Genomic DNA, 56,877 nt, shown 5'->3' with positions numbered 1-56,877 from the left:
GCGGAGCTCCAGCTCCGCATTGCCGGGCCGCAGGCCCGCTATTGGGCGGCACCCCAACCTACACTAGAGAGTCAGCAAGTCTTAAGGAGACACATTGACCCAAGCAGATTCCGACACCGCCCTGCTCGACGAAGTCGCCTGGAACAGCGACGGCCTGGTACCCGCCATCGCCCAGGACGCCAAGACCGGGCGCATACTGATGATGGCGTGGATGAACCGCGAGTCACTGGCGCTGACCATCGATGAAAAACGTGCCGTATACTGGTCGCGTTCCCGCGGTAAACTCTGGCGCAAGGGCGAGTCCTCCGGCCATGTGCAGCAGGTGCGGGAGATGCGCCTGGACTGCGACGGCGATACGGTACTGCTGCTGGTGGAGCAACTGGGCGGTATCGCCTGCCATACCGGCCGCACCAGCTGCTTCTACCGCGTGCTGGACGGCGGCGAATGGCGTACCAATCAGCCCGTGATCAAGGACCCGGAAACCATCTATGAGTGATCTGCTGCAGCAACTGGACGCGGTGCTGGAAAGCCGCAAACAAGACGCGGATGCCGAAGGCTCTCGTGCCGCTGAAGGCTCCTACGTGGCCAGCCTGCACCGCAAGGGCCTGAACAAGATCCTGGAAAAAGTCGGCGAGGAGGCCACCGAGGTGATCCTCGCCGCCAAGGATGTCGAGAGCGGCGGCGACCGGCAGGCAATGATCGCCGAGACCGCCGACCTCTGGTTCCATTCCCTGGTGATGCTTTCCCACCTGGGAGCGGACTCACAGGAGGTGCTGAACGAGCTGGGTCGCCGCTTCGGCCTCTCCGGCCTGGAAGAGAAAGCCTCTCGGACGCAAGATTAATGTAGGAGCCTGCTCGCAGGCGAAACCAATCTGGAGAAAACCATGGGATTCGGCGGAATTAGTATCTGGCAGTTGCTGATTGTTCTGGTCATCGTGTTGCTGCTGTTCGGCACCAAGCGCCTGAAAAATCTCGGCGGCGACCTGGGCGGCGCCATCAAGGGCTTCAAAAAGGCGATGAAGGACGAAGACAAAAACAAGGACAAGGACGAAGAAGAAGAGGAGGAGGAAAAGGACCCGGAGGGCCTGAAGCACGACGAGCCGGAGAAACCGCAGCAGGACCCGGCGAAGGAAAAGGACAAGGAACCCCGGGATAAATAACGCCAGGACAATCAACCAGAGTTACGCCCGTGTTTGATATCGGTTTCTTTGAGCTTCTGTTGGTCGGCATCGTCGGCCTGCTGGTCGTCGGGCCCGAGCGGCTGCCCGACGCCATACGCACCACGGCGCGCTGGTGGTCCGGTATCAAGCGCACCCTGAACAGTGCGCGCGACGAGCTGGAGCGGGAGGTCGGCGCCGACGACATTCGCCGCGAACTGCACAACGAGCGCATCATGCGCGAGCTGGAAGAGAGCCGCCGGGAAATGGAGCAGGCCTTCACCGACCCCGAATCGGAACCGGCCAGTGCCGCGCCGGCGGCGAAATCCCGCGATCCCAGGCACCCGTCGGACGACGCGGACGACTACCTGCCGGAGCAGGATGAAAACGCCGAGGACCTGGTGGATCCCGAGTATCCCGAACACTGGCACGACTACGGCGACCCGGAACTGGAAAAGAGCCACCCGGAGTACGCCAGGCACGCGACCGCCGAGGGAGGACCTTCGGTCGATGAAAATCCCCCGGCCGGGGACGCCTCCCCGGCCGATAGAGAGCCATCGCAGGAAAACAGCAAGCAGCCATGAGTGATCGCTCCGAACAGGCACAGGCCGAAGACAGCCAGCAGCCGTTTATCGATCACCTGGTCGAGCTGCGCGACCGCCTGCTGAAAACCCTGCTGGTGGTGGTGGCCATCTTTGCCTGCATGGTGCCCTTTGCCGCGGATATCTACGACTTCGTGGCCGAGCCGCTGCAGGCGCGATTGGTGGAAGGTGCCGGCATGATTGCCACCGAGGTCGCCTCCACCTTCCTGACCCCCTTCAAGACCACCTTCGTGCTCGCCTTCTTTATCGCCATTCCGGTGGTGCTCTACCAGGCCTGGGCCTTTATCGCCCCCGGCCTGTACAAGAACGAAAAGCGGTTGATGGCGCCGATTCTGGTCAGCAGCATACTGCTCTTCTACGCCGGCATGGCCTTCGCCTATTTCGTGGTCTTCCCGATCATATTCGAATTCTTTATCAGCTCGGCCCACGCCGATATCAAGGTGATGCCGGATATCCGCAGCTACCTGGATCTGGTCTTGAAGCTGTTTTTTGCCTTCGGCTTCGCCTTCGAGATTCCCATCGCCACACTGCTGCTGATCTGGAGCGGCGCCGTCGACGCCAAAACCCTGGCCAGCAAGCGCCCCTACGTGATCGTCGGCTGCTTCCTGTTCGGCATGCTGCTGACGCCGCCGGACGTGATTTCCCAGTCGCTGCTGGCACTGCCCATGTGGCTGCTGTTCGAGGTTGGGATCTTTTTCGGGCGCTGGATCAAATCCAGGGGCGGGGAAGAGCGCGTCTGAGAGAGGCGCCGGTTTACTCGCTCACACAGTCTTTCAGCAGCGTCTTCTCGCTTTCCCCGCCGATATCCTGCAGCGACAGTATTCCGCTGTCGCCCTTGGTGTGCCAGCGGTAGCCCGGCTGGCCCCTGTCGGCGACGTAGAGGGCGCCCGAGGCCGCCGGCTCCTGGTGCATGGGCACCAGCTTGCCGTCGTAGCTCAGGGTTGCCATCGACGGCCCGTCTTCGGGGGTCGCGTACTTGACCTCGAGCTGCTCGCCGTTTTCGCAGCGGTAGCTGTGTGTCTCGAAAGCGATATCCGACCCGTCGGCCTTGTGACTGCAGGCGGTCACAAGGCCGGCGCAGAGAATGCCGGCCAGCGCGAAACGAACCATAATCCCGTCCTGTATGCGTGAACCGTGGAGTTTCTTTGAGCTCCCCGGGCCGGAAAAATTCCACCGTGCCGCTCAGAATATAGCGGCTATGATGGAGAACACCGCAGCCGCCAGCGCCAGCAGGAACAGCTCCCGCTCGGCCCGCCACTGGGGCAGCAGGAGCAGCAGCGCCAGCGGCGGCAGAAAGAAGGCGGTGAAACCGAGCAACGTGTGCTGGCGGAAGCATACTGCCAGCAGGCGTACCCAGGCCACCGCCGCGAACACCAGCGCGAACACGGTGAGAACCGCGGCGACAGGGGCCATACCGGTACCCGTGGCGGCCTGTCCCATGACCTGCTCCATGAAAAGTCCCTTGGCGAAATGAATGATCTATTGACGAAAGTGTATAGCAGTGAGCGGCGGGCAATGGTGGTTCGCGGTGCGGGCATCCTGGTGCTGGGCGCGGCATTGGCACTGTTGTCGGCCTGTGAAACGGCGGGATATTACACCCAGGCGGTTAGCGGCCAGTTGCGGATTCTCGCCGCCCGCGAGCCCATCGACCGGGTCGCGGCGGCGCCAGCGAGCACGGACGGGCTGCGGGACCAGTTGCAGCTGGTGCAGTCGATCCGCGCCTATGCCGGCGGCGAGCTGCAGATGCCGGTGGGAGATGCCTACGGCACCTACGTCAAGCTCGACGGCAAATACCCGATCTGGAATGTGCTGGCGGCGCCGGAGTTCGAACTTGAGCCGAAGCGCTGGTGCTACCCGCTGATCGGCTGCGCCAGCTACCGGGGCTATTTCAGCAAGGCCGCGGCGCAATCCAAGGGAGAGGAACTGCTGGCGGAGGGCTACGATATCTACCTGGGGCCGGTGCCCGCCTACAGCACCCTGGGCTGGTTCGACGACCCGGTACTGTCGAGCTTCGTCAACTGGTCGCCGGAGCGGCTGGCCGGCCTGCTGTTCCACGAGTTGGCACACCGGCGCGTGTATATCTCCGGCGACACCCGCTTCAACGAGAGCTTCGCCACCGCCGTCTCGCAACTGGCGCTGCCGGCCTGGCGCCGCCGCTACGGCTACGACGGCGCCGCGGCGGACCGCGCCGCCCAGGCGCTGGCGATCAATCGGCTGATGCTGGCAACCCGCGAACAACTCGAGGCCATCTACGAAGCCGAACTGCCGGACAGCACCAAGCGCGCGCGCAAGGCGGCGACCCTGCAAAGGCTGCGCAGCTGCTACCGCCAGATGGCGGCCGACTGGCCCAACCCCGAGCGCTATAGCCACTATATCGACAAGACCAACAACGCCACCCTGGCGCTGGTGGCGGAATACCAATCGCAGGTGCCGGCCTTCAAACAGCTGTTCCGGGACAGCGGCGAAAGCTGGCCGGCCTTTTACGAAGCCACCGAGCGGCTGGGTGAACTGGACGAGGAAAAGCGCAAGGCGCGGCTGAAACAGCTTTCGGCGCGCTACCGGGAGGCCGACACTCAGGTTGCCAATGCTCAGGTCCCCGGCCCGTCGTTTAGCAGCGACACCTGCATGTCGGTGGGCATGTGATCCAGCCTTTTTTGCGAAGCTGTATTTTTTTATTCGCGGGAGATATTAGTCGTCTCAAAATTGTTTTGACCAAAGTCCCCCCTCCGGGCCGTCATCCCGGTACCGGATCAAGTCCGGCATGACAAAACGATCCGGGATCCAGCGGAGGTGCCCCGTCGGCCTGGATTCCGGAACAAGTCCGGAATGACGATCGCATGGAGCGAATACAGGACTCGCCCGCTGTTAAAGGAACCTGGACAACTGTTAATACAATTATGAGACCCTTAATAAGTCGAGTGGGTGCTAGCTCGACAAAGCTGGCGCTGTCGAAGGTGTGCACCACCTTGTCCAGGTGTTTATACCAAAGAGTCAGGAGTTCCGTATTGGGAAGGTTGCCGGTGGAAATCAGCGCGGCAATTGCGCGTCGATCAGAAATTTCATGCCGCCAGGTCTTCCTGGCGGCTGACTCTGGAAAGTCTGGCGGCATAAGCCAGCGCAGCGCGAATATCGTCTGTTTCCAGATCCGGGTAGTCTTCCAGGATCTCTTCCGTCGACATGCCGGCACTGAGCCATTCCAGAATATTGGCGACCGGATACCGCATGCCCCTTATTACCGGCTTGCCGTGGCAGATGTCGGGATCGATAGTGATACGTGAGAGGAGTTCAGCCATGGTGCATCTCCAGCAGTTCAGTTCTGCAGTACAAAAGTTGAGCGCTCAGGTCTCCAGCAAAAAGGTCACCGGCCCGTCGTTCAGCAGCGACACCTGCATGTCGGCGGCGAACACGCCGCTGGCCACCGGCGAGAACTGATCCCGCGCCTGTGCGACGAAGTAGTCATACAGTTGTTCTGCCTGTTGCGGCGTGGCGCCGCGGCTGAAGCTGGGCCGCAGACCGCGGGCCGTCTCCGCCACCAGCGTGAACTGGCTCACCACCAGCAGGCCGCCGCCGGCCTGCTGCACATTCAGGTTCATGCGCCCCCGGTCGTCGCCGAAGATGCGGTAGTTGAGCACCTTGTGCAGCAACTTGTCCGCGCTGTCGCGGTCGTCGCCGTCCTCCACGCCGAGCAGCAGCAGGATACCGCCATCGATGGCGCCAACCGACTCGCCGTTCACATCCACCCGCGCGTGGCTTACCCGCTGGATCAGACCCTTCATCTCAATACCGCCTGTTGTGGAACTGTCAAAAGAAATGCCATAGATTAGCCGAGACGCCAGACTCGGAAAAGCCGCCCTCTACCGCATGCGGGAGAGGGCGGCCGGATCGAAGCCCCGAATCTGGAAACCGATAAAACAGATAAGAAACAACCCCGATGCACGCATTCATAACCGGCGGCACCGGCTTTCTCGGTGCCAACCTGATAGAACAACTGATCGCCGACGGCTGGCGCGTCACCGCCATGCACCGCCCCGGATCGGCTGTCGCCCGCCTGCGCGAACTGGGCGCCGAGCCGGTCGAGGCCTCGCTGGGGGATATCGAATCCCTGCGCCGGGTTCTGCCGGAAAAGGTGGAGGCGGTGTTTCACGTTGCCGGCAATACCAGTATGTGGCGCGGCGGCGATGCCCGGCAGTGGCGGGACAATGTGGAGGGCTCGGCCAATATCGCGCGGGTGGCGCGGGAGAGGAAGGCCGGGCGCCTGATCGTTACCAGCTCCATTTCCGCCTACGGCTATCGGCACGCGAGTATCGACGAGTCGAGCCCGCAGCTGGCGGACGACCCGCGCTATGGCTACCTCTACACCAAGAAGCGCGCGGAACTGTCGGTGCGCGCGGAAATCGAGCGCGGCCTGGATGCGGTTTTCCTGAACCCCTGCGCCATCGTGGGCAAATACGATACCGCCAGCTGGGCGCAGACCTTTTTCCTGATCGACAAAAACCGGCTACCGGGTGTGCCGCCGGGCCGGGGCTCTTTCTGCCACGCCGGCGCCGTGGCGCGGGCGCATATCGATGCCTGGCACCGCGGCCGCTGCGGGGAGAACTATATTCTCGCCGGTATCGACGCGAGCTTTCTCGATTTTTTCGGCAGGATTGCCGCCATGCTGGGCAAGCCGGTGCCGCAGCGGACCACTCCCGCCTTTGTAATCCATACCGTCGGCTGGCTGTCGGACCTGTGGTCGCGTTTCAGCGGCCGCGAACCGAAAATCACCCCGCAGAAAGCCGCACTGATCAGTCGCCGCGTGGTCGCGAGCAGTGCCAAAGCCGAGCGTGAACTCGGCTATCGCAGCGATGTCGATCTGGATACCATGTTGCGCGAATGCCGCGACTGGCTGGTGGAACAGGGTTTACTTACGATCGATCGCAAAGAGGTCAATACATGAATCGCAGCAATATTATTTTTATCCTGATGGCGACCTTGCTGGTCTTGCAACTGGTCCAGCACTATTTCCTCACCGGCGGCTAGTGGGCTCCATCGCTAGGCATTGATGAGTATACTGGGCTTTGCCCATCATCCTGCAGGGAATCCATTCTCGTGAAAGAAAAACGCTGCAACTGGTGCCTGTCCACCCCGCTCTACCAAAAATACCACGATCGGGAGTGGGGTCGCCCGACCACCGACGACCCTACCCTGTTTGAGTTCCTGCTGCTCGAAGGCGCCCAGGCCGGCCTCTCATGGATCACGGTACTGAACAAGCGCGAACATTACCGCAAGGTATTCGACGGCTTCGACGCGGAGAAAATCGCCCGCTATACGCCGAAGAAAATCGAGCGGCTGCTGGGAGACCCGGGTATTATCCGCAATCGCCTGAAGGTGAACTCGGCAGTAAAAAATGCCCGCGCCTACCTCGCCCTGCGCGACGGAGGCACCAGTCTGTCGGGGCTCCTCTGGCAGTTCACCGACGGTCGCGTCATCGACAACCGGCGCCGCAACCTGGAGTCGGTACCGGCGACCACAACAGAGTCGGATGCGATGAGCAGGGCCCTGAAAAAGGCCGGCTTCAACTTCGTCGGCTCCACTATCATGTACGCGTTCATGCAGGCCTCCGGCATGGTCAACGACCACCTGGTCCGCTGCCCGGCGTACCGGGAGTGTATCGACGCGGCAAAGGCAAAAAACTTGCTGTAAAGCGCTGAACCCATTGCCGCATTGCCTTATGCTGCGGCGAACAGCCAACTGAGGAGGTGTACATCGCATGGATTTCAATGCACTGATCGAAGAGTACTGGCCGCTGTTGATCGCCGGCCTGCTGAAACTGGGCGCCGCGATACTGGTTCTGATCGCGACGGCCCTGGCCGCCAAACTGACCCGGCGCGGTGTGCACCGCCTGTCCACCAAGCTGGACGAGACACTGATTCCGGTGCTGAGTAATATCGCCGTCTGGGCCGTGTATGCCGTGGGCGGCTTGGTCATCCTGGATATGTTCGGCGTCAACACCACCAGCCTGATTGCACTGCTCGGCGCCGCCGGCCTGGCGATCGGCCTGGCGCTGAAGGACACACTGGCGAATATCGCCGCCGGCTTTATCCTGCTGGGGCTGCGCCCCTTTCGCGTCGGCGAAACCATCCAGTTTGGCGACACCCTCGGCACCGTGCGGCAGGTGGGGCTCTTCATCACGGAGCTGGACACCGTCGACGGCCTGCGCGTCTCCGCGCCCAACGGTGCCATCTGGGGCGAGACCCTGATCAATTTCAGCCGCAACAACACCCGCCGTATCGAGATCGTCGCCAGCATCGCCTACGGCGACAATATCGAAACGGGGATGAACGTACTGCGCCAACTGGTGGCCGCCGAGGAGCGCATTCTCGAGGATCCGGAGCCCGCCTACGCCGTGCGCGCGCTGGCGGACAGCTCGGTCAATCTGCACCTGCGGGCCTGGACCACCACCGCGGATTACTGGGATGTCTACTGGGACCTGATGGAAAAGCTCAAGCCGGCGCTGGAAGCCGAGGGGCTGAATATCCCCTTTCCGCAGCGGGAGCTGCATATCATCGAACAGGCCGCAGAGCGGCCCCGCGAGCAGCCGGTACACGAATAACCAGCCCGGGGTTGATCCCGCCATCCTGTCGGCTCGGCGCAAGCGCGCCGGGTCCGCCTTCCTCCCAATCGACTATTGTGCCAATTCATGCCAAAGTAGCGAGCGATTTTTTGTATAAAAATTGACCGAGGCACAATAAATGCGAATCCGACCGCAACACGCACTGATCCCCAGCCTGCTGTCCCTGGCCATCCTGGGCGGATGCCAGACCGATGTCAGCAAGCTCAGCGTCAACAAGCTGCAGGCCCAGGACAGCACCACCACCGAAGGCGAACAGGCGACGGCCCAACAGAGCGAGACCCAGCGCCTGAACAAGTGGTTCGACGCGCGCTACGAAGAACAGCTCAAGTTCAGCCCCATGCGCCTCAGCCAGCTGGGCCGCAAGGAACTCTACGACCAGATCGACGATATGAGCGAGGCCGCCCAGGCCCGCCAGCTGGCCTGGCGCAAGCAGACCGTCGAGGAGCTGAAGAAGAATTTCGACTACGACAAGCTGACCACCGCCGGCAAGGAATCCTACGACCTGTGGATGTTCCAGTACCAGCAGGAGAAGGCCGACCAGGCGTTTCTGCGCCACGGCTACTTCAGCGGCGAACTGGGCGGCCCGGAATCGCGGCTCCCCACTTTCCTGATCAACTTCCACAAGGTGGACACGCTCGACGATATGCGCGCGTATATCGCGCGTATCGGCGGTGTCAGCCGCGCTGTGGACCAGCTTCTCGAGCGCGCCAGACTGGCGGCGAAGGAGGGCGTCCGCCCGCCCCGTTTCGCCTATGACCTGGCCATCGAACGGGCGCAGAAGGTCATCAGCGGCCAGCCCTTCGGGGGCGAGGAAGCCTCCCCGCTGCTGGCCGACGCCGACGGCAAGATCGAGGCACTGCTGAAAGACGACAAGATCGACAGCGACACCGCCGGCGAACTCAAGACGCAGGTGCGCGAGAGCCTGAAAGACCAATTCAAGCCGGCCTTCGACGCCTATATCGCCTGGATTAACGCCGATATGGGCAATGCCGACGAAGAGCCCCACGGCGTGGGCAGCCTGCCGAATGGTGAGGCCTACTACAACAACCGCCTGGCCCACTACACCACCACCGATCTGACCGCCGACCAGGTGCATCGGATCGGCCTCGACGAAGTGGCGCGCATCCGCAAGGAAATGCTGGCGATCAAGGACCGGGTGGGTTTCGACGGCAGCCTGCAGGAATTCTTCAAATTCATCCGCGACGATGAGCAGTTCTACTACCCGAACACCGACGAAGGCCGCGAGGGCTACCTGGGTGATACCCGCGCCTTCCTCGACCAGATCCGCAGCAAACTGCCGGACTACTTCGGCATCCTGCCCAAGGCGAAACTGGAAGTGAAGCGGGTCGAGCCCTTCCGCGAAGTGGACGGCGGCGCCCAGCACTATTTCCCGGGCACGCCCGACGGCAAGCGCCCCGGTGTCTACTATGTGCACATGTCCGATATGAGCGCCTACTCGAAAAACGATATGGAAACCACGGCCTACCACGAGGGTCTGCCGGGCCACCATATGCAGATTTCGATCGCGCAGGAGCTCGAAGGTATTCCCCAGTTCCGCACCCAGGCCTTCTTCACCGCCTATATCGAGGGCTGGGCACTGTACTCGGAAAAGCTGTCCAGCGAGATGGGTCAGTTTGAGGATCCTTACAAGGACTTCGGCCGCCTGACCGCGGAAATGTGGCGGGCCATCCGCCTGGTGGTGGATACGGGCCTGCACGCCAAGGGTTGGAGCCAGCAGCAGGCGGAGGAGTTTTTCCTGGAGAATTCCGCCGTGCCGGAGAGCGCCGTGCGCTCCGAGGTGCGCCGCTACCTGACCCTGCCGGGCCAGGCCACCTCCTACAAGATCGGTATGCTGAAAATCTTCGAACTGCGCGAGAAGGCCAAACAGCAACTCGGTGACCAGTTCGATATCCGCGGTTTCCACGACACGGTACTCGGCGGCGGCGCCCTGCCACTGCCGATGCTGGAAGCGCGCGTGAACCGCTGGATCGAGGAAGTCCAGAGCGCCTAGCGTTGCACCGCGGCGGTCCCCGGGGCCGCCGCTTCCCCCTCCCTGTCACCACCGAATCCCTGTTCCACCCGCCGATACTGGATCGCCCCGGTGAAACCGTTATCATGCCGGTTGCGCCCGTGTTTTCCCGAGGTGCCTCGATCCCCCGAAGCTCGCATAACAAGAGGAATAATAAATGGAGACCGATATCTACCGGGCCCCCGAGGCGGAATTGCAGGAAAGCGGGGCCGAGATCGACCACGAATTCTATGTCGTATCGAAAAACAAGTTCCTGCTTTTGATGGTCGGAACCTTTGGCTTTTACGAGATCTACTGGTTCTACAGAAACTGGAAACTCTACCAGAAGCGCCACGGTGTCAGCATGTTGCCGGTGATGCGCGCTATTTTCTCCGTGTTCTTCGCGTATTCACTGTTTCGCAAGCTGGAAGACAGCAATGCCGAAATGGACCGGGAGTCCACCTGGAGTCCGGGGTGGATGGCCACGATTTACGTGACGCTCACCATAGTCGCCTCCATTACCGATCGCATTTCGACGAGTATGACCGAATACACGGTACTGGATGTTGTCAGCATCGTGACATTGCCGGTCATCGTGTGGATTCTGTACAGGGCTCAGCGTGTGATCAATATCGTCTGTGAGGACCCGGACGGCGAAAGCAATGCGCAAATCACTCCGGCCAACTGCTTCTGGCTGGTGATCGGCCTGCTGCTCTGGAGCCTGATAGCGATCGGCTTTTACGAAGGCTTTGTCGGCCTTCCCGTATAGGTTTCTCTTCCCCTTGCGGGCGGGGAGACCTGATAATCGGAAACCATTGAGGCGCGGTAGCCTCCGTGCCTATCCAGTCTGTCTCATACGGAGAGTAACAATCGATGTTCAGTTACAGCGTGGAACCGCGCTTCAGCGAAACCGACGCCCTCGGCCATATCAACAACACCGTGATACCGCAGTGGTTCGAACAGGGCCGCCTGCCGATTTTTCATATCTTCAATCCCGACCTGTCGCTGGTGGAATGGAACCTGATCCTGAAAAAAATGGATGTGGATTTCATCGCGCAGATTTTCCTGTTTTCGCCAGTTGAGATCCGCACTGCGATCAAGTCGATCGGCAACACCTCGCTGACCATCCACCAGGAGGTATGGCAGAAAGATGAGCTGGTCGCCCGTGGCGACTGCGTGATGGTGCACTTCGATTACGAAAACCAGGCCAAGGCGCCGATCCCGCGCGAAGTGCGCGAACAACTGGAGAGGCACCTGCTGGAGGACGAAACGTAGTGTGCGCCGCGCGCACCGGCGAGGATCTGACAGCGGCAACTGGTCGCCGATCGCCTTTACACTGGCCGCATACCAATCTGTTGGAGGAAATAACCATGACTGTATTTCAGTCTTGTCGCCGCTGGCTGGCGGCCCTGCTGATCGGCGCCGCCGCTGTTTCGGCCGGCGCCTCGGAAGTGGTGGAAGAGCACATCGACAGCCGCGAACACGACTTTCGCATCGTAAAACTCGCTTCCGGCCTGCACCACCCCTGGGCGGTGGCACAGTTGCCGGACGGGCGCTTTCTGGTCAGCGAGCGCCGCGGGCGTGTCGCACTGGTCGATGGCGGTCGGGTTCAGTACCTGGACGGCGCGCCGGAAGTCTCGGCGGTCGGTCAGGGCGGCCTGCTGGACCTGGTGTTGCACCCGCAATACGGCGACGGCGAGCACGACTGGATCTACCTGACCTACGCCAGGGCCGGTGACGGCGGCGACGCCACCGCCATGGGCCGGGCGAAGCTGCAGGGCAATGCGCTGGTGGATTTCGAGGAACTGTTCGTGCAGGACCGCTTCTCCCAGCCCGGCCGCCACTACGGATCGCGCCTCGCCTGGCGTCAAGACGGCAGCCTGATGATGACTGTCGGCGAGCGCGGTGTGGAGCGCATGCGCGCCCAGGATACCGGCGATCACGCCGGCAGCGTGCTGCACCTGACCGAGACCGGCGCGGCCGCGCCGGGCAACCCCTTTGCCGGCGACGAGAAGGGCCTCGACGAGATCTACAGCTACGGCAACCGCAATATCCAGGGCCTGGTAGTGGATGCCGACGACCGCATCTGGGCCAGCGAACACGCCGCGCGCGGTGGCGACGAGCTGAACCTGATCCGGCCCGGCGTGAACTACGGCTGGCCGCTGGCCACCCGCAGCAAGGAATACAGCAGCGAGGACCCGATCGGAGACGAGTCCAGGTCCGGTACACGCGACGCGGTGTTCTACTACCCGGGCCGCTTCGCGCCCTCGGGCCTGGCGCAGGCGGACAGCGAACGGTTTCCCGCCTGGCAGGGCAACCTGCTGGCCGGCGGCCTGCTCAGCGAAAAACTGCTGCGCCTGGTCATCCGCGCCGGCGAGGTGGTCGGCAGCGAGACACTGCTCGACGGCGAGCTGGGCCGCATCCGCGATGTGCACCAGGCCGCGGACGGCTATGTCTATCTGCTCAATGACGCCGGCGACGCGGGTCTCTACCGCCTGGAACCGGTGGAAAGCCCCTGATCGGAGAAAAAAGCATGCGTAAACTGAAACTGTTTGGCTGGCTGTGCGCATTGATGCTGTGTACCGGCGCAGCGCTGGCCGAGGCGGTGCCCACGGATATCGTTGTGCGGGCCAAGGCGAAGGATGCCAAGTTTATCGGCACCTCCATCGGCGGCGCCCTGGTACGCATCCGCGAGGCGGATAGCGGGCGCATTCTCGCTGAGGGGCCCACCCGCGGCAGCACCGGCAATACCGAACGGATCATGAAAAAGCCGCAGGGGCGTCATGACTCCATCACCGAGGGGGCGGCGTCTTACACGGCCACACTGGATATCAGCGAGCCGGTTTTCCTGACCGTGGAGGTGCTGGCGCCCTACATCAAGAAGCAGGCGCGGGTGCTGGCGCAGACCCAGACCTGGCTGGTGCCGGGCAAACCCATCGACGGCGACGGCCTGATCCTGGAGATTCCCGGTTTCGTGGTGGATGTCCTGAGCCCCCAGACTCACCGCTACGCGACGCTCGACGAGAGCCCGTTCGAGATCCGCGCCAACGTGGTGATGATGTGCGGCTGTCCGCTGACCGACGGCGGTCTCTGGGACGGCAGTGCGATCGAGGTGGCGGCGCTGGTGCAGAAAGACGGCGAGACCTTCGACACCGTTACACTGGAAATGCAGGACGAGGCCAATACCTTCAGTGCGCCCCTGTCGGTGAAAACCCCCGGCGTCTATGAACTGCTGGTCTACGCCCACGATCCGAAAACGGGCAACACCGGCGTGGACCGGGTCAGCTTTGTCGTTCGCTAGTGACCCCCCCTTGACTAAAAATCCTTAACAGGGTGGAATAGCGCACCGGTTACGGCCGGTGTCTATCCCGGTTGCCCTGCGCAACCTGTCCCCGGTGACCCGGTCACCGCCCATACTGCGGCTCCATTTTCCCGAGCCCGCATCTCGCAGCAAAAAGTACTTCCATTCCCGGCCTTTGCGCAATGCGCAGCGAAGTGCTGACGGCTGCCGAAAAAAGATTCTGCAAAGGAGGACCAATGACTATGACAGATGATCTGTACCCTTCCCGCGTGGGCGGTGGGGAACAAATCATCCCCAGGCTGGACCCGGTGATTCACGGCCCTGCGCCGTCGGGAGAATCGCCACTGGATCGGGACCAGCTCGACTGCTACGAACAAAACGGCTATCTGGTATTCCCGGACTTACTGCCGGAACTGGTGGAGCCGTTGCAGGCAGATATACAGCGGTTGCGCACCGAACTGCGGGGCCGCGAGGAGCTGGTACGCGAGCCCCAGGGCGACGGCCTGCGCACCATTTTCAATCCCTGCCGCTTCAGCCCACAGATAGACGGTCTCTTCCGCCACCCGAAGGTATTGCCCATGGTGCGCCAACTGCTGGGCTCCGACGTCTACCTGATGCAGTCCCGCGTCAACAACAAACCCGCCTTCCGCGGCCGCTCCTTCGCCTGGCACTCGGATTTCGAGACCTGGCATGTGGAGGACGGCATGCCGCGCATGCGCGCGCTCACCGCCTGGCTGATGCTGAACGAAAACAGCCACTACAACGGACCGCTGTACGTGATTCCCGGCTCACACAAGCTCTACGTCTCCTGTCGCGGCCGGACCGGTGAGGACAACTACAAATCCTCCCTGCGCCAGCAGACGCTGGGGGTGCCGGAACCCGATACCATGCGCGAAATACTGCGCGAGCGCGAAATACACGCCATTACCGGCAAACCGGGCACCCTGGTGATCCACGAGTGCAACCTGTTGCACGGCTCGCCGGATAACATCTCCGGCGACCCGCGCCAGGTGGTGATGTGCGTCTACAACAGCGTGGAGAACAAACCGGTCGCGCCCTACGGCGCCGCCAGACCGCGCCCGGCATTCCTCAGCAGCCGCGACTACACGCCTGCCGCTGTCGCCTGACCTGTAGGATGGGTAAAGGAGCGCAGCGACGTGCCCATCAACTCCCTGATGGGCACACTCCACTTTGCTCATCCTACGAAGATGTTTCCAATCGCAGGGGCCCGCTCGCAGGCGAAAAACAAGGCGTTGACTCGACGATACTGCGGCTAAACTGCGATAAATCCTTCGCGGAAAACGGCTGCCATGAAGAAGAATAGCGAGCGCGAGGCGCTGCGCGTTGAGCACCGCCCGGAAAACATCGCCCGGCGCTTGCAGCGGGAGCCCGAATCGCAGCGGGTTTCCGACCTGGTGCTGGGCGGTATAGACGGCTGTATCACCACTTTTGCCATCGTTTCCGGTGCCTTCGGCGCCGGATTTTCCGCGGCGGTGGTGCTGGTCATGGGCTTCGCCAACCTGCTGGCGGACGGCTTCAGCATGGCGGTGAGCAATTTCGAGGCGGTGGCGGCGGAACGCGACCACCTGGAGTCGGTGCGGCGTACTGAGAAGCGCCATATCAAGTTGGTGCCCGAGGGCGAGCGTGAGGAAGTGCGGCAGATTTTTGCCGCCAAGGGATTCCGCGGCGAGACTCTGGAGAGGATCGTCGCCACCATCACCGGTAACCACAGACTGTGGATAGAGACGATGCTCACCGAGGAATACGGCCTCAGCCGCGCCCGCTATCGGCCGCTGGCCTCGGCGCTGGCCACCTTCTCCGCTTTTGTCGTTGTGGGTGCAGTGCCGCTGCTGCCGTTTCTGTTTGCACCCCTGTCGATGCCATCCCGCTTTGCCGCCAGCGCCCTGTTGGCGGGGCTGATGTTTTTTGTGATCGGTATGCTGAAAAGCCTGGTCTACGCCCGGCCCCTGTTGCGCTCGGGATTCAAGACACTGCTGCTCGGTGGCACCGCGGCGGTGCTGGCTTTTGCCACCGGTTATTTACTGCATAGCTTGGTCGATATCGATGCCAGCTAACTATGATTTTTCAGTTGATTGCTGTGTCCCGCAGCCACCCAGATAATTCGAGGTGCGATCCAGGCCGGCCTCAAGCAGACCCGGTTGAACATCCATAAGAATGCCCGCCTCCCGCCAAATGGTCGAGCTCTACTAGTTCGCAGCCTTGCTGACGAAGGGCTGTGGGCGGAAGAGATCGCCCCAAGCCCGGGACGTCAGCGTTCGGGCTTTATGTAAATTGCGCGGTTTGGATTAACAGATTCCATTCCAAACGCCGCTTTTGAGTTAACGGGCTGTCAGAAATGTTCTCGCGACAGATTGATAACGAAATGCTATGTCAGTCCTTCCCCAAGTAAATTTCATCAATAAATACATCGTTTATACCGGCATTGCCAACATTAAAGTCTAGACGTGCATTGTTATCGGTCGGAATCTTAGGAAGATACAGTGTGTAGGATTTCATACTTTGCGTTATTTCAATCTCCTCCTGGTAGTAACTTTCCCAGTTTCCATCGTCACTACCATCGTGCCCCACATTGACGACTATTGAACGGCTATTTTCCGCGCGAGCCTGGAATGTGAGAATGTAATTCCCGGCGGAAGACGTGGCAACTGGGGTTACAGCTTGAACGTACCAATGCTCTGCCCCTGGCTGCGTAACGTTGATACGCAACTCTTGGTTTGAATAACTTGCATATCCTGAGCCATCATTGTAAGAATCCACGCTCCATACCGAGCCATTGGCTGTAAAAGTGCAGTCACCTATCAGGTTGCCGGATTGAGTGCTGCAGGGGCTACTTGCTTGCTGTGGTTCCCAGGCGGTGACAGGCAAGTCCAGGAGCTTTATTCGAAGGTTTGAATCAATATATTGAGTATCCGGCTGGGATGATTCTGCTTGACCAAATGGAAAGTTACTGCCTGATATTAGCCATGTGTAGTTCAAGACATAATCTTCCATGCCATCGTTATCGTAGTCCTTGCCGAATTCCGAAGTTACAGCTTGAGTTCCTTGCATTCCGCCATCATTTCTGCCATAGCCGTATATGCCCTTAAATACTCCAATGGTTTCTGCACTGGCTGCTAATGCCATGGCATCATCAAGCCCAATCCAGAAATCAAAAGGAGCGGAATGCGTTAAATACCAGGGTTCTCTTAGATTGCCGGATGAATCGACTACTCGTTCATCGGGATATTCGTGCGCGATATGCAAGTCTGTATGGCTTGAGCCAGATAAAAGTTGATTTTGCAGGTAGTTCTCCAGACCATTGCCCAGTTTTCCTACTAAAAACCGCACAACAGCGGCCCCATCGCTATTATACTGAGAGGAAGTTCCCGGATCGCGAGTAAGATTATTTGAAAAATACCATTTCATTAACTGTGTTGGCGATGATTCCTGAGCGGTAATACCGAGATGGCTGTAGTAGTTATTGACTTCAGTGGTATTCTGAGGGTTTGGTCTCGCCGTAAATCCCGACTGGAAATTTAGTATATCTGTAATCGTAATATTAAAGGCCCTACTATCGGAAACCTCATTGGCGTTTACGGCACCGTAATAGGACAGCAAATCAAGAACGTTATCCGCGCAAGTTAAATCGCTGCCGGTAACAGGATTGGTAACAGCATTCGGATTATTCTGATCTAGGCTAGCATCGCAGTAGTAATAGTCGAGATTGCCGTTTTCATCTAGATGTTTCACCATTCGCCCTGTTAGCATCCGCTTCAGGGCAGCGAATGATACAGGTTTGTCTACGCTCGCCAATCGGAAAATGCTATCGTGCCTTACGGGAGTATCGAATTCCTTTTCCATGTAGCCGAATCCAGCTGCATACATCACCTGCGTATCGCCATCCTGAACCCGCCGCCTCGTGATAGCGAGAGAAGCCGCAGGTATGCCATTTTCAGAGAGGGCTGCTGCCGCATAATTGGAAATCCAGTTGAGCTGAGGGTTTTTTGAGTAGCCGGAAACGGGCAGATCAGCTATTGCTGGCGTGGAAACTACAGATACATCAAAGAATCCTGGGTCGCCGGGGCTGTTAACCTTAACTGCTATTGTGTTTGTGCCCGTATGCAGAGCATTGCGAGCAGAGTCCGACATTCCGAGATATCGATATGTTGAAACCCAGCCATTTTTAACAACGGCCTCTATGCCGTTGATGTATATTTCAATATTATCGTCCCAGCGACCCCAGAACATGGCAGACTCGATTTCTATGTGCGTCAGTTCCACCTCTGTTCTTAGCCAAACCGTATCATCAAACGGAGTTGTGTTGTCATCGATGGAGTTGCTACTGTTATCATAAAATCCACCGTGGCCGATTTGCCATCCGGAGTCATCGAAGGAAGGGTTGACCCAGTCGGAGTTAGGCTGATTTTCAGTATACCGCCACGTTATTCCGTTAGCGCCACCCTCAGCAATATATGTAGAAGGGGTAGAAAAATGGCCGTCAAGGTCGGTTCTTTCAATTGCTTGGGAATTACAATGAAAAAACAAAGTAAGAAAAACTGTACTTATATAATTCCATTTCAACATAATGCAATCCTTTCTGGTCTTGGCAAATTAAATGGCACATCTCGATGTTTCGAGAGTAGTCTCCCTGTGCTTGTCACAGTTCTTTGCTGGCCATTATCCCGACGTGGTGGCGGCTGTGACTTCTCTTTCTATCTGCTGTCCAGTACCGTTCGGTTTATAGTTGGTTGTACTTCTGACGATATATCTTGGCCGAGATTTTGTTTCCATGTAGATTCGACCGATATACTCGCCGATGACGCCGATGCCTATCAGTTGTACGCCGCCGAGAAACAGAACGGCAGTGATCAGTGAAGGGTAGCCGGGGACCGGGTTACCCCAGATCAGTTTGTCGGTCACCATCCACAGTGCGTAGGCGAATGAGATGAAGGCGATGCACAGGCCGATATAGGTCCATATGCGCAGGGGGACAGTACTGAAGGAAGTGATCCCTTCAAGCGCCAGGTTCCATAGCCGCCAGCCGTTGAATTTGGTCGATCCGGCAACCCGTTCGGCGCGTGAATACTCGACGATCTCCGTTCTGTACCCGACCCAGCTCAGAATACCCTTCATGAAAAGCTTGCGCTCTTGCAGCTGTTTAATGGACTCTACTACCTGTCGCGACATCAGTCTGAAGTCGCCGACATTCGGTTCGATCTTCGTTTCAGAGACGGAGTTGTTGATTCTGTAGAAGAGTTCCGCACTGCGTCGCTTCAGGTAGCCGTCCTTGCTGCGGTCGATCCGCTTTGCCAGTACCACGTCGGCGCCGTTCAACCACTTTTCCACCAGCTGTGGTATCACTTCTATTGGATCCTGCAGATCCGCGTCCATCGGGATGACCGCATCGCCGGAAGCGTGTTCAATGCCGGCAAACAGGGCCGCCTCCTTACCGAAATTCCTGGAAAGATCAATCAGTACAACCTGTGGGTCCCTGTTGGCGAGCGAAGCAGCTATTGAAAGTGTATGGTCGAGGCTGCCGTCGTTGATGAAGACTATTTCGACCTTGTGCTCGGCCAGGCTCTTCGAATTTCTCACCGCACTGTAGAACAGGTTGATGGATTCTTCTTCGTTATAGACAGGCACAACCAAAGAAAGCTTCATTCTTCCCTCCGGTAGATCCAGCGCTGGTGCAGGACGAAGTTGCTGAGCAGGGTAACGCCTGTGGCGATACACTGGGCGGGAAAATAGTGAAAGAGTTTTACGAAAAGCGTAAAGCAGGTGGTGTTGATGGTCAGCCCTATCAGCGCCACCAGCACGAATTTGGGCAGGGTGTCTCGGTGGCCGGCACGGCTGCCAAAGGTGAAGTGGTAGTTGAGCCAGTAGTTGAAGCCGGCGGAGAGGCTGAAGGCGGCCGCCGAAGCAAAAATTGCGTTGGTCGACAACAACTCCACGAAAAGTGCCAGCGAGGAAAATTGCATCAGGGTTGCCGCCGCGCCCACGGTGGCGAAGCGTACGAACCGTTGCTGCAGCAGCCACTCAATCATCGTTCGGCTCCCAGCTCCGTTCGCGCCGCCGCCGGGATGCTTTGCCCAGGGTTCCGAGCACCAGTACCGCCTGTGCCAGTAACAGTCCCTCGCCGGGTTTGCGGTAGCGCCCCTCGTTGACGGCGATTGGCAGCAGTCCCTGCACCAGCAGCCACACCAGTAACAGCACCGGTAGCATTCTCTCTCCCCCCAGTCTGCGCCAGTAGATGACTGTGACAGTCAGCAACAATAGGGTCAGCGGTGCCCAGAGCCAGCGCATCTGAATGTTCACTCTGTGTAGCGTACGTTCCCGGTTATTGTCGGGCCAGGAGGCGCCGAAGAATAGGTAGATGAGATTTTCCTTGGTAATCCACAGGTATTTGGAGACGCTCAGAGGGTTCTGCTCCATCGCCTCGCGCCAGTCTTCCGCACCGTGCTCCACATCAATATTGACCTCTACGGTCCCGCGGCGCGCCGTGGTCCAATCGGACAGTGGCGCGAGGGGCTTTTCACCGGTGGCGGGGGAGGCGAACCAGTAGCCCCAACGCGCCCCGTCGCGCTGGTAGTTGATGTTGATTTTGCTTTTGCCGGAGCGGGTGTAGATGGAAACCATTTTGCCGATGCCATGGGGCGCGAAGAGTTGCATCTGCTGGTAGCCGCGCACGACGAGCGGACCCAGCACTAGCGCCAGCAGCAGGGTCGACCAGAGGGCCTTGCGCAGCCTGTCCCCCTGTTCCAGCCATAGCCAGCAGCAGGTGACGGCCGCCAGCGGGATGGCGATACCGCGGGTCAGGCCGGCGAGGCTCCAGAGAAATACCATCAACAGGAAGCTGCGCAATGTCTGCTTGCGGCGACAGCGCCAGCTCGCATAGAGGGCAGCCCCCAGCAGTGGCAGCAACAGAGTTTCCTGCATGAAGTAGCTGTAGATGGCGACCCAGGATGGCAGCAGCGACAGCGCTGCCCAGCCGCTCAGGGCCAGCGCCTTGTGCGGCTGCAGTTCGCGCAGGAAGCGATACCAGATCCAGGGAGTGAACAACGACAGCAGAATGGTATAGAAGGCGACCAACAGCGGGTCTTTCAGGGTGAGCTTACCGAGAGCGGCGATGTAGAGCTGGTAGAGCACCGGGTCGGTCATGGCCATGGGGTCGTTGCGCAGTACGTCCGTACCCTGCTCCCAGTGCCGCTGTGGATCGCTCCAGATATGGTCGACGGGATTGAACTGCAGTATCTGATCAATACGCAGGCAGACCCCTGCGATTATCAGGCCGTAAAGAAGGGCGTAGAGATATTGGTTGCGGGTGAAGCGGAGATTCATCCACGACAGGGCGGTGAAATAGTCGCTCCAACGACTGGCGGCCGTTTCCGCCGGGTGATTCTGCATGGCTGTTACCCGTTGCCTTTATTCTGATTGGTGGCGGGTTGGCACTCATTTTAACCATGTGGGGATAGCGGTAACACGGAATAAGGCGCCAGCTACACGGTTTGTGATGCGTGTTGGTTTCCGGGTGATGGCTCCTACACCGCGACCACCTGGTTGCGCCCACCGTCCTTGGCGCGGTACATCCGCGCGTCCGCCTCCGCCAGCAACTGGCCGTGGGTGGCGCAGGCGGGATCGCCCTCGGCGACGCCGAAGCTGATGGAGATATCCACTGGCGGATCGTACTTCCGGCGCAGAGCCTCGACGCGCCCGCGCAGCTTTTCAGCCAGCACGCCGCCGCCGCGCAGGTCGGTGTTCGGCAGCAGCACCAGGAATTCCTCGCCGCCCCAGCGGGCGACGATATCGTCGGCGCGGATGTTGTCGCGCAATGCTTCGGCCACATCCTGCAGTACCCGGTCGCCGAAGGCGTGGCCGTAGGTATCGTTGATGGTCTTGAAGTTATCCAGGTCGCCGATCAGTACCGTGTAGCGGCCGGCCAGGTGGCGGTTGCGCCGCTCCATCTCGTTGATGGCGCGGTAGGCCTCGCGGCGGTTGGCCAGCCCGGTGAGCGCATCGGTGCTGGCGCGATTTTCCAGCTCCTGGGTCAGGCGGTGCAGCAGCTGCTGGGTCTGGTGGCGGCTGCTGTCGAGCAGTGCGGTCAGCGCCGTGAGGGCGCCGAACACGGCCAGGAAGCGGGCGCGGTAGGCGGTGTCGTACTCGGCGGTGAGCCCGGGAAACTGCGGGTAGAAAAGTACCAGTGCGGTGATGCCGCCGATGGCCGTCAGCGCGGCCACGCCGACCTTGTAGCCGTAGAGGTTGATGAAACCGGGCACCAGCATCACCGCCCACATCAGGCCGGTGTTGTTCACGCCGCCGGACAGCAGCAGGTAGAAATACAGCACCAGCAGCAGAGTGCCCACCAGCAGTGGCGTCGACCTGCTCTGGCCCACCAGGTTGATGGTGATATAGGCAGCCAGGATCAGCGCGGCCACACCGAACAGGGTACCGGCCTGCAGCAGGTCGCCGCCGGTGAGCGCGATGGAGCCCATGGCGCCGGTGATCGCCATGGAGAAGATCAGCATATAGCCGGATGCCTGGATGCGCCGACGCAGGTCCAGCTGTCGCGTCTCCTCCAGCGGGTTGCGGAGGGTCAGGCTGTTGTTTTTATACCCTGGAGTCATAGGGAGTTCCTGTGTCGCTGGTTCCTCCGGCCCGGGCCGTGTTGCGGGGCGCCGCCAGCGTTTTTCTTGTGATGTCGAAAGCGCCGGATCCTGTTCGCTTTTCCAGCAGTCTCCGGAACTGGGTGCCAAGTATATTGTGATTCCCCCCGCCACCAAAGTACCTCGCGAGCATTCGACTAAAGTATCAGCAGGCAAACTCAAAGAATGGGGAACCGTGGCAAAAGTAGAACTGACAAGTGGGGATATCCTGACACTGCGCACCACCGCCCTGGTGTGCCCGGCCCACAAACACCTGATTCGCGGCCGCGGGCTGTCGGCGCAGGTCTTCGATCGCGGCGGCGATGCCCTGGTCGCCGCCTGCGAACAGCAGCCGGAGTGCCCGGTGGGCGAGGCGCGCATTACCCGCGCCTATGGCCTGCCGGTGCAGTACCTGTTGCATACGGTGACACCCCAGTGGAGCAGCGGCGACCAGTGGGGCGCCGGGGCGCTGGTGCAGCTGCGGCGCTGCTACGAGAGTGTGTTGAAGCTGGCGCGGGAGAGGAAAATCAAAAGCCTGGTGTTTCCGGCGCTGGGAGCCGGCACCAACCGCTTTCCCCACTCGATCGCGGCACACCAGGCGCTGGAGGTGCTGCACGGGCAGGGAAAGGATTTCGAGAGCCTGAAGGTCTGCCTGCACACGCCGGCGGCGCTGGCGGAGTGGCGACAGGTGGAGCGGCGGTTCTTCCCTGCCTGACGGGCAGCGGGCCCGCACCGGCCTGCGCTTCGGAAGGTAGATGGAGCTCCGGGGCTTGAGTAGCCTACTTGCCGCCGGTCAACCCGAAATTCACCCCCTCCGGATCGGTAGCGGTCAGGCAGTATTTATCACTTTCGGGAATCTGTGCCCGGGGGCATGATCAGGGTACCTCCCATATCCGGGCCGTGGTTGAGGAACTCATAGCTGCCCATCTCCCCGCTTTTGCGCCAGCCGAAATGCCTGCACGTAAAAACCCAGCGCTGCCCTTTCATGTCCGTCTCCCCTGTCGGTTTCACTCGCCCAGAACCACCACCGGCTCAAAGCCGCCATAGATGAGCCGCATGCCATCGAATGGCATGGGATTCTGCTCCGGGTTCATGCGTGGGTCGGTTTTCATCAACTCCTCCATTTTGCCCATGGCGGCGTCGCGGGTCGCCTTGTCCGGCCATTCGATCCAGGAGAACACTACCGTTTCCCCTTCCCTGGCCTGCACGGCGCCGTAGAAATCATTGACCTTGCCCCTGGGTACGTCGTCGCCCCAGCACTCCAGCGCGCGCAGTGCGCCCTGCTCCAAAAAGACCTCGTTGGCGGCCCTGGCGTGCTCGACAAAGCGCTGTTTGTTCTCGGTGGGGACTGCCGCTACGAAGCCATCGATATAAGACATGGTTACTTCCTCCATTTGTCGGACTGAGTGTTCAATCCTAGTCGAACGGACACGGGAGGATTCGACACCGACAGTGGAAACGGGCGCAGCGCCGGCCGGCATGGCGCGCCTGTTTGCGGTAAGGTTGCGTCAAGATAATGCGTATCGCAGCGCGATGTTCGAAAATCCAACAGACTGTTGGGATCCTCGCCGCATTGGACTCGAAGAACAGCATCAATCCGGACCGCGAGCAGACCCCCGAACAGATGGTTCAGGCCATCTTCAAAAGCTGGTTTGTCGGCTTCGAACCGGACAGGCTGCAGATACTCTCTGCATTGCCGTCAGGCAGAAAGCCGTCAAACGGCCAGGTTGGCCCGCCCGTATTTTTTGCGATAGGCCTGTGGGGTGACACCGGTCATGCGTTTGAAAATATCGCGAAAGGTCTTGTTATCGTTGTAGCCAACGTCATACATCAGGGATTGGATACTCTGGTGTGAATGTTCCAGCCGGTTTTTTGCCTCTTCTATTTTTACTTTCTGGATATACGCCAACGGCGTGTATTGAGTGGCTTGTTTAAAGCGCCGGATAAAATTGCGCTTGCTCATATTTACGATGGCTGCCACTTGCTCAACACTGGGTTCATTCTGGAAGTTTTCCTCAATGTACGTCTGGGCTTTCAGTACCAGGGTGTCGCCGTGCTGGTTCAATCCGCGGAACACGGAAAAGTGGGCCTGGTTGATGTGGTCGCGATGTATGGAGAAATTTTTGCTGACTTGCACACCAATGTCGTGACCGCAGAATTTTTCCACCAGATACAGTACCAGATTCAATGAGGAAAAAGCGCCGCCGCCGGTGTAAGTGCCGTCCCGGTCTGTTACCACAAAGTCGCCCTGCATTTGAATATCCGGAAATCGTTCGCGCATATCATCGATGGCTCGCCAGTGAGAGGTGCAGGGTTTGCCTTTCAGCAACCCGGCCTCTGCCAGAAAATAACTGCCCAGACACAAGCTGGCGATCTCCGTACCCACGGCATAATGTTGTTTTAACCACTCCACCACGGCGCGGTTCTTAGCGAACACCGAGTCCCAGTCGCCGGAGAACGCCGGCACAATAATCAGCGGGGAGTTATGGCCGGAGGATTTGGCCGGTACCTCCGCCAGTGTTCTCTGGCAATTGAACTGGGCCGGATCGCTCAGGTGAATGTTTTTCACTTTCTCGCTCACCAGCTCCACCCGGAAGGCGGGTGGTCTTCCGGCCGATTCCAGTATGGCGTTGGTGCGGGTCAGGATATCCAGCGGCGCCGCGGCCGACGACAGGACGACATCTTCAAAGATAAGTATGTAGATGTTTTTCATGGGGTTTACGCCTTTATTTTGACTCATGATAGCCTCTGGAATGGCACAAACCCACCCCTAAACTGGCGTTTTACCACTGCGCAGCGATATCGACCAGCCCGTAGACTGGCTTCCGTACTCATTACGCAATCAAGGAGGTTCCCGTGACCAAGGTCGTCAGTCAGTCCGAATGGCAGTCAGCCCTGGATGCCTTCCGCATCAAGGAAAAAGAGCAGATGCGTAGGCAGGACGCACTCAATGCCGAGCGCCGCCGTCTGCCCCGGGTGAAAATCGACAAGCCCTATGAATTTACCGGTGCCGGCGGCAAGGCCGGCTTGCTGGATATGTTTGAAGGGCGCAAGCAACTTATTACCTACAACTTCATGTACGGGCCGGATGCCGAGGCACCCTGCACCGGTTGCTCGATGATGGTGGACAATATGGGCGATATTTCCCATCTGCATGCCCGCAATACATCGCTGGTACTGATTGCCCGTTCGCCATACGACAGGCTCGTCGCCCTGAACGAGCGTATGGGTTGGAAAATTCCCTGGTACTCCTCCTATCAGAGCGATTTCAATCGGGATTTTGGTGCAACGACCGACAATGGGGAGATGTTTGGTGTCAATGTGTTCATTCGCGAGGGAAACGACATTTATCGCACCTACTACACCACCAGGCGCGGTGTGGAGTACCTCGGCAGTATATTCACCTATCTTGATTTGACTCCCATGGGGCGCCAGGAGCTCTGGGAAGATTCTCCCGAGGAGGTTCCGCAGACTCCGCCTTACCAGTGGTGGCGAAAACACGACGAGTATGTGCTTTGACGCAATAAACCTATTCACTGACTGAATGGAGGGGGAGTTATGTGTCCAGTCTGCGTCAGTACTGCAACCTGGCTGATGCTCGGCGGCGTATCCGCCGGCAGTGTCGTTACTCTCGGTATCAGCCGTTGGCGCCGGAAGTCCAGGGTGCCGGACGAGCAATAAAATCAGCGTGTCAGCATATCCGCCAGCGTCAGCAGTATCAGCAGTGCAATCCACAGCAGCCCGCTTACCGCCACCAGGCGCAGGAGCCTGTCTGCGGTATATAGGTGCATAAATACCAGCATGATCAGCGCGGCCATGGCCCCGGCGCAGATAAAGTGCACCGAGTAGCGCAGCGCCGTGTTGTCCAGTGCGCCGGCCAGCAGGCTCAGTGCGAGCAGCGCCAGCAGTCCCAGCCAGCAGAAAACGGCGGAGCGACAATTCATATCAGGCTCGCAGCAGGTAGAAGCAGGTAAAGATGAAAATCCACACCACATCGATAAATGCCCAGTAGAGGCCGGCGATACGCAACTGGCGGTCGATGCGGTCCGGCCTGCGCCAGCGGTGCGCCAGCCACAGCATCGCCGCCAGTATGCCCAGGCCCACCAGCATATGCAGCGCGTGCAGCCCGGTGGCGATGAAGTAGAGATTGAAGAACAGTTCGGCCACTGCCGCCACCGGCTGTTCGCCGGAAGCTGCCGGCAATTCACTGGAATAGTGAAACGGCAGGTTCAGCACCGGCACCAGTTGACGCTGGAACTCGCTGTACCACTCGAAACCCTTGATCCCCAGGAACAGGGTGCCCAGCGCTATGGTCGCCAGCAGCCAGCGCAGGGTGGCGCGGCGCAGACGCGCGCCCGCCGCCAGTTCCGCCAGTGCCATGGTCAGGCCGCTGGTGAGCAGCAGCGCGGTATTGATCGCCGCCAGGGGCAGGTTCAGGTGTCCCGTCGCTTCGGCGAAAACGGCCCCGTGTTGCAGCCGCAGTATCGCGAAGCCGGCAAAGAGACCGCCGAACAGCAGCGTTTCGGTGAGCAGGAACACCCACATGCCCAGCAGGCCCGCGTGGCGCTGCTGGTCCATATCGTCGAATTGAACTGCCGGCCGGGATTTATTGGTAGGCATAGGGCCCCTCTTCCACCACCGGCGTTTCGCGGAAGTTGTGCACCGGCGGCGGCGACGGCGTCTGCCACTCGAGTCCTTTCGCGTCCCAGGGATTGGGGCCGGCCTTCTCGCCGCGGCGCAGAGACCAGGACAGGTAGATCAGCGGCAGCAAATAGCCCAGCGCCAGCACGCCGGTACCCAGGGTCGACAGCACCTGCAGTATCGAGAATTCATCCGGGTAGGAATGGTAGCGCCGCGGCATGCCGGCGTAGCCGAGCAGGAACTGCGGATAGAAAGTGAGGTTCAGGCCGATCAGCAGCGCCAGTGCCGCGGTGGTGGCCCAGGCGCGCGAGTAGAGGCGCCCGGTGAGCTTCGGCCACCAGAAATGCAGCCCGCCCATATAGGCGGTCACGGCGCCGCCCACCATGATGTAGTGGAAGTGCGCGGTGACGAAGTAGGTGTCGTGCAGGTGCACGTCCAGCGCCAGTGCTGCCAGGAAGACGCCGGTGAGCCCGCCGACGGTAAACAGTTCCAGGAACGACAGCGCATAGATCATGGGCGCGTCGAAACTGATGCGGCCGCGGAACAGGGTCGCGGTCCAGTTGAGCGTCTTGATCGCCGACGGCACCGCCACCAGGAAGGTGAAAAACGAAAACAGGATGCCCGCGTACAGGCTCTGGCCGGACACGAACATATGGTGCCCCCAGACGATAAAACCGAACAGCGCGATGGCCATGATCGACAGCACCATGCCGGTGTAACCGAAGATCGGGTTGCGCGAGAAGCAGGCCACGATCTCCGATACCACGCCCATGGCCGGCAGGATCATGATGTACACCGCCGGGTGCGAGTAGAACCAGAACAGGTGCTGGAACAGCAGCGGGTCGCCGCCCAGCGCCGGATCGAAAATGCCGATACCCAGGGTTCGCTCCAGGCCTATCAGCAGCAGCGTCACGGTCAGCACCGGTGTGGCCAGCACCATGATCAGCGCCGTGGCGTAATTGGCCCACACGAACAGCGGCAGCCGCCCCCAGGTCATGCCCGGCGCGCGCATGGTATGAGTGGTGACGACGAAATTGAGCCCGGTCAGGATCGACGAAAAGCCGACGATAAAAACCCCCACTGCCGCCGCCAGCACCGCGGAATTGGAAAACAGCGTCGAGTATGGTGTGTAGAAGGTCCAGCCGGTATCCACGCCGCCGGCGATCACCGCGACGATGGTGAAAATGCCGCCCAGGGTATAGATATACCAGGAGAGCAGATTCAGCTTCGGAAATGCCATATCCCGCGCGCCCACCATCATCGGCAGCAGGAAATTGCCCAGTGTGGCCGGTATCGACGGGATCAGGAAAAACCACACCATGACGATACCGTGCAGCGAGAAGAGCCGGTTGTAGCTCTCCGCGCTGAGCAGGTCGCCGGCCGGTGTCAGCAGCTCCAGGCGGATCAGCAGCGCGGCGGCGCTGCCGAAAAAGAAAAACAGCGTGATGGAGACCGCGTACAGCCAGGCGATGCGCTTGTGGTCCACCGTCAGCAGCCAGGAGCGGATACTCCAGCCGCCGCTGAGATAGTCGGCCGGCGTTGCGTGGCGGTCCTCGCCTTCCGAATAAACGACTCTAGTCATGTTCGCCGTCGGCCTCGAGTGGCTGCCCAAGTGATTGAATGTAGGAAATCAATTGCAGTATTTCCTCCTCGGAAACCTGCCCGGAAAAACTCGGCATGACCGGCTGGTAGCCGGCCACCAGTTGCGCCTGGGGGTCGACGATCGAATCGCGGATATAGGTTTCGTCGACCACCACCTCGCTGCCGTCGGCGAGCCTGACCCGGCTGCCGAAAATGCCGTGTAAATTCGGCCCCAGGCCGCTGCCGTCGGCTTTGTGGCAGGCGCCGCAGCCGAGACTCTGGAACAGCTGCGCGCCGGCCTCGGCGCGGTCCGGCGTGTCGACACCGCCCGCCAGCCACCGCTGGTAGTCGCTGCGCTCCAGCACCACCACCTTGCCGCGCATGCGCGCGTGGTCGGTGCCGCAGTACTCGGCGCAAAACAGCCGGTAGCTGCCGGGCCGGGTGGGAGTGAACTGCGCCCTGGTATACATGCCCGGCACGGCGTCCCGCTTCAGCCGGAAGGCCGGCAGCGACAGGCTGTGAATCACATCCTGCGAGGTGATGCGCAGTTCCACGGTTTCGCCCACCGGCAGATGCAGCGTGTTGATTTCGCGGCTGCCGTTCGGATGCTGGAATTTCCACATCCACTGCTTGCCCACCACATCGACCGTGATATCTGTATCCACCGCGCTGTAAAGATCGAGGTAGAGCCTGCTGCCCCAGTAGAAAAGCCCCATAAACGACACGCACAGCAGCAGCGCAAAACCGATTTCCAGGCGCCGGCCGCTGCGCTCGGAAATCCGCTCGCCGCGCTCGCCCTTAAGGCTGCGCCGATAGCGCACCGCGAACAGCACCACCAGTGCGGCCAGTACCCCCATCAGCACTGCGGAAATGCCCAGCAGCGCGTAGTAGAGAAAATCCACCTGCTGCGCATAGTCGGAGGCCTGCTCGGGGATCAGCTTCAGGCCGATTGGCGGATCCTCGATCGCTGGTGTTTCCTGCGCCTTGGCGTTCACGATTTCTCCCGCCCGCGCAGGCGCACCAGGAATACCGCCAGCGCGATCACCGACAGGGCCCCGGCGCCCTGCAGCAGGCGTATCACCGCCAGGTTGTAGCGGCCGCTGTGTGGGTCGAACTGATAACAGCGCAGCAGCAACCGGTCCACGGCGCTGCCCAGTTTTCCGCGGCCGGCGTCGATTAATGCCAGGCGCAGGTGCGGCTGTTCGGGCTCGATGCGCAGCAGGTAGTGGCTGACTGTGCCGCCGGGGGCGACCACCACCAGCCCGGCCGGGTGCGCGTAGCTGCGGCGCTGGGCGTCGTAGCGGTAGTGGAAACCGATTCTGTCGGCGAGTTTTTTGATGTTCTCCTCGGTGCCGGTCAATAGTGTCCAGTTGTCGATCATCCGCCCGTGGCGATCGCACAGCTGTTTCATCAAGACGCGTGCATCGGCGGGCGTTGTGCGCGGATCTATACCCACCAGGGCGACCCGGTAATCGCCGGCGTCAAACGGCAGCGCGGCGGTAGCTTTTGCCAGCTGCTCCAGCAGCGTCGGGCACAGGTGCGGGCAGTCGAACCAGGCCAGCAACAGGATCAGCGGCCGCTGGGCGGCGAGCGAAGCCAGTTCCACCGGCTTGTCGCGGGCATCGCGGAACACGATATCCGCCGGCAGCGCCGCGCCGATATTCTGCTCGAAGCGCACACTGTCGAGGACTTTCTGTTGAGGTCCCTTTTCCGTGTGCTGCGCCTGCGCCGCCGACAGCGCCAGCAGCAGAATCAGCGGAGATAGAGGAGAGAATGCTTTCACGGCGCGCCCTCCCTTTCGCCTGCTTCCGGTGTTTTTTCCCGGTCCTTTTTATTTTGCCGGTTCTCTTCCTGTTTTCTTTCGCCGGGCAGGCCGCGCTCCACCAGGAGGTCCATGGCGCGCTCTATGGGTATATGCACCACGCCGGCTTCCCGGTTCACCCAGCCGTAACTTTGCAGGCGTCGCTGCTCGCGCTCGCGGTAGTCGCGCAAATCCGCGCGGGGATTTGTCTGCAGCTGTGGTTGTGTCGGCGCCGGCGGGGCGAAGAGCGGCGGCGATGGCTGCGGTTGCCAGAGCCGGTAGACATGCCACAGCAGCCAGCCGCTGGCGAGCACCAGCAGCAGGGTCAGCCAGAGTGTGCGGGCGATGGGCCGCACCCGGGGCAGGTCGGGTTCGTGGCGGCGCCGCTCAACCATGGGGCACCTCGCCGCTGGTTCCCGGGACGAACGCGCTGCGGCGATGGCCGGCAAAAAGCACAGCGCCGAACAGCGATACCAGCAGCGCCAGCAACAGCAGCGACCAGAGACCGCTGTGGTCGAACGGTGGCAGTACCAGCCAGCCGATCTGCAGCGTGTGGCCGAGCAGGCAACTGGCGGCGGCGAAAGCCAGCCAGCGGGCGCTGCCCTTGGCCCGGCCGGACAGCAGCACCGCAAACGGCAGCGCGAAAAACAGTGCGAACGAGATGACGCTGACGGCGCGCCAGATGCTCCGGCTGCGGTGGATATACCAGCCGATCTCGTCCGGCAGGTTGGCGGACCAGATGACGATATATTGGGAAAAGGCAAAAAAAGCCCAGCCCAAGAGTACCCCCAGCCACAGATTGGCGATATCGCGGCGCGCCTGCGTTTCCATGCCCTGCATGCCGAACAGCAGCGCCCAGGCGAAGGCGGCGGCAGTTGTCTCGGCGGCGAGCATCAGGCCGTAGACATCGGAATAGAATTCCGGCTCCAGCGACATCAGCCAGTCGAAGCAGAAAAAAGTCAGTGCCAGCAGCCACAGCAGCAGTCCCCGCGCCGGCATACGCCCGGGCGCGCGCGCCAGCCACAGCCACAGTGCAAAAAAAGCCAGGCTGCGCAGAATAAAGAACGGCATATTCAGGTAGGCGAGCTTGTTGCGCACCAGCTGCGGCAGTGTCTCGGCCGGCTGGGTCCAGGGGAACAGCGACTGCATGCCCGCCAGCAGCGGCAGCAGGGCCGCGGCGAACAGCGGCATTATCGCCGCCAGAAAAAGCCACTGTGTGCCGCCCGTCTCGCCCCAGCGCCCGCCGGTGAGCCGGTGCACCATCAGAATCGCCAGCGCGCCGAGCGGCAGCGAGCCCCACACCAGCGCCGCCGCCAGCCAGGCCGGCGCGAGGAGACCGCCGGCCAGGGCCGCGGCCAGGCCGCCCAGGGCCAAAAGTGCGATTCTGAGCAGTGGCAGAGTGCGCGGATTCACGGCGTGTCCTCCCGGGATTCGCGCTGCAACTGCTTCCGTTGCCGGGGTGCCAAGTCGTCGAGTTTCGCGTATTGCGACAGCTGCAGGGCGCGGATATAGGCGGCGATGGCCCAGCGATCGCGAGCCGGCACCCGCGCGCCGTAGGCGTACATTCTGCCGAAACCGTTTTCGATCACGTCGTAGAAATGGCGCAGCGGAATTTCCCGCAGGTGCGCGCCGTGCAGCGACGGCGGCGCCGGAAAGCCGCGCTGTACCACCATGCCGTCGCCGCGGCCGCTGTCGCCGTGGCAGGGGCTGCAGAAAATCTCGTAGCGCTGGCCGCCGCGCTCGAGTAGTTCGCGGGTGAGCGGCTCCGGCAGTGTGTCGGGCACCGGCTGCAGCGATTCGTCGCGGGCCACGGTGCCCTCCACCGGCACCCGCGCGGACTGGTCGTTGGGCCAGCCCGGTGCGGGCGCCAGCGGATCGTAGCGCGGCTGGTCGCGCATATCGTTGCCGCAGGCGGCGAGCAGGAAACCTGCCAGAACGACCCAAAGTGGCACTAAGTTGAGGCCCTTCGGTTCAGACCTTGTGCTTCTTTTCAAGCCTGAAAGGTGCAAACGGAAAGTTTTCACAATGTCAGCTCCCGCACATAGCGCGCGCCGCAGTTCCACAGCAGCATCGCCAGTTTTTCCGTATCGCCGCCGCGCACACTGAGAAAAAAACCGTCCGCCGAAGCCGCGGCGAAATCGTCTTCGTTGAAAACCGGATGATAGAAATGCGGCAGGCGGTTTTTCACCAGCATGGTGATGGCCGCGGCCATGACCGAATTGAAAATCCCCACCTTGAAGGTGATCGGCAGGAATGCCGGCCAGCTGTTCAACGGTTTGCCGCCGACGACAATGGGGTAGTCGATCACGGCGGTGTACCACTGCAGCCCGAAGGCGATGGCGGCGGCGATGACACCCACCAGCAGCGCGATGCGCGCGACCTGGAATCTGCCGCCGTCTTCGCTGAAACCCGTTGCCTCCGCCAGGCCGGGTACCGGAAAGGGCGTGTGCGCTTCCAGCCGCCGGTGGCCGGTTTCACGGACCCGATACACGGCGGTGAGCAGCGCCTCGCTGTCGTCGAAGCGCGCGATCAGTCCGTAGTGTCCGCTGGCCGCGCCTTTCACTTTGTTTGCTCCCGCTGTTGTTCACGCTTGTAGATGGCGCTGCGCATGTCGTGCATCGATATCACCGGTGCCAGCCGCACGAAAGCGAGCAGGAAAAAGACAAACAGTCCCAGGGAGCCGAGCGCCAGCAGCCCGTCCCAGGCGGTCGGTGTCACCGTGTCCCAGGTGGCGGGAATAAAACTCGCGTGCATGCTGGTAAAGAGTATCTGGTAGCGCTCCAGCCACATGCCGATATTGCTGGTAATTGCGAGTGTGAAGATGGCGGCCGACGAGCGGCGCACGCTTTTGAACCACAGGAGCTGCACCAGCAGTACATTGCACACGAACATGCCCCACCAGGCGGGTGCGTAGGGGCCGGTCCAGCGGTCGATGGTGACGGCGCGCTGGTAGAGGTCACCGGAGTACCAGGCGGTGAATATTTCCTGGATATAGGCATAGTTCACAATCAGCGCAAACAGCAGCATCATGCGCCCGAGGTAGTCCAGGTGCCGGCGGGTGATCAGGTCGCGCAGACCGAACATGGCGCGGGTAATCACCGCCAGCAGCGCTACGGTGGCAAAACCGGAAAAGAGTGCGCCGGCGACGAAGTACGGCGGGAAAATCGTGAAGTGGAAACCCGGCACGATGGACACCGCCAGGTCCAGGGAAATAATACCGGTCACTGAAACCACGATCGGCGCCGCCACCGCCGCCAGCACCCGGTTGACCTGTTCATAGCGCGCCCAGTGTTGCGCCGAATTGCGCCAGCCCAGTGCCAGCAGGCCGTAGAAAATCTGCAGCGCGCGGGAGCGCGCGCGGTCGCGCAGGGTGGCGAAGTCCGGCAGCAGGCTGAAAAACAGGAAGCCCAGGGTAAATATGAAATAGGTGGAGATGGCAAAGAAATCCCACACCAGCGGGCTGCGCCACTGGGGCCACAGGTCCTGGGTGTTCGGGTAGGGCAGCAGGTAGTGCATCAGTTGCGGTCGCCCCAGGTGGGCGATGGCGTAGATGCCGGCGCAGACGATCGCGAACATCGCCATCGCCTCCGCCAGCCGCGCCACCGGCGCGCGCCACGGCTGGCGCGTCAGCAGCAGCACTGCGGAGATCAGTGTGCCGGCGTGGGCGATGCCGATCCACCAGATGGTATTCACGATCGGGAAACCCCAGGCCACCGGAATATTGATACCGAACAGGCCGACGCCGGTGCTGAATACCGCGACCAGGCAAAACACGAACAGCAGCGCCAGCACACCGGACACCGCAAACGCCAGCCACCAGCGCCGGCGCGCGCGGTTTGCCAGCACCAGGTCGGCGATACGCCCGGTCATATTGCCGTGGGTCAGGCCCTCCGGCAGCAGTTTTTCCGCCGTGTCTTGCGACATGTCCTTTGTGGGTCTCCCCTTTCCGTAGGGTGCGCCGCGCGCACCGTTTCGATGTCGATGCCGGCCCGGGCACTTTCTGGTGCGCACGGCGCACCCTGCCGGTTCAGTCGTCCTCCAGCTCCGGGTTCGGGTTGTGCACCGCCGCCAGATAGGTGGTGCGCGGTCGGGTATTGCGATCTTCCAGCATGGCATAGTTCAGCGGGCTCGCCCGCAGCGCCTTGACGGAGCTGTCGCTTCTCGCCAGGTCGCCGAAGACGATGGCCTGGGTGGGGCAGGCCTGCTGGCAGGCGGTCTGCAGTTCGCCCTCGCGGATCGGCCGATGCTCCGTTTCCGCATCGCGGCGCACGGAGGCGATGCGCTGTACGCAGTAGGTGCATTTTTCCATCACGCCGCGGGCGCGCACGGTGACATCCGGGTTCTGCAGCGGCGGCAGCGCCGGGTGTGCGGCGCCGCTGCCGGTGTAGTCGAACCAGTTGAAGCGCCGCACTTTGTAAGGGCAGTTCTGCGAGCAGTAGCGGGTGCCCACGCAGCGCTGGTAGATCATCTGGTTGAGGCCGTCGCCGGAGTGCATGGTGGCGCCCACCGGGCAGACGTATTCGCAGGGGGCGTTTTCGCAGTGCATGCAGGGCACCGGCTGGAAGGTGGTGCGCGGTTGCGGCTCGGTGGGCGGATCGGGGAAGTAGCGATCCACCCGCAGCCAGTGCATATCGTGGCCGCGCGCCACTTCGTCGGCGCCCACCACCGGAATATTGTTCTCGGCCTGGCAGGCGGTGACACAACCGTTGCAGCCGATGCAGGCGGACAGGTCGATGACCATGCCCCAGGCGTGGCGGTCCTGGCTCTGTGGCAGTGGCTCCGGTTCCGGGTAGAGGGACAGCTCCGGCGCGGGGTGCTGGGCGAAGGCCGGGTTCTGCCGGTAGCGGTCGAGATCCGCAGTGCGGATCAGGTCGCGCCCCTCGATACTGTGGTGAACCTGCGTCAGCGCCAGTGTCTGTTGGGCGCCGGTGGCTTTTATGGTTGCCGGCGCGGCCCAGGGATTTTGACTGGAGCGCAGTTGGTAAGCGCTGACGCCGACACCGTCGCCGACCCGACCGGCGGCGGTGCGGCCGTAGCCGAGGTGCAGGGTTACCGCGCGCTCCGGCTGGCCCGGCATGATCAGTACCGGCACCGCCAGGGTGTGGCCGCCGCTGTTCAGTTTTACCAGGCTGCCGTCGCGCAGCTTTTCCGCGGCGGCGAGTTGCGGGCTGATCAGCAGCGCATTGTCCCAGGTCAGTGTGGTCAGCGGGCGCGGCATTTCCTGCAGCCAGCCGTTGTTGGCGTGGCGACCATCCCACAGCGCCGGGTCGGGGCGAAACTGCAGCGTGAGCCCCTGCGGTGCCGGTTCTGGCGCGGGGAGTTTCTGCAGCCAGCCGGGTGATATTTCCGTGTTGACGGTTGTGGCCGCACTTTCCGGCACCAGGCCGTCGCGCAGGCTGCGGCGCCAGAAATGTTCGAAGTCGTCGCCGCTGTACTGCGTTTTCCAGAAATCCTGCAGCAGCGCCAGCGACTCCCCTTTTTTCCCCGATTCCAGCATCTGCAGAAACTGCAGCGCGGACAGGCCGCCGTGCAGCGGTTGGATCAGCGGTTGCAGCAGTGCGGCGCTGCCGTCGTAGGCGCGGGCATCGCCCCAGGTTTCCAGTGCGTGGGCGGCGGGGATATGCCAGTGGCAAAGCTTTGCCGTTTCGTCGAGGTACTCGCCCCAGTGCAGCCGCCAGGGGATTTTCCTGAAGGTTTTCGAAAAGTTCAGATCCGCCGGGACGCTGTATACCGGGTTGCTGTCGATGATTACCAGGCTGTCGATTTCACCGGCATTGACGGCTGCGACCAGTTCGGCCGGCGACTGCGCTGCGGCATCGTAGGCGACCGGTTGCATCCATTCCACGGTGCTGCCGAAGGCGTCCAGTTTCCTATTGATCGCGTGCGCCAGCGCGTGCACCGCGGCCGGCTGCTGGTCACCGGGAATCACCAGGGCCGCCCCCGGATGGCGCTGCAGGTCGGTGGCCAGGGCCTTCACCCAGTGCTCGGGCAGTGGTTTTTCGATGGGTGCGGCGACCGCGATATCCAGCGCGATGGCCAGCTGGCGCGCGGCGTCCTCGATCTGCGCATAGGGCAGGCCGCGGCGGTGATCGGCGTTGGCGCCGGTGACGCCGGGTGTGGATTCGATCGCGTAGAGGCGCGCCAGGTCATCGCTGTTGTCCCGCGGGCGGCGCCGCGCGGTGAAATCCCGCGCATGGCGCAGGAAGCCCGGTTGCGCCTGCATAAAATCCGCGTCCAGGGTCGCCGCCACCTGTACCTGCTCGAAGTGATAGCGGGGTTCCAGCGGTTGTCCGAACAGTATCCGGCTGCCGGCAAAAACGCCGCTGCGGTCCACTGGTTCGTGCAGGTACCAGCGGGCCCGGGGCCAGCGCTGGCGCAGCGCGTCGATGTGCGCGCGCTGGCTGGGGGAGGTAATGGTGCCGGTCACAAACGCCAGGCCGCGGCCGCGGGTTGCGTTCCACTGCCGGCGCCTGTCGTCGAGTTCGCGCAGCAGCTCGCCGCTGCTGGCGATGGCGCCGCGGTGGCGCACCGCGGCGGAGCGGTCCGGATCGTAGAGGGACAGTACCGAGGCCTGGGCCACGGCGTCGCAGGCGCCGAGGCTGGCCGGGTGATCGGGGTTGCCCTCCAGCTTGATCGGCCGGCCCTCGCAGCTCTCCGCGAGTACGCCCTGGGCGTAGCCGGCGACAATGGCGGCGCTGGCGTAGTAGCGCGGGCGACCGGGCACCAGCATTTCCGGCCGCTGCACATAGGGCACCAGGGTCTCTTGCGGCTCGCGGGTGCAGGCGGGCAGCCCCGCCAGGGCCATGCTGGCGCCGAGCAGCTTCAGCAGCCGGCGCCGCTCCGGGGAGTGTGCGGCACCATCGCTTTCGATCGGGGCGCCGGCCCGCTCTGCCAGCTCCACCAGCCTGCGCCAGTAGCCGGCGCCGCGTTTGCCGGCGAGCTCCCGCTGCGGGAATTTCCCTTCCTGTCCGCGTTCTATCGGTGGCATGTCACGCACTCGGTCATTCGGTCCGTGTGGATCCGGTATCGGCGCAGCAGCGCGTTCGGATCGGAGGCGGCCGGAGCGCCCATGGCGGTGATCCGGTCCGGCGCGCGCAGCGCCTTCTGCGGGTTGCGGTGGCAGTCCAGGCACCACTGCATGGTCATGGGTGCCGCCTGGCTCATCAGCGGCATGCGGTCCACGCGCCCGTGGCAGGATTCGCAGCCGATACCGCGGGTCACATGGGCCCGATGATCAAAGTAGACAAAATCCGGCAGCCGGTGCACGCGCATCCAGCGCAGCGGTCTGTCTTCCTTCAGGCTTTCGCGCACCGGTGCCAGCATCTGCGCCTCGGTCCACAACTGCGAGTGGCAACTCATGCAGGTGTGGGTATCCGGCAGCCCGGCAAAGCGCGAGCGGTCCACGCCGGTATGGCAGTAGCGGCAGTCGATCCCCAATCCGCCCACATGGTGCTGGTGGCTGAAGGGTACCGGCTGTTCGGGAACCGCGCCCTGGCCGGTGCTGTAGGGGGAGCGGTTGAGAAACCAAGCGACACAGGCAAAGGCCACTATCGCCAGGGCGCCGCCGGCGAGCAATATGCGCGTCAGGCCGTTGACTCTGGGATGGAATATCTGTGGCATGGATATCTTCGGTGCGGCGAATACGTCGCTGGGTTTTTAGCAGCCTAGCGTATAAGCGGGGGCAGTGGATCTGTGCTGTCGCACTGATAACATGGTCACGCGAGGCATTGTTTTCTGACTGGCTGCAAAAACATCATGAACAAGAAGTACCGGATTCCTCCTTTCCTCGAAAACCTGCAGGACCAGGCGGCCTATGAACGCTGGTTGCAGCGCAAGGCGATAGCCCATGTGCGTCGCGATCGAAACCGGGGAAATGACACGGCCACAGTTGCAGAGTACAAGCGGGCGATCCACGCCGCCGTTATTGAGTCGTGCGGGAATGATTTCTACACGGGAGAGCCGCTCGACTGGTCTCTTCTGAGTCAATACAGCAACGAGGAATCAAAGTCGCTTCGCCGCGAATACAAAAAGCGATTCCGCTTCTTGCCTTCCGTAGACCACGTCGGGGACGGCTTGGGTGCGGCCGATTTCAAAATCTGCGCGTGGCGGACAAACGATTGCAAGAATGATCTTTCTCACGATGAGCTGGTGGCGTTTTGCAGGCGCGTTGTCAGTCACGCTGAGAAAGTCCTCTGACCGGCTTCTGTACAGGCTATGGAACCTTCTGAACTTTACCTCCTGGCGGCGGACGCTATCCTGGCCGCCCACGTGCTTTTTGTCGCCTTCGTGGTCTTCGGCCTTCTGTTGATCCTGATCGGCAAGCTGCGCGCCTGGCGCTGGGTGCGCAACCCGTGGTTCCGGCTGGCGCATCTCGCCGCCATCGCTGTGGTGGTGTTGCAGTCCTGGTTCAGTGTTATCTGCCCTCTCACCATATGGGAAATGGCGCTGCGGGAACGGGCGGGGGGTGCGGTTTACTCCGGATCCTTTATTGCCCATTGGCTGGAAAACATTCTGTATTACCGGGCGCCGGAGTGGGTGTTTGTGGCCTGCTATTCGCTGTTCGGGGCACTTGTGGTGGTCAGTTGGTTCTGGGTGCGGCCGCGGCCGTTTGGCAGGCGTTGAGTTTACGCTTTGAGGAACCGGGCGGGAAACCATGGCTTTCCGGACTAGAATTTGAAGCACAGTGCTTCTCAGGCGCAACTGGAGGAATCAGTGAAAAAGTTGATTGGCCTTATGCTGGGTTTTTTTCTATGCAGTGGTGCCCTGTCGGAGGAAGGTGATTTTCGCTGCTTCCAATCCGTCGGGCTCGAGAAGCCCCTCAGGCTCCAATTCGATTTTCCGCCCGGGGACCAGAAAACGGGATACGTCACTTACGAAAGCGGGAGTGGCAAGATCCCGGTCGAGAATACAGGCATGAAGGAAACCAGAATGGAGCCGGGGCGGCCTTCGGAATTTGAAGTGGAATGGGAGGAGGTCGCGGCGAACGATTCCGGAGGGAAATACGTGATCGTCAGCCAGGGGGCGCGTGTCTACGAATTCAAGTACATTCGCAGGGACGGAAAACTGTTCGAGTTCGAAGAGGACCTGGACTCTCTCGGCGAGAACGGGTGCGCCTGGAACAGGCAGTGAACCGGCAAACCCCGGCACGGTTCCAGTGTGAATAAAAAGGCCGGCTGGATTTTCCAGCCGGCCGGGGGCGCGTCTATTTCTTCGCCCGCTTGCGCATATTCTCCTGCAGGATCTTCTTGCGCAACCGCAGGTGGTTCGGTGTCACCTCCACCAGTTCGTCGTCCTCGATAAACTCCAGCGCCTGCTCCAGCGTGTGGCGCACCGGCGGGGTCAGGGTCAGGGCCTCGTCGGTGCCGGCGGCGCGGACGTTGGTGAGCTGCTTGGCCTTGGTGGGGTTGACCGTCAGGTCGTTGGCGCGGGAGTGAATGCCCACTATCTGGCCCTCGTAGATATCCTCGCCGTGGCCGAGGAAGAGGCGGCCGCGGTCCTGCAGGGTGTAGAGGGCGTAGGCCAGGGTCTTGCCCTTGACCATGGAGACGATCACGCCGTTGATGCGCTTGCCCACCTCGCCCATTTTTACCGGGCCGTAGTGGTCGAAGAGGCTGGTCATGATGCCGGAGCCGCTGGTCATGGTCAGGAACTGGGAGCGGAAGCCGATCATGCCGCGCGACGGCACGATAAACGTCAGGCGCACGCGGCCCTTGCCGTCCGGTTCCATGTTGCTCAGCTCGGCCTTGCGCAGGCCCAGCTCTTCCATCACCGAACCCTGGTGCTGCTCCTCGACGTCGATGGTCACTTCCTCGTAGGGTTCGTGGATTTCGCCATCGACCTCTTTCTGTACCACTTCCGGGCGGGAGACGCCCAGCTCGAAACCTTCCCGGCGCATGTTCTCGATCAGGACGGACAGGTGCAGTTCGCCGCGACCGGACACCTTGAATTTTTCCGGGGAATCGCCCGGCTCCACCCGCAGGGCCACGTTGTGGATCAGCTCCTGCTCCAGGCGCTCCTTGATATTGCGCGAGGTCACGAATTTGCCGTCCTGGCCGGCGAACGGCGAGTCGTTCACCTGGAAGGTCATGCTCACTGTGGGTTCGTCCACAGTCAGGGCTGGCAGTGTCTCCGGGTGGTCGGGATCGCAGAGGGTGTCGGAGATGTTCAGCTCGCCGACGCCGGTCACGCAGACGATATCGCCGGCGCTGGCCTGATCCACTTCCGTCCGCTCCAGGCCCAGATAACCCATCACCTGCAGCACCTTGGCCTTGCGCGGGTTGCCGTCGCGGTCGAGTACCGACACCGGCTGGTTGGGTTTGAGGGTGCCGCGCTTGATACGGCCGACACCGATCACGCCCACGTAGCTGGAGTAGTCCAGCGCCGAGACCTGCATCTGCAGCGGGCCGCTGGGATCCACCTTGGGCGGCTCCACCTGGTCGACGATCATCTGGAACAGTGGCGTCATGTCGTCGGCCATGTCGGTGTCGTCGAGACCGGAGATACCGTTCAGGGCCGAGGCGTAGACGATCGGGAAATCCAGCTGCTCGTCGGTGGCGCCGAGGCTGTCGAACAGATCGAACACCTGGTCCATGACCCAATCCGGGCGCGCGCCCGGGCGGTCGATCTTGTTGATCACCAGGATCGGGTTCAGGCCCTGCTCGAAGGCCTTCTGGGTCACGAAGCGGGTCTGCGGCATGGGGCCGTCCACCGCGTCCACCAGCAGCAGCACCGAGTCCACCATGGACAGCACGCGCTCCACCTCGCCGCCGAAGTCGGCGTGGCCGGGGGTGTCGACGATGTTGATGCGGTAGTCGTGCCAGTTGATGGCGGTGTTCTTGGCCAGGATGGTGATGCCGCGCTCCTTCTCCTGGTCGTCGGAGTCCATCACCCGCTCGGCACTTTCGGCGCGGCGGTCCAGGGTGCCGGACTGCTGCAGCAGCTTGTCCACGAGGGTGGTCTTGCCGTGGTCGACGTGGGCGATGATCGCAATATTGCGCAACTTCTCTATCACAAAGGGCCTCTGGGCTAGTCGAGAAATGAAATGGGGCGGGGCTGTGGTACAGCAGTGGTCCGGCCAAAGGCGGCGATTATAGTGGTCAGACGTTACAACTGCGAGCGCAAAACCGCATAAATTGGGCAAAAAGTGGGCGGCTTAATGGCTTTGACCAATTGGTCATTTCGTGCTTCCTTTGGATTGACCCGGAAAGAAGGCACTGAAGTTGGCGGTAGCTTCCCTTTCAGGAGGGGCATTCTCCCCTGTTGTTTCTTGTAGTTTTCTGCAGGTTCAGTATATTTGTATTCACGACTCACCCATTGCGGGGCCATATTTGTTGGCCTTGTGAAGGGAGAAAAAACCGCCGTCAGGCGGTTTTTTCATTTCTGGGGAAGGGAATCGCTTGAAAACAATAATCTACGTCGATGGCTACAACCTCTACTACGGCCGCCTCAGGAATACGGCGTTCAAATGGTTGGATATCAGGCGCCTGCTTGTCGACGGTATCCTCAAGCCGCAGTCACCGCAGGCGGTCGTCACAAGACTGAAGTTTTTCACGTCGGATACAAAGACAAGATTTGCTTCACAGGGCCCGGTTTCCCAGAAGTCCCAGCAGGACTATCACCGGGCATTGCAGCTTCTCTACCCTTCAGAAATCGAAATCATCAAAGGCTTCTATTCCGTTGAGAAGGCAAATCTGCCCAGGTTTGTCGAGCCTCCGGATAACGATGATCGCGCGGAAGTATGGCGGCTTGAGGAGAAGCAGACGGATGTAAATATTGCCCTGCATGCCTACAGGGACGTTGTGCGCGGCAGTGCGGATCAGGTGGTGTTGGTATCCAATGATTCGGATCTGGAGCCAGCGTTGCACTTTATTCGCCACGATCTCGGTGGCGCGGTTAAAGTTGGACTGATAATCCCCGTTGAACCTCCCTCCGGTCGGGGCAACCGTCGCCCTGCGAACGGCCGCCTGAATAAGTATGCAGACTGGACTCGCCGCTATATACGGGATGATGAACTCAGCGTATCGCTTCTTCCCGATGTGGTGCCTACGAGAAAGAAGCCTATAAGAAGGCCCGAGTACTGGTAGCGAGTATAAGGGAGGGCATCCTCCATTAGCTCAATGATTTTCCCACGACCACAAGAACCAATCATCGCTGCAGCATAGGGGCCGTCATCCCGGATCGAGTCCGGGATGATGGCTCCGAAGGGTGGGCGCCGGTTCTCAGCACCATAAACGCCGTGAGCAGCAGGCCTGTCTCCGCCTGTACGCCGTAGAGTTTTGCCCGCAGTTCGGGCTGTGGATGACGTCCGGCTCCGGTTCGTCGCCGTCGCGGGCGAAGGTGCGGGTTTGTGGGAAGAGCACGGCGTTCAGGGCGGTGCTATCGGGGAAAAAAGGGGCCGCGGAGCGGCCCCATGCAAGACTACTGTGAGGAAAGGTTCTCCCTCTGGAGATCAGAACCGCTTGTTGAGGGTCAGGCCGTAGGTGCGCGGCTCGCCCGGGTAGGCCATGACCGTGCCGGTCTGGATGACCGCGTCGAAATGGGTGCGCACCGGGCGCTCGTCGAGCACATTGCGGCCCCACAGGGTCAGGTCGGCGTCGAGGCCGGCGAACAGCAGGCCGGCGCGCAGGTTCAGCAGGCCGTAGGCCTCCTGCTCCATCAGCGGGTCGTTGACGTTGGAGGTCATGGCGTCGGACTTGTAGCTGTACTCGCCGTGCAGGTAGCCGTCCACGCCGCCGCCGAGCTGGAAATCCTGGCGCAGGCCAAGGGTCAGGAAGTGGTCCGGGGTGTTGGCCAGCGGATCGCCGGTGCGGTCACAGACATTGACGCTCGGGTCCGTCTGGCCCGGGTCCGGCTCGCCGGTGTGCCAGGGGGTGGCGACCCAGCAGTTGCCGCGGCTGAATTCCTTGAAGGTGGCTTTGGTGTAGGCGTAGGCGGCGGTGACGGTGGTGTTGTCCGCCGGCGACCAGAAGAGCTCCGCCTCGGCGCCGTAGGATTCCAGATCGCCGGCGTTCTGCAGGTTGAAGCCGTCGCCGGTGAAGGCGTTGGCCTGGTAGTTGTCCAGCGCGGTGTGGTGCAGGGCCAGGTTCAGGCGCAGGGACTGTGCCGGGAACTCGGATTTGAGGCCCACTTCCACCGCGTCGGAATTTTCGGCATCGAACAGTGGCTCGAAGCCGGCGGCGATGCGGTCGGTATTGGTGCCGCCGGACTTGTAGCCGGTGCCGTAGGAGGCGTAGACGAGCGAGTCCGCCGACAGCGCGTAGCTGAGCTTGACGGTGCCGGTGACCTGCTCGTCAGAGAGATCCGCGTCGATATCCGGGCGCGGCGCGTTGGCGGCCAGCAGCCAGTTGCCCCACCCCTCCCGGGCGAAGGGCGCCAGCGCCGCCTGCACGTCCGGGTCGCCGGCCAGGGCCATCAATGTGGGCATATCGCCGGCGGCATAGGCGGCGCCCATCTGGCCCAGGTAGCCGCTGGCGGTGGGGGTGTCCGGCGTGGGACCGCTCCACTCCCAGGGTTCGTCGCCTATCCACTCGGAGAAGCGGGTCAGCATCGACTTGTCCTCTTCGGTGTAGCGCAGGCCCATGGTCAGGGTCAGGGCTTCGCTGAGGTCGTAGTCGAACTGGCCGAACAGGGCCCAGCTCTGGTGTTGTTGTTCGGCGCGGTGCGGTACCCGGTAGTCCTCGAGGAAGGGATCCGCGGAGGCGATACCGGTGAGGCCGGCGAAACTGTCGATGCCGTCGATGAGGCCGGTGAGCCCCAGCGCTGCGGGCAGGAAGTCGTCGATATGTTGGCGATCGACCACTTCGTAGTCGAGCGCTATATCCTGGTCGAAGTAGTAGGCGCCCAGCACTGCGTTGCCGCGTTCGCCGCTGAAGGCCAGGCGCAGTTCCTGTGACACGGAGCTCTGGGTGGAATCGTTCTCGGTGGAGATGAGGTCCACATTGCCGAAGTCGCTGTCGATGATGTCGTAGGAATCGTAGTCGCGGCTGGCGGTCACCGAGGTCAGGGTCCAACTGTCGGACAGGTCCCAGTTCACTTCCAGGGAGGCACCGGCGTCGTCGGCCCGGGAAATGGGCGCGAAGTTCAGGGCCGTCTCGTAATCCTCGAACTGGTCGCCGGTGAAGATGGTGCCGCCGATCCCCTGCAATATTGCCGAGGGGCCGGGTGCGCCGGCGTCGTTGACCAGGCTGTCCTGTGCCGCCAGCGCCGCGCAGCAGATTTCGTCGATCTCGGACTTGTCCAGGATCAGCCGCGCGGACAGGGTGTCCGTGGGGGTGTAGAGCGCCTGCAGGCGCGCGCCCCAGCGGTCGCGGTTGTTGATGTCCTCGGTGCCGGCGTCGATGCTCGCGTCCACGTAGCCGTCGCGCTCGCTGCTGAAGACGGTGGTGCGCACTGCCAGCACATCCGGTACCAGCGACAGGTTGGCCGCGGCTGCCGTGTTGACCAGACCGTAGTTGCCCGCGGTCACCTCGACGAAGCCGTCGGTTTCGTGGCCCGGCGCCCTGGTGCGGAACTGTATCGCGCCGGCGGCGGTGTTCTTGCCGAACAGGGTGCCCTGGGGACCGCGCAGCACTTCCACTGCCTCCATGTCCACCAGGTTGTTGATCATCGAGCTGGGGCGAGAGCGGTAGACGCCGTCCACGTACAGGCCCACAGAGGATTCCAGGCCGAAGTTCTGCCCCGAGGTACCGATACCGCGAATGGCAAAATTGGCAGTGGTGTTGTTCTGGTTCTGGCCGGCCACCAGGCCGGGAGTGTTGGTCTGCAGGTCGAAGACGTCCTTGATGACGGCTTCCTGCAGTTGTTCGCCGCTGACGGCGCTCACTGCCACCGGCACGTCCTGCAGGTTCTGTTCGCGCTTCTGCGCGGTGACCACCACTTCCTCCAGGCCGCGTTGGGTTTTGGTTTCCTGGGCAATCGCCGGCAGTGTGGCGGCGGTGGCCAGGGGCAGGCTGAGCAGGTGAATGGCCCGCGGTAACTTCTCAGTCCCGAACATCGCTATCTCCCATTTGTTACTTTTATATTTATTGGTGTTTTGGATTTTTATGGGGAAATTATTAGCACACAAAAAAATCAAAATCACTCGGGATGGAGAGGATTTCTGCAATTAATTTTTATTCTCTGAAAAAGCGGGAATATTATTATCCGGGAGGTAATAAACAGTATTTTTCCTGCGGAATTTTCTTATCTTTCAGGTAAGAAATTTCTTTACCTTGCAGGTAATTTCCGAGATTTTGTCCGCAGGATAACGGTTGGAAAGCTGTTTTGAGAATTGGCGACGGGGCAAGTCGCAGGATGGGAAAGGAGCGTAGCGACGTGCCCATCAAGACCCGGTGACGGGTGCGAGCCCGCCAGGGATGGCGGACATGTGAAAAACGCAGGAGCAGTTTCCTGCCTGCGTTTTTCCCCATCCTGCATCGGCGGTCGGCTCTTCCCGAGGTGTTTTGAGCCGGGGCCTATTTCTTCTGGTCGCCCTTCTCCGGGCGGTAGACGCCCACGTTGCGGTAGCCCTCGTCCAGCAGGTGCGAGGCGTGCAGGCGGCTCATGACGCCGCCGGCGCAGTAGAGCAGGTAGTGCTTGCTTTTATCCAGCCCGCCGAAGGTATTGTTCAGGCGGTAGAAGGGAATCGCTTCCACTTCGGTGCCCTTGAGTTCCAGCGGGTTCACCTCTTCCTCGGTGGGGTGGCGGATATCGATGACCACGGCATCGCCGGGCTCGGCCAGCACTTCCACGTCCGGCGTCTCACCCTCGACGTCCGCCATCACTTCGTCGATGTTCTGCAGGGTGCGGTTGCGCACGGCGCGGTCGAGGATGGCGAAGTCGAAGCGCGTCTCTTCCTTCTCGATTTTTTCCGGTTTCGCGCGGGTAGTGGGTTTTACCGAGATCACGCCGCAGTACTCGGGCATGTTCGCGGCGAATTCCTCAGTGCCGATGGCGCGCGCGGTGTTGATGATGTCGCTCTTGTCGCTGGTGATCAGTGGGCGCAGCACCAGGGTGTCGGTGACGCTGTCGATGATCGACAGGTTGCGCAGCGTCTGGCTGGAAACCTGGGCGATGGCCTCGCCGGTGACTACCGCGTCCACTTCCAGCTCGTTGGCGACGGCGGTGGCGGCGCGCAGCATCATGCGCTTGAGGATCACGCCCATCTGCGAATCGTCTACCTGCTCGAGAATCTCGGCGACCACCTCGTCGAAGGGCACGCTGATGAACTTCACCCGGTGGGAGGCGCCGTAGCGGTTCCACAGATAGTAGGCCACTTCCTTCACGCCCAGCTCGTGCTCGCGCCCCCCCAGGTTGAAGAACAGGAAGTGGGTGCGGATGCCGCGCTTCATGGTCAGGTAGCTGGCCACGGTGGAGTCGAAGCCGCCGGACACCAGTGACAATACCGGGTCCTGGGTGCCCATGGGGAAGCCGCCCAGGCCGGGGTGCTGTTCCTCGATCACGTTCAGCTTGTCGTGGCGGATCTCCAGTTTCACGGTGATGTCCGGGTTTTTCAGTTTTACCCCGGCGGCATCGGTGTGCTGGTTGAGGCCGCCGCCCACATACTGCTCCACGTCCAGGGACTTGAAGTCGTGATTGCCGGTGCGCTTGGCGCGCACGCAGAAGGTCTTGCCGGCCAGCCGCTGGCCCCAGACCTCGCGGGTCTTCTCGTAGATATCCTGCAGCTCGCCCAGCGGGAACTGGCGTACGCGGGAAAAGTTGGCGATGCCGGGGGTGTGTGCCAGCACTTCCTCGATGCGGTCCGCCAGATGCGCCACCGCGTTCGGGGCGATGACGTCGATTTTCTCCCAGTCCTTGTGCACCTTGATGCGGTCGTCCACCCGCTTGAGCAGGGTGGACAGGTTGTCCTTGAGCTGCCGCGACATGCGCTTGCGTACCGGGTTGCTCTTGATGGTGATCTCGGGGAAGAACTTGACGACAAAATGCATGGGATTCCGTGAGGTACCGCCTGTTGATTAAAGGTGCGGCATTATAAACTAGCTGGCACGAACTTGGTTGCGCACTAAATTTGTGCACGCGCGCCGACGTGCGCCCAGGTTTGGTGCGTCCGGCTGCGACTGGCGGGCCATTTGGCCGCCAATTCGCATCGGTCGCTGCCGCAAGCCGCTGCATCTGTGCGTGTGAGCGCACAACGGCGCCGTTGCCCCAATTTGGCACACTCCTTGCTTCACTAGAAGCCACAGAAGGGTTCAAGCGACAAATTCCAATTCAAGACCTGGAGGACTGCAATGTCAGCGAATACGCTCGGATTGATCAAAGAGAGTGAAGCCAAATGGGTAGACCTGCGCTTCACCGACACCAAAGGTAAGGAACAGCACGTATCCATTCCGTCTGCGGAAGTTGACGGCGAGTTCTTCGAAGAAGGCAAGATGTTCGACGGCTCCTCCATCTCCGGCTGGAAGGGCATCAACGAATCCGACATGATCCTGATGCCGGACGACGAATCCGCCTTCCTGGACCCCTTCACCGACGAAGCCACCGTGATCCTGCGCTGCAACATCGTCGAGCCGTCCACCGGCCAGGGCTACGAACGCGACCCGCGCTCCATCGCCTCGCGCGCCGAGGAATACCTGAAGTCCACAGGCCTCGGCGACACCGCCCTGTTCGGCCCGGAGCCCGAATTCTTCGTCTTCGACGACATCACCTGGGGCGCGGAAATGGGCGGCGCCTTCTACAAGATCAATTCCGAAGAGGCGGCCTGGTCCTCCGGTAATGTCTTCAGCGAAGGCAATATGGGCCACCGCCCGGGCGTCAAGGGCGGCTACTTCCCGGTACCGCCGGTCGACTCCCTGCACGACGTCCGCGCCGCCATGTGTTCCGCCATGGAGCAGATGGGCCTGGAAATCGAAGTGCACCACCACGAAGTGGGCACCGCCGGCCAGTGTGAAATCGGCGTCGGCGCCAACACCTTGGTCAAGAAAGCGGACGAGGTGCAGATCCTGAAGTACGCGGTGCACAATGTGGCCCACGCCTACGGCAAGACCGCCACCTTCATGCCCAAGCCGCTGGTGGGCGACAACGGTTCCGGCATGCACATTCACCAGTCCTTCTCCAAGGACGGCGTGAACCAGTTCGCCGGTGACGGCTACTCCGGCCTGTCCGAAACCGCGCTCTACTACGTGGGCGGTATCATCAAGCACGCGCGCGCCATCAACGCCTTCGCCAACGCCGCCACCAACTCCTACAAGCGCCTGGTACCGGGCTTCGAGGCGCCGGTGATCCTGGCCTACTCCGCGCGCAACCGCTCCGCGTCCATCCGCATTCCGTACGTGCCGAGCCCCAAAGGCAAGCGTATCGAAGCGCGCTTCCCGGACGCGACCGCCAACCCCTACCTGGTGTTCTCCGCCATGCTGATGGCCGGCCTGGACGGCATCAAGAACAAGATTCACCCCGGCGACCCGGCGGACAAGGATCTCTACGACCTGCCGGCGGAAGAAGTGGCCGAGTTCCCGACCGTGGCCTCCAGCCTGGAAATGGCCCTGGACGCCTTGGATGCGGACCGCGCCTTCCTGACCGAGGGCGGCGTCTTCACCGACGACGCCATCGATGCCTACATCGAACTGAAGCGCGAGGAAGTGGAGCGTCTGAACATGACCACGCACCCGGTCGAGTTCGATATGTACTACTCCGTGTAAATCGCCGCAGGCGCTGTGACGCCAAAAGCGTCACACCTTTCCAAAAAAGCCCGCACCACCAGGTGCGGGCTTTTTTATTGGCGGTAAACTAGCCTCGTAATAGATGTCTCCCCTTGCTATCTCCCCTCTCCCTCCGGGAGAGGGGCCGGGGGAGAGGGCTGTATGATAAGCCCGGCAGTCACATCCGGCGCTACCCAAACCAGCGGCCACAACCGCAACAAGGGATCCCATGAAACACCGCAACCTGCTACTGGCAACACTGCTCGCCGCCCCACTGATCGCCCTCGCCGGCACCAGCGGCCTGGACGATGGTGACAAAGGCTCCCAATCCGACGGCGGCACCGTCTACAAGACCACCGGCCCCAACGGCGAAGTGGTGTTCACCGATACCCCACCGGTGGGTAGCGGCAAGGACGAGGTGGAAAAGGTCGAGATCGGCCCCACCAACGTACAGCCCATCGCCCCGCCCCGCCCGCTGCCGAGGCGCAAGCTGTCGCCGGAGGACCAGGGCGAAGATGACGCTGAGCAGGACCGACAGGAGGGCCCCTTCAGTATCGCCATCGTCAGTCCCGGGGACGGTGCCACCATCCCGCCGGGACAGCGCGCCGTGGTGCTGCAGGTGGCGCTGGATCCGGTGCCCCGGGGCGGTCACCAGTTCTTCGCCGTGGTGGATGGCCAGCCCTGGCAGGGCGGCTCCTCCGGCACCAGCCTGGATATTTCCGCGCTGGAGCGCGGCACCCACAGCGTGCAGGCGGTACTGACCGATGGCGCCGGCAATGTGCTGGCGCAATCCCGGCCGATCACCCTCTACGTCAAGCGCCCCGGTGCCCAGGTGCCGGACAACGCGGCGCCGCGTGCCAAACAGGCGCCCCGGGCGCCGGTGGCACCGGGGGTCGATTCGTCCGACCGGCGCTCTCGGGACTGATCCATATTCTGCCGCGCCGGCAGGCGCGCTCTTCCCCTCGACCTCGGGCGAATCCGGCGCTGGTGTTTTTCTAACCAGTGCACCACAATAGTGCATCATGCTGGAGCCCGAATTTTCCCCGCCCCCATTTGAATCGCGGTCGCGCCCGGCGCGGCGCTTCGCGTATGCCGGGATAAACCAAAATGCGCCCCGGCGCTTCAAGACAGAGCCCGCCCGCGGCTCCCGCCCCATTCGGGGTCAGCCAAAGCGGGTCAAAAATGCGCCCGGCATTTTAGTGCGGAGGCCGTCCATGGTCTCCGCCCCTTACGGGGGCAGCTGAAGCTGCCCAAAAATGCTCCCGGCATTTTTGTGCGCCATTTTGGTTTGCTTCTTGCACTGTCCTCCTTAGCAGAAAAAAGGTTGTGCGCCGGGGGCGCCGCCGAACGATACGGAACCTGAACCATGCTCAACGACCGTCAGTTGCGCCAGCTGTTGGATAGCCTGAATTCCGCTGTGGTGGTGCTCGACGACAAGCTGCTGCTCCGCTATCTCAACTCCGCCGCCGAAGACCTGCTGGCCGCTTCCAGCGCGCGGGTCAGCGGCCAGCCCCTGAGCGAGGTGGTGCGGGAGTCGAACCATGCACACCGGGCCATGCGCAGCGCCATCGCCGCCGGCCAGAAGTACACCGTGCGCCGCGCCACCTGGCGGTTGCACAACCTGGACATGCGCACCGTGGATTACTCGGTGAGCCCGGTGGCGGAACTTGGACTGTTGCTGCTGGAAGTGCAGCCGATGGATCGCGTGCTGCGTATTGCTCGCGAGGATGCGCTGATCAATGCCCAGGAGACCACCCGCAACCTGGTGCGCGGTATGGCCCATGAGGTGAAAAATCCCCTCGGCGGTATCCGCGGGGCGGCGCAGCTGCTGCAGCGGGAACTCCCGGACGAAGAACTGGCGGAGTACACCCGCATCATCATCGACGAGGCGGACCGCCTGCGCAATCTGGTAGACCGCTTGCTGGGCCCGCGCAAACCCGCCGAGCTGCAGCCCACCAATGTGCACGAAGTACTCGAACGGGTGGCGCAGCTCATCGATGTGGAATGCGAGGGGAAACTCAAGATCCGCCGCGATTACGACCCGTCGATCCCCGAGATTCCCGGCGACAGCGAACAGCTTATCCAGGCGCTGCTGAATATCGCCCGCAATGCGATGCAGGCCATCGACGAGAGTATCGGCCTGGCGTCCGGGGAAATCGTGCTGCGCACGCGGATACAGCGGCAATTCACCATCGGCCGGCGCCACTGCCCGCTGGTTTGCCGCATCGAAATCGAAGACAACGGCCCGGGTATTCCCGAGGAAATCCGCGAGCGGATTTTCTACCCGATGATTTCCGGGCGTGCCGAGGGCTCGGGGTTGGGCCTGTCGATATCGCAGAACATCATCAACCAGCACCGCGGCCTGATCAAATGCGACAGCCGCACCGGGCAGAGCGTATTCCAGATCTATCTGCCGTTATCCGAATAACTGTTTAGTGGAAGTTGGACCATGACCAATCGCGTTTGGATTATTGACGACGACCGATCGATCCGCTGGGTACTGGAGCGCGCCTTGACCCGCGCCGGTATCGAGACAAAATGCTATGAAAACGGCGAGCGGGCGCTGGACGATTTCTACAGCGATTCCCCCGATGTGGTGATCAGCGATATCCGCATGCCCGGCATCGACGGCTTCAAACTGCTGCAGCGCTTCCAGGCAGAGCGCCCGGAACTGCCCATCATCATCATGACCGCGCATTCCGACCTCGACAGCGCCGTCGCCGCCTATCAGGGCGGGGCCTTCGAATACCTGCCCAAACCCTTCGATGTGGACGAGGCGGTTGCCGTCACCCGCCGGGCCCTGGCCCACGTCAGGGAACAGCGGGCGGACGAACCGGTGACACTGGATAACGGCAGCGGCAGCAAGGAAATCATCGGCGAGGCGCCGGCGATGCAGGAAGTCTTCCGCGCGATCGGCCGCCTGTCCCATTCCAATATCACCGTGCTGATCAACGGCGAATCCGGCACCGGCAAGGAGCTGGTGGCCCAGGCACTGCACAACCACAGCCCGCGCAAGGGCCGCCCGTTCATCGCCCTGAATATGGCCGCGATTCCGAAAGACCTGATGGAATCCGAACTCTTCGGCCACGAGAAAGGCGCCTTCACCGGCGCCAGCGCCCAGCGCACCGGCCGCTTCGAACAGGCAGACGGCGGCACCCTGTTTCTCGACGAGATCGGCGATATGCCCGCGGAAACCCAGACGCGCCTGCTGCGGGTACTGGCGGACGGCGAGTTCTACCGCGTCGGCGGCCACACACCGGTCAAGGCCGACGTGCGCATCATCGCCGCCACCCACCAGGACCTGGAGCGGCTGGTGGAAGAACACAAGTTCCGCGAAGACCTCTTCCACCGCCTCAACGTCATCCGCATCCATATCCCCCGCCTGGCCGACCGCCGCGAGGATATCCCGCGCCTGGTGCGGTTCTTCTTCAACAGCGCCGCCAAGGACCTGGGGGTGGAACCGAAAATCCTGCTCAAGGAAACCGAGGAATACCTCGCCGGCCTGGACTGGCCCGGCAACGTGCGCCAGCTGGAAAACACCTGCCGCTGGATCACGGTCATGGCCTCCGGCCGCGAAGTGCATATCGAAGACCTGCCACAGGAACTCCACCAGCAGACCGCCAGCAGCGAAACCCCGCAGGACTGGCAGAAAGCCCTGCGCCTCTGGGCCGACCAGGCCCTGGCCACCGGCCGCCGGGAAATTCTCAGCGAAGCCGTGCCCGCCTTCGAGCGCGCCCTGATCGAAATCGCGCTGAAGCACACGGCGGGCAGGAAAAGAGACGCGGCGGAGCTGCTGGGCTGGGGCCGGAATACCCTGACCCGGAAATTGAAAGAGCTGGGGATGAACGGTGAGGAGGAGCGCGGCGATTGAATCGCCTGTCGCCACAGTGCTTACGGAAAGGTTTCGCGGATGAGCGGTCCCGCCGTGGCGGGACCGCCGATCTGTTGCGTCGACCCGCGATTGCCGGGCCGACCAAATTTAATCATTCAGCAACTAATTGCAGGCGCCGAGCGAGGTCCACGGCTGGCCCGATCCGGGATCGCCGTTGTTGGCTTCCGGGTTGTCGCCCTGTGTCCACCAATTGGCCTCGTAGCGTACGCCCTCGTGCTGCACCCGGTCGCCGCCGGTATAGACACTGTCGGAATCCCAGGTCGGCAGGTTGGGACAGGAACCGCCGCCGGACGAACCGCCCGAAGAGCTGCTGGAGCTACCGCCACTGGAACCACCGGAGCTGCCGCCGGAAGAACTGCCGCCATCACAGCTGCGGACATGGGTCCAGGCTGTCTCCCAATAGAGGCCGGCGCCCGGCTCGTAGGCCCAGGCCGTGGTGGATGAACACCAGCCGCTGACATCGCAGCTGTACTCGTCGCCGAGGTTCTGTACCTGCTGGCCGGCGCTGTAGCTGGTGCCGGCCACGTACTGCGGCGCGCTGCAGGAGCCGCCACCGGATGAACCGCCGGAACTGCTGCTGGAGGAGCTGCCACCGCTACTGCTGGATGAACTGCCGCCACCGCTGCCGGGCTCGGTAAACAGCAGTCGGTTGGGGGAACCGTTGGTACCGCTGATGCGGCCGGTGGTCGACAGGCTGATCATACGATCGGCAATGGCGGACGGCGACGCGCCGGGATTCTCCTGCAGGAACAGCGCCGCGGTGCCGGCCGCGTGCGGCGAGGCCATGGACGTGCCGCTGATCGTGTTGGTGGCGCTGGCGCCGGTCCACCAGGCCGAAGTAATGTCCGATCCCGGCCCGAATATATCGATACAGGAACCCCAATTGGAGAAACTCGAGCGGGCGTCATTCCTGGTCGAGGAAGCCAGTGTAATCACGCTGCTTTCGCGGGCGGGCGAGGTATTGCACGCATCGGAATTGTCATTGCCCGCGGCGACTACCACCGTCACACCCTGGTTGACCGCATCGCGCACCGCCGAATCCATGGCGACCGAGGCACCGCCGCCCAGGCTCATATTGGCCACGGCGGGCTTGATATGATTCGCCGCTACCCAGTCCACCGCGTCGATGATAATAGAGCTGCTGGTCTCCCCGGAGCAGCCGAACACTCGCACCGGATGCAGGATGACATCCTTGGCCACACCCCAGGTAGTGCCACCGACAGTCCCGGCGACATGTGTGCCGTGGCCGTTACAGTCTTCGGTACCCCGGCCGTCACTGATACCCGCATAACCGTTCCCCATGCGCCCGGCGAAATCATTGTGCGAATCGAGAATACCGGTATCGATGATATAGGCGTGAACATTGTTGCCGCTGCTATCGTAGTTATAGGTGTTGTCCAGTGTGCGATCGCGCTGATCGATGCGGTCCAGGCCCCAGGTCGCCGGGGATTGTGAAGCGCTGGTGTACACCAATTGATCCTGCTCGATATAGTCGATCGAACTCTCCTCGGCCAGTTTCTGTACCTGTTTCCGTGTCGCCTTGACGGAAAAACCGAGAATCGCCTTGTCATAGCGGTGCATTACCGAGACCCCGGTATTCGACGCCATGCGATTGGACTCGGACACGACGAACTGCGATGTACTCATCGCGCTCAGCCGGGCTTCGTCTTTCAGCACCACAATGTACTGGTCGGGTATCGCGTTATCGGGCTCGGCGGACAATATCGTCGCCGCACCGAAGGTGCCGACAGAAAATGGAAGGCACGCAGCTAATAGGAAGGTAACTAATAGTTTTCGTAATAATTTCATGCTGAATACTCTCTTTATTGATATTTTTTACTGATTAAAAAGCGACAGGGAGAACCTGTCGGACTCTTACAACAACTACCGTTACTGCATCTACAACATCCCCTCTGCATACAAAGACTTTGCATGCCGGAGATTCTGGTGCGGACTTTTCACAGGCATACAAAGGCCTGTTCCAGTCGAAGGCTTATATACCGACTGGAAAATGGGTTGCAGTCCGGAAAACGCTATCGATAAAGGATTTACTGGAACCCGGCGCAATAAAAATGCGCCTTTTCGCTGTTTCTACAGTGTGGTTTAACCAGTGCCCTTTATTATTTCCCGCAGGTTTGCGCAGAGGTGAGGCCCGTCCTTCCGGCGAACGCCTGTCTCCTGAGGATAAATTCCCGCCTTGTGTCTCTACGGCACCAGCCGCCGTCAACCACGTATGACGCCGGGTCCGGGAGCGGAACCAGGCTCGTCACCGCAGTTATCGACTTTTGGACTGCCGCTGGGCACCGCAGCGATCTGAACCGCGATGCATCGGTGGGAAGCTGTCCTACACGTGGACCGAAAAGCGATAACGTGGGCGGTTCAACGGCATATCGAGGGGCCCGGTGATCCGGATATGAACAGTTATCCCATACAGCTGCCCGCGGCTTTCGTGAAAAGGTCATTCCAATGGCACGGACTTTTCTGCGCAGCTACGGTTTATGATCACCTTGTTCGGTAAAACGCCCTTTCCCTGAAGGAGTGGATTCTGGGCATGGAATATGGAGCGCGGGATAGTGCGCTCGGTAACCAGTTGATTTTATTCGATTTGTAATCGGTCACTAGTCTTCTCCGATATCCTTGAGTATCGGCTCCCTGCAGTGCAGCGAATGGAGAAAGCTACCCTGGCGGCTTTCTGGCATGCAATCGGCTGGAGCTCCTTTTGAGAACAGAAAGTTTCGGCTTTTGGCCTACTGCGAGCCCACAATAGGTACCAAATGATAGCGCTGTCAATAGAGCGTGTAGATTGCCGCGTCATTGATTATGTTTCTCTTTCCAGTTGATACAGCTCTTCGAGTGTACCTTGCTCGCTAATGCCTGCCCCTACTGCCGTATTGAACGGCAGTGCAGCGACGCGCAAACAGGAGCCCCCGAAAAGAGACATAGCCGAATCCCAAGTCCTTGATCCCGGATCTTGGTAAGGAACCGGTATATAGGCCCCACCTGCCTGTGGTAGGTACGCCGGTACCTGCATAAGCCAAGATCAGAAGCGGATGTCTTCTATCTACAGGAAAAGATCGGTAACCTATTGATTTATATAGCTTCCCAAAAGAGATCAAAAGCTACAAAAAGAAAGCAACGACACAAGGCTTCGCCTTATAATTCTGGCTGTTTTCTGATCATTTACTTCTATCTATATGATTTACAGTCAGTTTTTGACCTTATCGGTTGGGGGCTTTGTGTAGATAGAAGCCGGGGTAATATAAAGCCGGTGGCTTTTGAATTAACTGTTAATGCTGAATAATTCCATGACTTCAAAATTAAACTGCGAGAGAAAGATTAAATACGTCAGAGATTAATTTTGGTTTAGCGTGGGAGCCTACAGTTTGGCCACTCGGGAGCCAACTCGCAGCTACATTGCAAAGCATCAAATGAATATCTCAGAAAACGAAATTTTTATTCTAAAAGAGGGCGAGGATCATCCAAAGTCATGGCTGTCGTACAATGTACAATTCTCGGACTCACTTAACGATGGGACAGCAAAAACTTTTGTTCGGAAAACTTTTTTGTTTATGTTGTTAGAGACTTTTGAGTCGGCTCAAAAGTATGCAAATAAGAGCGGAAAGTTTAGCGAATTTGCGTCTCAGGAATGGTACCCTTTTGCAAGGCATCTAAGAAACGCAATTGGCCATAATGGAGTTTGGGATATTCGGGGAAATCCAAAAGATTTTCCCACTACTTTTAGAAACAAAACTATTGACGCAAGTCTCAATGGTAGGGATCTGGGTGACTTTGTCGGTTGGGTTTATGGTTTGCAACTATGCGCATCAGTATCGAGCTGGGTCAGCAACAGCTAGCGCCGCATTAACAAGGCGCTGCAGGCCGACAGCTTACTTTGCGCACCTTTTGCGCGGTCGCTGCGCTCCCATTTTCGCGCAAAATGCGCACAAAGCAAGCTGCGACTGAGCGCGGCGTTCAGGCTGTAGAAAAACTCTTAAAAACCAGCACTTTTT

Annotated in this window: 54 protein-coding genes; 27 read left to right on the top strand and 27 right to left on the bottom strand. The window is 61.1% G+C overall.

Translation table 11 applies throughout. The annotated features are described in order from the left end of the window. Positions 1-94: 94 nt before the first annotated feature. From hisI to tatC, 5 genes are read left to right on the top strand one after another with little or no spacing between them, the layout of a single operon-like run. Positions 95-496: a phosphoribosyl-AMP cyclohydrolase gene (hisI, locus tag OQE62_RS14280; protein ID WP_265722722.1), complete on the top strand. Its 402-nt coding sequence runs from the start codon at positions 95-97 to the stop codon at positions 494-496. Then, a complete protein-coding gene (locus OQE62_RS14275) occupies positions 489-842 on the top strand; it encodes a phosphoribosyl-ATP diphosphatase (protein ID WP_265722721.1) in 354 nt (117 codons plus the stop codon). The genes hisI and OQE62_RS14275 overlap by 8 nt, the downstream gene beginning before the upstream one ends. Positions 843-884: 42 nt before the next feature. Further along, the gene (tatA, locus tag OQE62_RS14270) at positions 885-1,160 is read left to right on the top strand and encodes a Sec-independent protein translocase subunit TatA (RefSeq protein ID WP_265722720.1); all 276 of its coding nucleotides are present in this window, start codon (positions 885-887) and stop codon (positions 1,158-1,160) included. 29 nt (positions 1,161-1,189) lie between these two features. Beyond that, positions 1,190-1,741 carry a Sec-independent protein translocase protein TatB gene (gene tatB, locus OQE62_RS14265; protein WP_265722719.1) on the top strand — a complete coding sequence of 184 codons (552 nt, stop codon included), beginning with the start codon at positions 1,190-1,192 and terminating at the stop codon, positions 1,739-1,741. Continuing rightward, positions 1,738-2,499, top strand: a complete 762-nt coding sequence (tatC, locus tag OQE62_RS14260) for a twin-arginine translocase subunit TatC (protein WP_265722718.1) — start codon at positions 1,738-1,740, stop codon at positions 2,497-2,499. The genes tatB and tatC overlap by 4 nt, the downstream gene beginning before the upstream one ends. 13 nt (positions 2,500-2,512) lie before the next feature. On the opposite strand, the gene OQE62_RS14255 is transcribed toward tatC, so the two are convergent. Both OQE62_RS14255 and OQE62_RS14250 read right to left on the bottom strand, forming a co-directional pair. Further along, the gene (locus tag OQE62_RS14255; RefSeq protein ID WP_265722717.1) at positions 2,513-2,869 is read right to left on the bottom strand and encodes an MliC family protein; all 357 of its coding nucleotides are present in this window, start codon (positions 2,867-2,869) and stop codon (positions 2,513-2,515) included. 72 nt (positions 2,870-2,941) lie between these two features. Continuing rightward, positions 2,942-3,211 carry a hypothetical protein gene (locus OQE62_RS14250; protein ID WP_265722716.1) on the bottom strand — a complete coding sequence of 90 codons (270 nt, stop codon included), beginning with the start codon at positions 3,209-3,211 and terminating at the stop codon, positions 2,942-2,944. A gap of 39 nt (positions 3,212-3,250) precedes the next feature. Between OQE62_RS14250 and OQE62_RS14245 the strand changes: the two genes are divergently transcribed. Then, positions 3,251-4,402, top strand: a complete 1,152-nt coding sequence (locus OQE62_RS14245) for an aminopeptidase (protein WP_265722732.1) — start codon at positions 3,251-3,253, stop codon at positions 4,400-4,402. A gap of 416 nt (positions 4,403-4,818) precedes the next feature. Here OQE62_RS14245 and OQE62_RS14240 read toward each other — a convergent pair whose 3' ends face one another. After that, positions 4,819-5,052: a DUF433 domain-containing protein gene (locus tag OQE62_RS14240; protein ID WP_265722715.1), complete on the bottom strand. Its 234-nt coding sequence runs from the start codon at positions 5,050-5,052 to the stop codon at positions 4,819-4,821. A 45-nt stretch (positions 5,053-5,097) separates the two neighbouring features. Then, positions 5,098-5,535 (bottom strand): D-aminoacyl-tRNA deacylase, encoded by a 438-nt coding sequence (gene dtd / locus OQE62_RS14235; protein ID WP_265722714.1) that lies wholly within the window; start codon positions 5,533-5,535, stop codon positions 5,098-5,100. 155 nt (positions 5,536-5,690) lie between these two features. On the opposite strand from dtd, the gene OQE62_RS14230 reads away from it, so the two are divergent. From OQE62_RS14230 to OQE62_RS14185, 10 genes are all read left to right on the top strand, one after another. Next, positions 5,691-6,695, top strand: a complete 1,005-nt coding sequence (locus tag OQE62_RS14230; RefSeq protein WP_265722713.1) for an NAD-dependent epimerase/dehydratase family protein — start codon at positions 5,691-5,693, stop codon at positions 6,693-6,695. 152 nt (positions 6,696-6,847) lie between these two features. Continuing rightward, positions 6,848-7,441 carry a DNA-3-methyladenine glycosylase I gene (locus OQE62_RS14225; RefSeq protein ID WP_265722712.1) on the top strand — a complete coding sequence of 198 codons (594 nt, stop codon included), beginning with the start codon at positions 6,848-6,850 and terminating at the stop codon, positions 7,439-7,441. A 67-nt stretch (positions 7,442-7,508) separates the two neighbouring features. Next, the gene (locus OQE62_RS14220; RefSeq protein WP_265722711.1) at positions 7,509-8,351 is read left to right on the top strand and encodes a mechanosensitive ion channel family protein; all 843 of its coding nucleotides are present in this window, start codon (positions 7,509-7,511) and stop codon (positions 8,349-8,351) included. A gap of 139 nt (positions 8,352-8,490) precedes the next feature. Then, a complete protein-coding gene (locus OQE62_RS14215) occupies positions 8,491-10,383 on the top strand; it encodes a DUF885 domain-containing protein (RefSeq protein ID WP_265722710.1) in 1,893 nt (630 codons plus the stop codon). Positions 10,384-10,558: 175 nt separating this feature from the next. Continuing rightward, entirely contained in the window at positions 10,559-11,149 is a 591-nt protein-coding gene (locus tag OQE62_RS14210) for a hypothetical protein (protein ID WP_265722709.1), read from the top strand. 104 nt (positions 11,150-11,253) lie between these two features. Next, a complete protein-coding gene (locus tag OQE62_RS14205; RefSeq protein ID WP_265722708.1) occupies positions 11,254-11,655 on the top strand; it encodes an acyl-CoA thioesterase in 402 nt (133 codons plus the stop codon). 95 nt (positions 11,656-11,750) lie between these two features. Continuing rightward, positions 11,751-12,899 carry a PQQ-dependent sugar dehydrogenase gene (locus OQE62_RS14200; RefSeq protein WP_265722707.1) on the top strand — a complete coding sequence of 383 codons (1,149 nt, stop codon included), beginning with the start codon at positions 11,751-11,753 and terminating at the stop codon, positions 12,897-12,899. Positions 12,900-12,913: 14 nt separating this feature from the next. Next, positions 12,914-13,681, top strand: a complete 768-nt coding sequence (locus OQE62_RS14195) for a hypothetical protein (RefSeq protein WP_265722706.1) — start codon at positions 12,914-12,916, stop codon at positions 13,679-13,681. A gap of 236 nt (positions 13,682-13,917) precedes the next feature. Further along, positions 13,918-14,808 carry a phytanoyl-CoA dioxygenase family protein gene (locus tag OQE62_RS14190; RefSeq protein ID WP_265722705.1) on the top strand — a complete coding sequence of 297 codons (891 nt, stop codon included), beginning with the start codon at positions 13,918-13,920 and terminating at the stop codon, positions 14,806-14,808. A 183-nt stretch (positions 14,809-14,991) separates the two neighbouring features. After that, positions 14,992-15,756 (top strand): VIT1/CCC1 transporter family protein, encoded by a 765-nt coding sequence (locus tag OQE62_RS14185; protein WP_265722704.1) that lies wholly within the window; start codon positions 14,992-14,994, stop codon positions 15,754-15,756. 316 nt (positions 15,757-16,072) lie between these two features. Here OQE62_RS14185 and OQE62_RS14180 read toward each other — a convergent pair whose 3' ends face one another. The 5 genes from OQE62_RS14180 to OQE62_RS14160 all read right to left on the bottom strand — a co-directional run bounded on the left by OQE62_RS14180 (position 16,073) and on the right by OQE62_RS14160 (position 22,302). After that, positions 16,073-18,265 carry a serine hydrolase gene (locus tag OQE62_RS14180; protein ID WP_265722703.1) on the bottom strand — a complete coding sequence of 731 codons (2,193 nt, stop codon included), beginning with the start codon at positions 18,263-18,265 and terminating at the stop codon, positions 16,073-16,075. A gap of 93 nt (positions 18,266-18,358) precedes the next feature. Further along, positions 18,359-19,342 (bottom strand): glycosyltransferase family 2 protein, encoded by a 984-nt coding sequence (locus OQE62_RS14175; protein ID WP_265722702.1) that lies wholly within the window; start codon positions 19,340-19,342, stop codon positions 18,359-18,361. Continuing rightward, the gene (locus OQE62_RS14170) at positions 19,339-19,725 is read right to left on the bottom strand and encodes a GtrA family protein (RefSeq protein ID WP_265722701.1); all 387 of its coding nucleotides are present in this window, start codon (positions 19,723-19,725) and stop codon (positions 19,339-19,341) included. The genes OQE62_RS14175 and OQE62_RS14170 overlap by 4 nt, the downstream gene beginning before the upstream one ends. Then, complete coding sequence (locus OQE62_RS14165; protein ID WP_265722700.1) at positions 19,718-21,085, bottom strand: glycosyltransferase family 39 protein; 1,368 nt, start codon at positions 21,083-21,085, stop codon at positions 19,718-19,720. The genes OQE62_RS14170 and OQE62_RS14165 overlap by 8 nt, the downstream gene beginning before the upstream one ends. A 134-nt stretch (positions 21,086-21,219) precedes the next feature. Continuing rightward, positions 21,220-22,302 (bottom strand): GGDEF domain-containing protein, encoded by a 1,083-nt coding sequence (locus OQE62_RS14160; protein WP_265722699.1) that lies wholly within the window; start codon positions 22,300-22,302, stop codon positions 21,220-21,222. 214 nt (positions 22,303-22,516) lie between these two features. Between OQE62_RS14160 and OQE62_RS14155 the strand changes: the two genes are divergently transcribed. Beyond that, positions 22,517-23,035 (top strand): macro domain-containing protein, encoded by a 519-nt coding sequence (locus tag OQE62_RS14155; protein WP_265722698.1) that lies wholly within the window; start codon positions 22,517-22,519, stop codon positions 23,033-23,035. A 292-nt stretch (positions 23,036-23,327) separates the two neighbouring features. Here OQE62_RS14155 and OQE62_RS14150 read toward each other — a convergent pair whose 3' ends face one another. Together OQE62_RS14150 and OQE62_RS14145 are read right to left on the bottom strand one after the other, a co-directional pair. Then, the gene (locus tag OQE62_RS14150; protein WP_265722697.1) at positions 23,328-23,699 is read right to left on the bottom strand and encodes a DUF1428 domain-containing protein; all 372 of its coding nucleotides are present in this window, start codon (positions 23,697-23,699) and stop codon (positions 23,328-23,330) included. Between the two features lie 335 nt (positions 23,700-24,034). Next, entirely contained in the window at positions 24,035-25,033 is a 999-nt protein-coding gene (locus OQE62_RS14145) for a GlxA family transcriptional regulator (protein ID WP_265722696.1), read from the bottom strand. Between the two features lie 143 nt (positions 25,034-25,176). Here OQE62_RS14145 and OQE62_RS14140 point away from each other — a divergent pair, with 143 nt between their 5' ends. Continuing rightward, positions 25,177-25,839, top strand: a complete 663-nt coding sequence (locus OQE62_RS14140; RefSeq protein ID WP_265722695.1) for a DUF899 domain-containing protein — start codon at positions 25,177-25,179, stop codon at positions 25,837-25,839. Between the two features lie 164 nt (positions 25,840-26,003). Here the strand turns inward: OQE62_RS14140 and OQE62_RS14135 are convergent, their stop codons facing one another. The 12 genes from OQE62_RS14135 to OQE62_RS14080 all read right to left on the bottom strand — a co-directional run bounded on the left by OQE62_RS14135 (position 26,004) and on the right by OQE62_RS14080 (position 37,963). Continuing rightward, positions 26,004-26,264 (bottom strand): cytochrome C oxidase subunit IV family protein, encoded by a 261-nt coding sequence (locus OQE62_RS14135; protein WP_265722694.1) that lies wholly within the window; start codon positions 26,262-26,264, stop codon positions 26,004-26,006. Position 26,265: 1 nt separating this feature from the next. Beyond that, positions 26,266-26,940, bottom strand: coding sequence for a cytochrome c oxidase subunit 3 (locus OQE62_RS14130; protein WP_265722693.1), 675 nt, complete (start codon positions 26,938-26,940; stop codon positions 26,266-26,268). Beyond that, entirely contained in the window at positions 26,927-28,543 is a 1,617-nt protein-coding gene (locus OQE62_RS14125) for a cytochrome c oxidase subunit I (protein ID WP_265722692.1), read from the bottom strand. Before OQE62_RS14125 ends, OQE62_RS14130 begins: the two co-directional genes overlap by 14 nt. Next, entirely contained in the window at positions 28,536-29,537 is a 1,002-nt protein-coding gene (coxB, locus tag OQE62_RS14120; protein WP_265722691.1) for a cytochrome c oxidase subunit II, read from the bottom strand. Before coxB ends, OQE62_RS14125 begins: the two co-directional genes overlap by 8 nt. After that, positions 29,534-30,325: an SCO family protein gene (locus OQE62_RS14115; RefSeq protein ID WP_265722690.1), complete on the bottom strand. Its 792-nt coding sequence runs from the start codon at positions 30,323-30,325 to the stop codon at positions 29,534-29,536. Before OQE62_RS14115 ends, coxB begins: the two co-directional genes overlap by 4 nt. After that, a complete protein-coding gene (locus OQE62_RS14110) occupies positions 30,322-30,738 on the bottom strand; it encodes a hypothetical protein (protein ID WP_265722689.1) in 417 nt (138 codons plus the stop codon). The genes OQE62_RS14115 and OQE62_RS14110 overlap by 4 nt, the downstream gene beginning before the upstream one ends. Continuing rightward, positions 30,731-31,756: a hypothetical protein gene (locus tag OQE62_RS14105; RefSeq protein WP_265722688.1), complete on the bottom strand. Its 1,026-nt coding sequence runs from the start codon at positions 31,754-31,756 to the stop codon at positions 30,731-30,733. The genes OQE62_RS14110 and OQE62_RS14105 overlap by 8 nt, the downstream gene beginning before the upstream one ends. Next, the gene (locus OQE62_RS14100) at positions 31,753-32,295 is read right to left on the bottom strand and encodes a c-type cytochrome (RefSeq protein WP_265722687.1); all 543 of its coding nucleotides are present in this window, start codon (positions 32,293-32,295) and stop codon (positions 31,753-31,755) included. Before OQE62_RS14100 ends, OQE62_RS14105 begins: the two co-directional genes overlap by 4 nt. A gap of 68 nt (positions 32,296-32,363) precedes the next feature. Next, the gene (locus OQE62_RS14095) at positions 32,364-32,906 is read right to left on the bottom strand and encodes a DUF3341 domain-containing protein (protein ID WP_265722686.1); all 543 of its coding nucleotides are present in this window, start codon (positions 32,904-32,906) and stop codon (positions 32,364-32,366) included. Beyond that, positions 32,903-34,267 (bottom strand): NrfD/PsrC family molybdoenzyme membrane anchor subunit, encoded by a 1,365-nt coding sequence (gene nrfD / locus OQE62_RS14090; RefSeq protein WP_265722685.1) that lies wholly within the window; start codon positions 34,265-34,267, stop codon positions 32,903-32,905. Before nrfD ends, OQE62_RS14095 begins: the two co-directional genes overlap by 4 nt. Positions 34,268-34,370: 103 nt before the next feature. Then, on the bottom strand, positions 34,371-37,331 hold the full coding sequence (locus OQE62_RS14085; protein ID WP_265722684.1) for a 4Fe-4S dicluster domain-containing protein: 2,961 nt from the start codon (positions 37,329-37,331) through the stop codon (positions 34,371-34,373). Beyond that, positions 37,319-37,963, bottom strand: a complete 645-nt coding sequence (locus OQE62_RS14080) for a cytochrome c3 family protein (RefSeq protein ID WP_265722683.1) — start codon at positions 37,961-37,963, stop codon at positions 37,319-37,321. The genes OQE62_RS14085 and OQE62_RS14080 overlap by 13 nt, the downstream gene beginning before the upstream one ends. 135 nt (positions 37,964-38,098) lie before the next feature. Between OQE62_RS14080 and OQE62_RS14075 the strand changes: the two genes are divergently transcribed. The 3 genes from OQE62_RS14075 (at position 38,099) to OQE62_RS14065 (ending at position 39,472) form a co-directional block, all read left to right on the top strand. Continuing rightward, positions 38,099-38,539: a hypothetical protein gene (locus OQE62_RS14075; protein WP_265722682.1), complete on the top strand. Its 441-nt coding sequence runs from the start codon at positions 38,099-38,101 to the stop codon at positions 38,537-38,539. An 18-nt stretch (positions 38,540-38,557) separates the two neighbouring features. Beyond that, complete coding sequence (locus OQE62_RS14070) at positions 38,558-38,965, top strand: DUF2784 domain-containing protein (RefSeq protein ID WP_265722681.1); 408 nt, start codon at positions 38,558-38,560, stop codon at positions 38,963-38,965. Positions 38,966-39,055: 90 nt separating this feature from the next. Beyond that, entirely contained in the window at positions 39,056-39,472 is a 417-nt protein-coding gene (locus OQE62_RS14065; RefSeq protein ID WP_265722680.1) for a hypothetical protein, read from the top strand. A 73-nt stretch (positions 39,473-39,545) separates the two neighbouring features. On the opposite strand, the gene typA is transcribed toward OQE62_RS14065, so the two are convergent. Then, positions 39,546-41,354: a translational GTPase TypA gene (typA, locus tag OQE62_RS14060; RefSeq protein ID WP_265722679.1), complete on the bottom strand. Its 1,809-nt coding sequence runs from the start codon at positions 41,352-41,354 to the stop codon at positions 39,546-39,548. 385 nt (positions 41,355-41,739) lie between these two features. On the opposite strand from typA, the gene OQE62_RS14055 reads away from it, so the two are divergent. Next, positions 41,740-42,426, top strand: a complete 687-nt coding sequence (locus tag OQE62_RS14055) for an NYN domain-containing protein (RefSeq protein ID WP_265722678.1) — start codon at positions 41,740-41,742, stop codon at positions 42,424-42,426. Between the two features lie 365 nt (positions 42,427-42,791). Here the strand turns inward: OQE62_RS14055 and OQE62_RS14050 are convergent, their stop codons facing one another. Continuing rightward, the gene (locus OQE62_RS14050; protein ID WP_265722677.1) at positions 42,792-45,335 is read right to left on the bottom strand and encodes a TonB-dependent receptor; all 2,544 of its coding nucleotides are present in this window, start codon (positions 45,333-45,335) and stop codon (positions 42,792-42,794) included. Between the two features lie 460 nt (positions 45,336-45,795). After that, positions 45,796-47,268, bottom strand: coding sequence for a tRNA uracil 4-sulfurtransferase ThiI (gene thiI / locus OQE62_RS14045; RefSeq protein WP_265722676.1), 1,473 nt, complete (start codon positions 47,266-47,268; stop codon positions 45,796-45,798). A gap of 300 nt (positions 47,269-47,568) precedes the next feature. Between thiI and glnA the strand changes: the two genes are divergently transcribed. The 4 genes from glnA to glnG all read left to right on the top strand — a co-directional run bounded on the left by glnA (position 47,569) and on the right by glnG (position 52,846). Next, positions 47,569-48,975 carry a glutamate--ammonia ligase gene (gene glnA, locus OQE62_RS14040; RefSeq protein ID WP_265722675.1) on the top strand — a complete coding sequence of 469 codons (1,407 nt, stop codon included), beginning with the start codon at positions 47,569-47,571 and terminating at the stop codon, positions 48,973-48,975. Between the two features lie 229 nt (positions 48,976-49,204). Next, a complete protein-coding gene (locus OQE62_RS14035; protein WP_265722674.1) occupies positions 49,205-49,900 on the top strand; it encodes a DUF4124 domain-containing protein in 696 nt (231 codons plus the stop codon). A gap of 441 nt (positions 49,901-50,341) precedes the next feature. Further along, a complete protein-coding gene (gene glnL / locus OQE62_RS14030; protein ID WP_265722673.1) occupies positions 50,342-51,403 on the top strand; it encodes a nitrogen regulation protein NR(II) in 1,062 nt (353 codons plus the stop codon). Between the two features lie 21 nt (positions 51,404-51,424). Continuing rightward, positions 51,425-52,846 (top strand): nitrogen regulation protein NR(I), encoded by a 1,422-nt coding sequence (glnG, locus tag OQE62_RS14025; RefSeq protein WP_265722672.1) that lies wholly within the window; start codon positions 51,425-51,427, stop codon positions 52,844-52,846. Positions 52,847-52,969: 123 nt separating this feature from the next. On the opposite strand, the gene OQE62_RS14020 is transcribed toward glnG, so the two are convergent. Further along, positions 52,970-54,589: a S8 family serine peptidase gene (locus OQE62_RS14020; RefSeq protein WP_265722671.1), complete on the bottom strand. Its 1,620-nt coding sequence runs from the start codon at positions 54,587-54,589 to the stop codon at positions 52,970-52,972. 1,706 nt (positions 54,590-56,295) lie between these two features. On the opposite strand from OQE62_RS14020, the gene OQE62_RS14015 reads away from it, so the two are divergent. Further along, on the top strand, positions 56,296-56,721 hold the full coding sequence (locus OQE62_RS14015; RefSeq protein WP_265722670.1) for a hypothetical protein: 426 nt from the start codon (positions 56,296-56,298) through the stop codon (positions 56,719-56,721). Positions 56,722-56,877 lie beyond the last annotated feature (156 nt).

Source organism: Microbulbifer halophilus (assembly GCF_026183675.1).
Taxonomy (GTDB): domain Bacteria; phylum Pseudomonadota; class Gammaproteobacteria; order Pseudomonadales; family Cellvibrionaceae; genus Microbulbifer; species Microbulbifer halophilus.
The sequence above is the reverse complement of the archived record's forward strand: the minus strand, read 5'-3'. Positions and strand labels throughout refer to the sequence as shown.

What these genes read in the sequence shown, in the direction of transcription:
- OQE62_RS14125 (WP_265722692.1), bottom strand. Translation starts at nt 28,543, where the DNA reads ATGACTAGAGTCGTTTATTCGGAAGGCGAGGACCGCCACGCAACGCCG.
- OQE62_RS14035 (WP_265722674.1), top strand. Translation starts at nt 49,205, where the DNA reads ATGAAACACCGCAACCTGCTACTGGCAACACTGCTCGCCGCCCCACTG.
- OQE62_RS14275 (WP_265722721.1), top strand. Translation starts at nt 489, where the DNA reads ATGAGTGATCTGCTGCAGCAACTGGACGCGGTGCTGGAAAGCCGCAAA.
- OQE62_RS14050 (WP_265722677.1), bottom strand. Translation starts at nt 45,335, where the DNA reads ATGTTCGGGACTGAGAAGTTACCGCGGGCCATTCACCTGCTCAGCCTG.
- glnL (WP_265722673.1), top strand. Translation starts at nt 50,342, where the DNA reads ATGCTCAACGACCGTCAGTTGCGCCAGCTGTTGGATAGCCTGAATTCC.
- OQE62_RS14215 (WP_265722710.1), top strand. Translation starts at nt 8,491, where the DNA reads ATGCGAATCCGACCGCAACACGCACTGATCCCCAGCCTGCTGTCCCTG.
- OQE62_RS14130 (WP_265722693.1), bottom strand. Translation starts at nt 26,940, where the DNA reads ATGCCTACCAATAAATCCCGGCCGGCAGTTCAATTCGACGATATGGAC.
- OQE62_RS14195 (WP_265722706.1), top strand. Translation starts at nt 12,914, where the DNA reads ATGCGTAAACTGAAACTGTTTGGCTGGCTGTGCGCATTGATGCTGTGT.
- glnA (WP_265722675.1), top strand. Translation starts at nt 47,569, where the DNA reads ATGTCAGCGAATACGCTCGGATTGATCAAAGAGAGTGAAGCCAAATGG.
- OQE62_RS14135 (WP_265722694.1), bottom strand. Translation starts at nt 26,264, where the DNA reads ATGAATTGTCGCTCCGCCGTTTTCTGCTGGCTGGGACTGCTGGCGCTG.
- OQE62_RS14210 (WP_265722709.1), top strand. Translation starts at nt 10,559, where the DNA reads ATGGAGACCGATATCTACCGGGCCCCCGAGGCGGAATTGCAGGAAAGC.
- OQE62_RS14255 (WP_265722717.1), bottom strand. Translation starts at nt 2,869, where the DNA reads ATGGTTCGTTTCGCGCTGGCCGGCATTCTCTGCGCCGGCCTTGTGACC.
- tatA (WP_265722720.1), top strand. Translation starts at nt 885, where the DNA reads ATGGGATTCGGCGGAATTAGTATCTGGCAGTTGCTGATTGTTCTGGTC.
- OQE62_RS14085 (WP_265722684.1), bottom strand. Translation starts at nt 37,331, where the DNA reads ATGCCACCGATAGAACGCGGACAGGAAGGGAAATTCCCGCAGCGGGAG.
- OQE62_RS14190 (WP_265722705.1), top strand. Translation starts at nt 13,918, where the DNA reads ATGACTATGACAGATGATCTGTACCCTTCCCGCGTGGGCGGTGGGGAA.
- OQE62_RS14015 (WP_265722670.1), top strand. Translation starts at nt 56,296, where the DNA reads ATGAATATCTCAGAAAACGAAATTTTTATTCTAAAAGAGGGCGAGGAT.
- nrfD (WP_265722685.1), bottom strand. Translation starts at nt 34,267, where the DNA reads ATGTCGCAAGACACGGCGGAAAAACTGCTGCCGGAGGGCCTGACCCAC.
- thiI (WP_265722676.1), bottom strand. Translation starts at nt 47,268, where the DNA reads ATGCATTTTGTCGTCAAGTTCTTCCCCGAGATCACCATCAAGAGCAAC.
- OQE62_RS14110 (WP_265722689.1), bottom strand. Translation starts at nt 30,738, where the DNA reads ATGGTTGAGCGGCGCCGCCACGAACCCGACCTGCCCCGGGTGCGGCCC.
- glnG (WP_265722672.1), top strand. Translation starts at nt 51,425, where the DNA reads ATGACCAATCGCGTTTGGATTATTGACGACGACCGATCGATCCGCTGG.
- OQE62_RS14220 (WP_265722711.1), top strand. Translation starts at nt 7,509, where the DNA reads ATGGATTTCAATGCACTGATCGAAGAGTACTGGCCGCTGTTGATCGCC.
- dtd (WP_265722714.1), bottom strand. Translation starts at nt 5,535, where the DNA reads ATGAAGGGTCTGATCCAGCGGGTAAGCCACGCGCGGGTGGATGTGAAC.
- OQE62_RS14075 (WP_265722682.1), top strand. Translation starts at nt 38,099, where the DNA reads ATGAACAAGAAGTACCGGATTCCTCCTTTCCTCGAAAACCTGCAGGAC.
- OQE62_RS14150 (WP_265722697.1), bottom strand. Translation starts at nt 23,699, where the DNA reads ATGTCTTATATCGATGGCTTCGTAGCGGCAGTCCCCACCGAGAACAAA.
- OQE62_RS14240 (WP_265722715.1), bottom strand. Translation starts at nt 5,052, where the DNA reads ATGGCTGAACTCCTCTCACGTATCACTATCGATCCCGACATCTGCCAC.
- OQE62_RS14160 (WP_265722699.1), bottom strand. Translation starts at nt 22,302, where the DNA reads ATGACTCCAGGGTATAAAAACAACAGCCTGACCCTCCGCAACCCGCTG.
- OQE62_RS14170 (WP_265722701.1), bottom strand. Translation starts at nt 19,725, where the DNA reads ATGATTGAGTGGCTGCTGCAGCAACGGTTCGTACGCTTCGCCACCGTG.
- OQE62_RS14205 (WP_265722708.1), top strand. Translation starts at nt 11,254, where the DNA reads ATGTTCAGTTACAGCGTGGAACCGCGCTTCAGCGAAACCGACGCCCTC.
- OQE62_RS14145 (WP_265722696.1), bottom strand. Translation starts at nt 25,033, where the DNA reads ATGAAAAACATCTACATACTTATCTTTGAAGATGTCGTCCTGTCGTCG.
- tatC (WP_265722718.1), top strand. Translation starts at nt 1,738, where the DNA reads ATGAGTGATCGCTCCGAACAGGCACAGGCCGAAGACAGCCAGCAGCCG.
- OQE62_RS14250 (WP_265722716.1), bottom strand. Translation starts at nt 3,211, where the DNA reads ATGGAGCAGGTCATGGGACAGGCCGCCACGGGTACCGGTATGGCCCCT.
- OQE62_RS14080 (WP_265722683.1), bottom strand. Translation starts at nt 37,963, where the DNA reads ATGCCACAGATATTCCATCCCAGAGTCAACGGCCTGACGCGCATATTG.
- OQE62_RS14185 (WP_265722704.1), top strand. Translation starts at nt 14,992, where the DNA reads ATGAAGAAGAATAGCGAGCGCGAGGCGCTGCGCGTTGAGCACCGCCCG.
- OQE62_RS14230 (WP_265722713.1), top strand. Translation starts at nt 5,691, where the DNA reads ATGCACGCATTCATAACCGGCGGCACCGGCTTTCTCGGTGCCAACCTG.
- OQE62_RS14175 (WP_265722702.1), bottom strand. Translation starts at nt 19,342, where the DNA reads ATGAAGCTTTCTTTGGTTGTGCCTGTCTATAACGAAGAAGAATCCATC.
- OQE62_RS14200 (WP_265722707.1), top strand. Translation starts at nt 11,751, where the DNA reads ATGACTGTATTTCAGTCTTGTCGCCGCTGGCTGGCGGCCCTGCTGATC.
- OQE62_RS14180 (WP_265722703.1), bottom strand. Translation starts at nt 18,265, where the DNA reads ATGTTGAAATGGAATTATATAAGTACAGTTTTTCTTACTTTGTTTTTT.
- OQE62_RS14070 (WP_265722681.1), top strand. Translation starts at nt 38,558, where the DNA reads ATGGAACCTTCTGAACTTTACCTCCTGGCGGCGGACGCTATCCTGGCC.
- OQE62_RS14165 (WP_265722700.1), bottom strand. Translation starts at nt 21,085, where the DNA reads ATGCAGAATCACCCGGCGGAAACGGCCGCCAGTCGTTGGAGCGACTAT.